This is a genomic window from Enterobacter sp. HNDS-6, from assembly GCF_039850505.1.
In the GTDB taxonomy this organism is placed as follows: Bacteria; Pseudomonadota; Gammaproteobacteria; order Enterobacterales; family Enterobacteriaceae; genus Enterobacter; species Enterobacter kobei.
On sequence record NZ_CP156673.1, the window covers coordinates 4,549,220 to 4,605,778 of the forward strand.

General features: G+C 53.3%; 56 protein-coding genes, 2 tRNA genes, 1 pseudogene and 1 other annotated feature (2 of these 60 only partly in view). Of the genes and pseudogenes, 29 read left to right on the forward strand and 30 right to left on the reverse strand.

All coding sequences use genetic code 11. The annotated features are described in order from the left end of the window. Positions 1-534 carry the 3' portion of a YciK family oxidoreductase gene (locus ABFI50_RS21255; RefSeq protein WP_014884093.1) on the forward strand. 228 nt of this gene lie to the left of the window's left edge, so the window shows 534 of its 762 coding nt (coding positions 229-762); the start codon falls outside the window, past its left edge; its stop codon occupies positions 532-534. Further along, complete coding sequence (gene cobO / locus ABFI50_RS21260; protein WP_023337380.1) at positions 531-1,121, forward strand: cob(I)yrinic acid a,c-diamide adenosyltransferase; 591 nt, start codon at positions 531-533, stop codon at positions 1,119-1,121. The genes ABFI50_RS21255 and cobO overlap by 4 nt, the downstream gene beginning before the upstream one ends. Before the next feature lie 35 nt (positions 1,122-1,156). Here the strand turns inward: cobO and rluB are convergent, their stop codons facing one another. From rluB to rnm, 3 genes are all read right to left on the reverse strand, one after another. Further along, a complete protein-coding gene (rluB, locus tag ABFI50_RS21265) occupies positions 1,157-2,035 on the reverse strand; it encodes a 23S rRNA pseudouridine(2605) synthase RluB (RefSeq protein WP_014884095.1) in 879 nt (292 codons plus the stop codon). A 96-nt stretch (positions 2,036-2,131) separates the two neighbouring features. Beyond that, complete coding sequence (locus tag ABFI50_RS21270) at positions 2,132-2,752, reverse strand: L-threonylcarbamoyladenylate synthase (protein ID WP_003856793.1); 621 nt, start codon at positions 2,750-2,752, stop codon at positions 2,132-2,134. Beyond that, complete coding sequence (gene rnm / locus ABFI50_RS21275) at positions 2,749-3,630, reverse strand: RNase AM (RefSeq protein WP_045281236.1); 882 nt, start codon at positions 3,628-3,630, stop codon at positions 2,749-2,751. Before rnm ends, ABFI50_RS21270 begins: the two co-directional genes overlap by 4 nt. A gap of 160 nt (positions 3,631-3,790) precedes the next feature. Next, positions 3,791-3,885: a sequence feature (Trp leader region), on the forward strand. Between the two features lie 25 nt (positions 3,886-3,910). On the opposite strand from rnm, the gene ABFI50_RS21280 reads away from it, so the two are divergent. The 7 genes and pseudogenes from ABFI50_RS21280 to ABFI50_RS21310 all read left to right on the forward strand — a co-directional run bounded on the left by ABFI50_RS21280 (position 3,911) and on the right by ABFI50_RS21310 (position 11,966). Next, positions 3,911-5,473 carry an anthranilate synthase component 1 gene (locus ABFI50_RS21280; RefSeq protein ID WP_347485033.1) on the forward strand — a complete coding sequence of 521 codons (1,563 nt, stop codon included), beginning with the start codon at positions 3,911-3,913 and terminating at the stop codon, positions 5,471-5,473. Further along, on the forward strand, positions 5,473-7,068 hold the full coding sequence (trpD, locus tag ABFI50_RS21285; protein ID WP_014884098.1) for a bifunctional anthranilate synthase glutamate amidotransferase component TrpG/anthranilate phosphoribosyltransferase TrpD: 1,596 nt from the start codon (positions 5,473-5,475) through the stop codon (positions 7,066-7,068). Before ABFI50_RS21280 ends, trpD begins: the two co-directional genes overlap by 1 nt. Positions 7,069-7,071: 3 nt before the next feature. After that, positions 7,072-8,430, forward strand: a complete 1,359-nt coding sequence (gene trpCF, locus ABFI50_RS21290; RefSeq protein WP_347485034.1) for a bifunctional indole-3-glycerol-phosphate synthase TrpC/phosphoribosylanthranilate isomerase TrpF — start codon at positions 7,072-7,074, stop codon at positions 8,428-8,430. A 10-nt stretch (positions 8,431-8,440) separates the two neighbouring features. Then, entirely contained in the window at positions 8,441-9,634 is a 1,194-nt protein-coding gene (gene trpB, locus ABFI50_RS21295) for a tryptophan synthase subunit beta (RefSeq protein ID WP_014884100.1), read from the forward strand. Further along, positions 9,634-10,443, forward strand: a complete 810-nt coding sequence (trpA, locus tag ABFI50_RS21300) for a tryptophan synthase subunit alpha (protein ID WP_347485037.1) — start codon at positions 9,634-9,636, stop codon at positions 10,441-10,443. Before trpB ends, trpA begins: the two co-directional genes overlap by 1 nt. Positions 10,444-10,709: 266 nt before the next feature. Next, a pseudogene (locus tag ABFI50_RS21305) lies at positions 10,710-11,130 on the forward strand (hypothetical protein). A 107-nt stretch (positions 11,131-11,237) separates the two neighbouring features. Continuing rightward, entirely contained in the window at positions 11,238-11,966 is a 729-nt protein-coding gene (locus tag ABFI50_RS21310) for a mechanosensitive ion channel domain-containing protein (RefSeq protein WP_323189860.1), read from the forward strand. A gap of 154 nt (positions 11,967-12,120) precedes the next feature. Here the strand turns inward: ABFI50_RS21310 and cspA are convergent, their stop codons facing one another. Further along, positions 12,121-12,333, reverse strand: a complete 213-nt coding sequence (gene cspA, locus ABFI50_RS21315) for an RNA chaperone/antiterminator CspA (RefSeq protein WP_014884103.1) — start codon at positions 12,331-12,333, stop codon at positions 12,121-12,123. 491 nt (positions 12,334-12,824) lie between these two features. Between cspA and ABFI50_RS21320 the strand changes: the two genes are divergently transcribed. After that, positions 12,825-13,430, forward strand: a complete 606-nt coding sequence (locus ABFI50_RS21320; RefSeq protein WP_232933157.1) for a transporter — start codon at positions 12,825-12,827, stop codon at positions 13,428-13,430. Between the two features lie 63 nt (positions 13,431-13,493). Here ABFI50_RS21320 and ABFI50_RS21325 read toward each other — a convergent pair whose 3' ends face one another. Next, a complete protein-coding gene (locus tag ABFI50_RS21325) occupies positions 13,494-14,153 on the reverse strand; it encodes a protein-disulfide isomerase (protein WP_248196795.1) in 660 nt (219 codons plus the stop codon). 129 nt (positions 14,154-14,282) lie between these two features. Further along, positions 14,283-14,762, reverse strand: a complete 480-nt coding sequence (locus ABFI50_RS21330; protein ID WP_014884107.1) for a MarR family transcriptional regulator — start codon at positions 14,760-14,762, stop codon at positions 14,283-14,285. Between the two features lie 140 nt (positions 14,763-14,902). Here ABFI50_RS21330 and ABFI50_RS21335 point away from each other — a divergent pair, with 140 nt between their 5' ends. Both ABFI50_RS21335 and ABFI50_RS21340 read left to right on the forward strand, forming a co-directional pair. Continuing rightward, positions 14,903-15,724: an alpha/beta hydrolase gene (locus tag ABFI50_RS21335; protein WP_347485040.1), complete on the forward strand. Its 822-nt coding sequence runs from the start codon at positions 14,903-14,905 to the stop codon at positions 15,722-15,724. A 76-nt stretch (positions 15,725-15,800) separates the two neighbouring features. Beyond that, positions 15,801-16,568 (forward strand): alpha/beta hydrolase, encoded by a 768-nt coding sequence (locus ABFI50_RS21340; RefSeq protein ID WP_347485042.1) that lies wholly within the window; start codon positions 15,801-15,803, stop codon positions 16,566-16,568. 255 nt (positions 16,569-16,823) lie between these two features. Here ABFI50_RS21340 and ABFI50_RS21345 read toward each other — a convergent pair whose 3' ends face one another. Together ABFI50_RS21345 and ABFI50_RS21350 are read right to left on the reverse strand one after the other, a co-directional pair. Next, positions 16,824-17,843, reverse strand: coding sequence for an NADP-dependent oxidoreductase (locus ABFI50_RS21345; protein WP_088126670.1), 1,020 nt, complete (start codon positions 17,841-17,843; stop codon positions 16,824-16,826). 99 nt (positions 17,844-17,942) lie between these two features. Continuing rightward, positions 17,943-18,722 (reverse strand): SDR family oxidoreductase, encoded by a 780-nt coding sequence (locus tag ABFI50_RS21350; RefSeq protein WP_023337387.1) that lies wholly within the window; start codon positions 18,720-18,722, stop codon positions 17,943-17,945. A gap of 237 nt (positions 18,723-18,959) precedes the next feature. Here ABFI50_RS21350 and ABFI50_RS21355 point away from each other — a divergent pair, with 237 nt between their 5' ends. From ABFI50_RS21355 to yedF, 3 genes are all read left to right on the forward strand, one after another. Continuing rightward, the gene (locus ABFI50_RS21355; RefSeq protein ID WP_045269027.1) at positions 18,960-19,508 is read left to right on the forward strand and encodes a TetR/AcrR family transcriptional regulator; all 549 of its coding nucleotides are present in this window, start codon (positions 18,960-18,962) and stop codon (positions 19,506-19,508) included. 177 nt (positions 19,509-19,685) lie between these two features. Further along, the gene (gene yedE / locus ABFI50_RS21360; RefSeq protein WP_023338394.1) at positions 19,686-20,897 is read left to right on the forward strand and encodes a selenium metabolism membrane protein YedE/FdhT; all 1,212 of its coding nucleotides are present in this window, start codon (positions 19,686-19,688) and stop codon (positions 20,895-20,897) included. Next, positions 20,894-21,127 (forward strand): sulfurtransferase-like selenium metabolism protein YedF, encoded by a 234-nt coding sequence (yedF, locus tag ABFI50_RS21365; protein WP_014884113.1) that lies wholly within the window; start codon positions 20,894-20,896, stop codon positions 21,125-21,127. Before yedE ends, yedF begins: the two co-directional genes overlap by 4 nt. Positions 21,128-21,321: 194 nt before the next feature. Here the strand turns inward: yedF and ABFI50_RS21370 are convergent, their stop codons facing one another. Further along, positions 21,322-21,492, reverse strand: coding sequence for a hypothetical protein (locus ABFI50_RS21370; RefSeq protein ID WP_165766462.1), 171 nt, complete (start codon positions 21,490-21,492; stop codon positions 21,322-21,324). A 146-nt stretch (positions 21,493-21,638) separates the two neighbouring features. Beyond that, positions 21,639-22,271 carry an outer membrane protein OmpW gene (gene ompW / locus ABFI50_RS21375; protein ID WP_045269025.1) on the reverse strand — a complete coding sequence of 211 codons (633 nt, stop codon included), beginning with the start codon at positions 22,269-22,271 and terminating at the stop codon, positions 21,639-21,641. A 281-nt stretch (positions 22,272-22,552) separates the two neighbouring features. Here ompW and ABFI50_RS21380 point away from each other — a divergent pair, with 281 nt between their 5' ends. The 4 genes from ABFI50_RS21380 (at position 22,553) to yciA (ending at position 24,824) form a co-directional block, all read left to right on the forward strand. Then, on the forward strand, positions 22,553-22,957 hold the full coding sequence (locus ABFI50_RS21380) for a YkgJ family cysteine cluster protein (RefSeq protein ID WP_032636276.1): 405 nt from the start codon (positions 22,553-22,555) through the stop codon (positions 22,955-22,957). A 25-nt stretch (positions 22,958-22,982) separates the two neighbouring features. Then, complete coding sequence (locus tag ABFI50_RS21385) at positions 22,983-23,726, forward strand: YciC family protein (RefSeq protein ID WP_045269024.1); 744 nt, start codon at positions 22,983-22,985, stop codon at positions 23,724-23,726. A gap of 58 nt (positions 23,727-23,784) precedes the next feature. After that, positions 23,785-24,324: a septation protein A gene (locus ABFI50_RS21390; RefSeq protein ID WP_014884118.1), complete on the forward strand. Its 540-nt coding sequence runs from the start codon at positions 23,785-23,787 to the stop codon at positions 24,322-24,324. Positions 24,325-24,428: 104 nt separating this feature from the next. Continuing rightward, complete coding sequence (gene yciA, locus ABFI50_RS21395) at positions 24,429-24,824, forward strand: acyl-CoA thioester hydrolase YciA (RefSeq protein ID WP_008502796.1); 396 nt, start codon at positions 24,429-24,431, stop codon at positions 24,822-24,824. A 36-nt stretch (positions 24,825-24,860) separates the two neighbouring features. Here the strand turns inward: yciA and tonB are convergent, their stop codons facing one another. Next, positions 24,861-25,589 (reverse strand): TonB system transport protein TonB, encoded by a 729-nt coding sequence (tonB, locus tag ABFI50_RS21400; RefSeq protein WP_014884119.1) that lies wholly within the window; start codon positions 25,587-25,589, stop codon positions 24,861-24,863. A gap of 222 nt (positions 25,590-25,811) precedes the next feature. Between tonB and ABFI50_RS21405 the strand changes: the two genes are divergently transcribed. Then, positions 25,812-26,108 carry a YciI family protein gene (locus tag ABFI50_RS21405; protein WP_045281228.1) on the forward strand — a complete coding sequence of 99 codons (297 nt, stop codon included), beginning with the start codon at positions 25,812-25,814 and terminating at the stop codon, positions 26,106-26,108. A 35-nt stretch (positions 26,109-26,143) separates the two neighbouring features. Here the strand turns inward: ABFI50_RS21405 and leuE are convergent, their stop codons facing one another. Then, a complete protein-coding gene (leuE, locus tag ABFI50_RS21410; RefSeq protein WP_014884157.1) occupies positions 26,144-26,779 on the reverse strand; it encodes a leucine efflux protein LeuE in 636 nt (211 codons plus the stop codon). Positions 26,780-26,885: 106 nt separating this feature from the next. Continuing rightward, on the reverse strand, positions 26,886-27,059 hold the full coding sequence (locus ABFI50_RS21415; RefSeq protein WP_017384232.1) for a YciY family protein: 174 nt from the start codon (positions 27,057-27,059) through the stop codon (positions 26,886-26,888). A gap of 143 nt (positions 27,060-27,202) precedes the next feature. Between ABFI50_RS21415 and cls the strand changes: the two genes are divergently transcribed. Together cls and ABFI50_RS21425 are read left to right on the forward strand one after the other, a co-directional pair. Beyond that, positions 27,203-28,663, forward strand: a complete 1,461-nt coding sequence (cls, locus tag ABFI50_RS21420) for a cardiolipin synthase (RefSeq protein WP_008502791.1) — start codon at positions 27,203-27,205, stop codon at positions 28,661-28,663. Positions 28,664-28,696: 33 nt separating this feature from the next. Further along, the gene (locus ABFI50_RS21425; RefSeq protein ID WP_003856748.1) at positions 28,697-29,026 is read left to right on the forward strand and encodes an HI1450 family dsDNA-mimic protein; all 330 of its coding nucleotides are present in this window, start codon (positions 28,697-28,699) and stop codon (positions 29,024-29,026) included. A gap of 31 nt (positions 29,027-29,057) precedes the next feature. Here ABFI50_RS21425 and ABFI50_RS21430 read toward each other — a convergent pair whose 3' ends face one another. The 7 genes from ABFI50_RS21430 to ABFI50_RS21460 all read right to left on the reverse strand — a co-directional run bounded on the left by ABFI50_RS21430 (position 29,058) and on the right by ABFI50_RS21460 (position 36,942). Beyond that, complete coding sequence (locus ABFI50_RS21430) at positions 29,058-29,894, reverse strand: ion transporter (protein WP_347485049.1); 837 nt, start codon at positions 29,892-29,894, stop codon at positions 29,058-29,060. Positions 29,895-29,941: 47 nt separating this feature from the next. Further along, positions 29,942-30,946 carry a murein tripeptide/oligopeptide ABC transporter ATP-binding protein OppF gene (gene oppF / locus ABFI50_RS21435; protein WP_014884159.1) on the reverse strand — a complete coding sequence of 335 codons (1,005 nt, stop codon included), beginning with the start codon at positions 30,944-30,946 and terminating at the stop codon, positions 29,942-29,944. Further along, positions 30,943-31,956, reverse strand: a complete 1,014-nt coding sequence (locus ABFI50_RS21440; RefSeq protein ID WP_347485051.1) for an ABC transporter ATP-binding protein — start codon at positions 31,954-31,956, stop codon at positions 30,943-30,945. Before ABFI50_RS21440 ends, oppF begins: the two co-directional genes overlap by 4 nt. A gap of 11 nt (positions 31,957-31,967) precedes the next feature. Beyond that, positions 31,968-32,876 carry an oligopeptide ABC transporter permease OppC gene (oppC, locus tag ABFI50_RS21445; protein ID WP_014884161.1) on the reverse strand — a complete coding sequence of 303 codons (909 nt, stop codon included), beginning with the start codon at positions 32,874-32,876 and terminating at the stop codon, positions 31,968-31,970. A 12-nt stretch (positions 32,877-32,888) separates the two neighbouring features. Then, positions 32,889-33,809 carry an oligopeptide ABC transporter permease OppB gene (gene oppB / locus ABFI50_RS21450; RefSeq protein ID WP_014884162.1) on the reverse strand — a complete coding sequence of 307 codons (921 nt, stop codon included), beginning with the start codon at positions 33,807-33,809 and terminating at the stop codon, positions 32,889-32,891. Positions 33,810-33,892: 83 nt separating this feature from the next. After that, positions 33,893-35,524: an oligopeptide ABC transporter substrate-binding protein OppA gene (gene oppA, locus ABFI50_RS21455; RefSeq protein WP_023330572.1), complete on the reverse strand. Its 1,632-nt coding sequence runs from the start codon at positions 35,522-35,524 to the stop codon at positions 33,893-33,895. 770 nt (positions 35,525-36,294) lie between these two features. Then, positions 36,295-36,942 (reverse strand): YchE family NAAT transporter, encoded by a 648-nt coding sequence (locus tag ABFI50_RS21460; RefSeq protein ID WP_014884164.1) that lies wholly within the window; start codon positions 36,940-36,942, stop codon positions 36,295-36,297. Positions 36,943-37,422: 480 nt separating this feature from the next. On the opposite strand from ABFI50_RS21460, the gene adhE reads away from it, so the two are divergent. Beyond that, the gene (adhE, locus tag ABFI50_RS21465; RefSeq protein WP_023330573.1) at positions 37,423-40,101 is read left to right on the forward strand and encodes a bifunctional acetaldehyde-CoA/alcohol dehydrogenase; all 2,679 of its coding nucleotides are present in this window, start codon (positions 37,423-37,425) and stop codon (positions 40,099-40,101) included. A gap of 64 nt (positions 40,102-40,165) precedes the next feature. Here the strand turns inward: adhE and tdk are convergent, their stop codons facing one another. Then, positions 40,166-40,780 (reverse strand): thymidine kinase, encoded by a 615-nt coding sequence (gene tdk, locus ABFI50_RS21470; RefSeq protein ID WP_045135478.1) that lies wholly within the window; start codon positions 40,778-40,780, stop codon positions 40,166-40,168. A 550-nt stretch (positions 40,781-41,330) separates the two neighbouring features. Here tdk and hns point away from each other — a divergent pair. Further along, positions 41,331-41,744: a histone-like nucleoid-structuring protein H-NS gene (gene hns / locus ABFI50_RS21475; RefSeq protein ID WP_008502781.1), complete on the forward strand. Its 414-nt coding sequence runs from the start codon at positions 41,331-41,333 to the stop codon at positions 41,742-41,744. Between the two features lie 200 nt (positions 41,745-41,944). Here hns and galU read toward each other — a convergent pair whose 3' ends face one another. The 3 genes from galU to rssA all read right to left on the reverse strand — a co-directional run bounded on the left by galU (position 41,945) and on the right by rssA (position 45,061). Beyond that, positions 41,945-42,853: a UTP--glucose-1-phosphate uridylyltransferase GalU gene (gene galU, locus ABFI50_RS21480; RefSeq protein WP_045135479.1), complete on the reverse strand. Its 909-nt coding sequence runs from the start codon at positions 42,851-42,853 to the stop codon at positions 41,945-41,947. Positions 42,854-43,053: 200 nt separating this feature from the next. After that, positions 43,054-44,067, reverse strand: a complete 1,014-nt coding sequence (gene rssB, locus ABFI50_RS21485; protein WP_047027827.1) for a two-component system response regulator RssB — start codon at positions 44,065-44,067, stop codon at positions 43,054-43,056. A 91-nt stretch (positions 44,068-44,158) separates the two neighbouring features. Next, positions 44,159-45,061, reverse strand: a complete 903-nt coding sequence (rssA, locus tag ABFI50_RS21490; protein WP_023330575.1) for a patatin-like phospholipase RssA — start codon at positions 45,059-45,061, stop codon at positions 44,159-44,161. Positions 45,062-45,175: 114 nt separating this feature from the next. Between rssA and ABFI50_RS21495 the strand changes: the two genes are divergently transcribed. The 4 genes from ABFI50_RS21495 to ABFI50_RS21510 all read left to right on the forward strand — a co-directional run bounded on the left by ABFI50_RS21495 (position 45,176) and on the right by ABFI50_RS21510 (position 46,885). Further along, complete coding sequence (locus ABFI50_RS21495; protein WP_023330576.1) at positions 45,176-45,634, forward strand: YchJ family protein; 459 nt, start codon at positions 45,176-45,178, stop codon at positions 45,632-45,634. Between the two features lie 46 nt (positions 45,635-45,680). Beyond that, entirely contained in the window at positions 45,681-46,523 is an 843-nt protein-coding gene (gene purU / locus ABFI50_RS21500) for a formyltetrahydrofolate deformylase (RefSeq protein WP_014884171.1), read from the forward strand. Positions 46,524-46,680: 157 nt separating this feature from the next. Continuing rightward, positions 46,681-46,765 (forward strand) — tRNA-Tyr (locus tag ABFI50_RS21505). A 35-nt stretch (positions 46,766-46,800) separates the two neighbouring features. Beyond that, positions 46,801-46,885 (forward strand) — tRNA-Tyr (locus ABFI50_RS21510). A gap of 131 nt (positions 46,886-47,016) precedes the next feature. Here ABFI50_RS21510 and ABFI50_RS21515 read toward each other — a convergent pair. Then, entirely contained in the window at positions 47,017-47,460 is a 444-nt protein-coding gene (locus ABFI50_RS21515) for an Lrp/AsnC family transcriptional regulator (protein WP_023338396.1), read from the reverse strand. Between the two features lie 108 nt (positions 47,461-47,568). On the opposite strand from ABFI50_RS21515, the gene ABFI50_RS21520 reads away from it, so the two are divergent. Next, positions 47,569-48,465, forward strand: coding sequence for a DMT family transporter (locus ABFI50_RS21520; RefSeq protein WP_023338397.1), 897 nt, complete (start codon positions 47,569-47,571; stop codon positions 48,463-48,465). On the opposite strand, the gene narI is transcribed toward ABFI50_RS21520, so the two are convergent. From narI to ABFI50_RS21545, 5 genes are all read right to left on the reverse strand, one after another. Then, positions 48,462-49,139 carry a respiratory nitrate reductase subunit gamma gene (narI, locus tag ABFI50_RS21525; RefSeq protein WP_023330579.1) on the reverse strand — a complete coding sequence of 226 codons (678 nt, stop codon included), beginning with the start codon at positions 49,137-49,139 and terminating at the stop codon, positions 48,462-48,464. The two genes, ABFI50_RS21520 and narI, sit on opposite strands and share 4 nt — an antisense overlap. Beyond that, on the reverse strand, positions 49,139-49,849 hold the full coding sequence (gene narJ, locus ABFI50_RS21530; protein WP_023338399.1) for a nitrate reductase molybdenum cofactor assembly chaperone: 711 nt from the start codon (positions 49,847-49,849) through the stop codon (positions 49,139-49,141). Before narJ ends, narI begins: the two co-directional genes overlap by 1 nt. After that, a complete protein-coding gene (narH, locus tag ABFI50_RS21535; RefSeq protein ID WP_347485060.1) occupies positions 49,846-51,381 on the reverse strand; it encodes a nitrate reductase subunit beta in 1,536 nt (511 codons plus the stop codon). Before narH ends, narJ begins: the two co-directional genes overlap by 4 nt. After that, positions 51,378-55,121 (reverse strand): nitrate reductase subunit alpha, encoded by a 3,744-nt coding sequence (locus ABFI50_RS21540; RefSeq protein ID WP_347485061.1) that lies wholly within the window; start codon positions 55,119-55,121, stop codon positions 51,378-51,380. The genes narH and ABFI50_RS21540 overlap by 4 nt, the downstream gene beginning before the upstream one ends. A 379-nt stretch (positions 55,122-55,500) precedes the next feature. Then, on the reverse strand, positions 55,501-56,559 hold the 3' portion of the coding sequence (locus ABFI50_RS21545; protein ID WP_180261684.1) for a NarK family nitrate/nitrite MFS transporter. It continues 339 nt past the right edge of the window; only the last 1,059 of its 1,398 coding nucleotides appear in the window; its start codon lies beyond the right edge, outside the window — the gene reads right to left on this strand; it ends in the stop codon at positions 55,501-55,503.

Genomic DNA, 56,559 nt, shown 5'->3' on the forward strand with positions numbered 1-56,559 from the left:
GCGGTATGTCAGGAATTAGCCCAACGTATCAGCACCCATTATCCACGTCTGGACGGTGTGCTGCATAACGCCGGGTTGTTAGGCGAAGTTCGTCCAATGGATGAGCAGGATCCTGATATCTGGCAGCAGGTCATGCAGGTTAACGTCAACGGCACCTTTTTCCTCACCCAGGCCTTGCTTCCTTTATTACTCAAATCCGAGTCAGGCTCTCTGGTCTTTACCTCTTCCAGCGTAGGCCGTGAGGGGCGCGCAAACTGGGGGGCATATGCTGTCTCTAAATTTGCGACCGAAGGTATGATGCAGGTGCTGGCGGAGGAATATCAGAGCCGCCATCTGCGCGTAAACTGCATTAATCCGGGCGGAACACGCACCAAAATGCGCGCCAGCGCGTTCCCGACAGAAGATCCGCAGAAGCTGAAAACCCCGGCCGATATTATGCCACTCTATCTCTGGCTAATGGGCGACGACAGCCGTCGCAAAACCGGAATGACTTTTGATGCCCAACCGGGCCGTAAACCGGGGATTTCGCAATGAGTGAAGAACGTCACCAGCAGCGCCAGCAGCGTCTGAAAGAACAGGTTGATGCGCGCATTGCGTCAGCCCAGGACGAGCGAGGGATCGTCATCGTATTTACCGGCAACGGCAAAGGCAAAACCACCGCCGCGTTCGGCACCGCCACCCGCGCCGTCGGACACGGGCAAAAAGTGGGCGTAATCCAGTTTATCAAAGGCGAATGGCCCAATGGGGAGCGCAATTTGCTGGAACCTCACGGCGTTGAGTTTCAGGTGATGGCAACCGGTTTTACGTGGGACACGCAGAACCGGGAAACCGACACCGCAGCCTGCCTTGCTGTCTGGGAGCACGCCAAAAGAATGCTGGCCGATCCGACGCTCAATATGGTGCTACTGGACGAGATCACCTATATGGTCGCCTACGACTACCTGCCGCTGAATGCCGTGCTGGATGCACTGAAAAACCGCCCTGCACATCAGACGGTAATCGTCACGGGTCGTGGGTGTCATCGGGATATTCTGGAACTGGCAGATACCGTCAGCGAGCTGCGTCCGGTCAAGCATGCATTTGATGCAGGTATCAAAGCGCAGCCTGGGATTGATTACTAAAGAAAAAAGCCCGGTGCGTTCACCGGGCTTTTAGATTAACCGTTGTTATTCCGGCTGCCAGAGCGACGGTTGCTGCTGTTCACCTGGCTATGGCGTTTCACCGCACGACGGATCTGGTTCGCCTTCATACGACGACGATCTTTCTCTACCGCCACTTTTGAGGTGGTTTCCGGCGTTAGCCCCACCAGCTCGCGCAGGTAGTTGGTCTGGGTCAGATCCAGTTCGGTATAGCCGCCACGCGGCAGACCTTTTGGCAGCAGAATGTCGCCGTAACGAACGCGAATCAGGCGGCTAACCTGAACCCCTACCGCTTCCCACAGACGACGCACCTCGCGGTTGCGCCCCTCTGTCAGGGTGACGTTGTACCACTGGTTAATCCCTTCACCACCGGTAAATTTGATGGTTTTGAATGCTGCAGGACCGTCTTCCAGCTGAACGCCACGCGACAGGTCGCGCAGTTTATTTTCATCAACCTGGCCGAAGACACGCACAGCATATTCACGTTCCACTTCACGGCTTGGGTGCATCAGACGGTTTGCCAGCTCACCGTCGGTGGTAAATAGCAGCAGGCCGCAGGTATTAACGTCCAGACGACCCACGGCAATCCAGCGCGCACCTCGCAGTTTAGGCAGACGGTCAAACACCGTCGGGCGACCTTCCGGGTCGTTGCGGGTACACAGCTCGCCTTCCGGCTTATAGTAAGCCAGCACGCGGCAAATCTGTTCAGCAGACTCTTTCACGGAGATAAGATGACCGTCGATGCGGATCTTGAGCCCCGGTACGATTTCTACGCGGTCACCCAGCGTGGCGATTTTACCGTCCACACTCACGCGGCCCGCTTCAATAATGGCTTCGATTTCACGGCGCGAACCGTGGCCGGCGCGCGCCAGCACTTTCTGTAACTTCTCGCTCATTGAGCTTCCTCAGGTGTCGCCTTCACAGGCGTCGAATCAGGTCAAAAGAGGGCCGAGCCCTGCTTTGATGGCCGCGTAGTATATCTGCTTACACCTCTACAAGAAAGGCTTAACATCGCCCACGCCTTCACGAATCACTTCTGGCGCATCTTCGGTTAAGTCGACCACGGTGGTCGGTTGCTGACCGAGATAGCCGCCGTGAATAATCAGCTCAACCACCTTCTCCAGACGATCTTTGATCTCTTCCGGGTCGGACTCGGTAAACTCACTTCCCGGCAGCATCAGCGAAGTCGAAAGCATCGGTTCGCCGAGGGTTTCCAGCAGTGCCTGCGCAATCGGGTTGGACGGCACGCGCATCCCGATGGTTTTCCGTTTTTCCTGCAACAGGCGGCGCGGAACCTCTTTCGTCCCTTTCAGGATGAAGGTGTAGTTACCCGGCGTGTTGTTTTTAATCAGGCGAAACGCCACGTTATCAACATACGCATAGGTCGACAGCTCAGAGAGATCGCGACACATCAGCGTAAAGTTATGGCCGTCCGGAAGCTGGCGAATACGGCAGATACGCTCCATCGCCCCTTTGTCTTCAATTTTGCAGCCCAGCGCGTAGCCAGAATCGGTCGGGTAAACAATCACGCCGCCTTTGCGGACGATCTCCACGGCCTGATTGATCAGACGTGGCTGCGGGTTATCCGGATGAATATAGAAAAACTGACTCATACTTCCCTCTCTTCAATTTGCTGCGGCTGTTCCCAGAGCTGCCAGACCGGCTCAACGCCTGCCGGTAACCAAAGCTTGCGCCCCAGTTCAATCCACGCGCAGGGCTGATGGAAATCAGAGCCCTGCGACCCTGTCAGGCCGAACTGGCGAGCATAAGTCGCAAGCTGCGCACGCTCATTGGGTGCCTGCTGACACTGGGCGACTTCCATCGCCTCGCCACCGCATTCAGCAAAGTGTGCCAGCAGTCTTTTCAGCCATTTAGCAGAAAGATTATACCGCCCCGGATGGGCCAGCACGGCCTTACCGCCAGAATGATGAATCACATCAATAGCTTGTTTTATTGTACACCACTGTGGCGGAACGTATCCGGTTTTCCCGCGCGCCAGATACTTTTTAAAAACATCCGCCATGGTCGTTGCCTTGCCCGCTTCAACCAGAAAACGGGCGAAATGACCGCGCGTGACTGCCCCACCGTTCGCGAGCGCTTGCGCCCCTTCCAGCGCGCCCGGAATATGCGCCTTTTCCAGACGCTCACCGATCATCTCCGCTCGCTGGTTGCGGCGCGTTTTTTGTTCTTGCAAAAACGTTACAAGTGCCGGATGTTCTATATCGATGTTCAGACCAACGATATGAATTTCATGGTTTTCCCAGACGGTTGAGATCTCGACCCCGGTGACCAGATTCAGCGCCAGCCCGCTGCGGGCAATCTCAGCGCGCGCTGCCGGAATGGCATCAGTGGTATCGTGATCGGTTATCGCCAGCGTGCCGACGCGCATCTCAACCGCGCGATGAACCAGGGCTTCGGGTGTCAGCAGACCATCAGAAGCCTGCGTATGGCTGTGTAAATCATAAATAATGGCGTAGGTGGTATCGCTCAAAGCACTTCCCATAACAGGTTGGAGACATCCGAAACCGCCATGATACCGACTTAACGCGAAATTCTGAAATCAAGGGTTGACAACTCGCCACCGAACTAGTTAACTAGTACGCAAGTTCACACGAGAAAGGTATCTGAAAATGACAGCACATTTCACTCTGCACGGTTGGTGGCGCACTTCCTGATTTTCGGGCAGTGTCACGCGTCTGCGAAATGCAAACAGATACCCAGCCCGCTACCCAGCGGGCTTTTTTTTGAACAGAATAAATGAGAACAACAACATGCAAACAGCCAAACCCCATCTCGACCTGCTGACCTGCGAGGCGGCCTATCGCCACAACCCGACCGCGCTGTTTCATCAGGTGTGCGGCGCACGTCCGGCAACGCTGCTGCTGGAGTCTGCAGATATCGACAGCAAGGACGATCTTAAAAGCCTGTTGCTGGTCGACAGCGCGCTGCGCATTACCGCGTTAGGTGACACTGTCACCATCAAGGCGCTTTCTGACAATGGCGCATCGCTGCTGCCGCTGCTCGATGCTGCCCTGCCTGCGGGCATCGAGAATAAACGTCACCCGGACCAGCGAATTCTGCATTTTCCTCCGGTAAGCCAGCTGCTGGACGAAGATGCCCGCCTTTGCTCGCTGTCCGTTTTCGACGCTTTCCGCCTGCTGCAAAATCTGGTCACCGTGCCGGAAGATGAGCGTGAAGCGATGTTCTTCGGCGGGCTGTTTGCATATGACCTGGTCGCCGGGTTTGAAGATTTGCCGAAAACCGAGCAGGGTAACCGCTGCCCGGATTACTGCTTCTATCTGGCCGAGACCCTGCTGGTGATCGACCATCAGAAAAAATACACCCGCATCCAGGCCAGCCTGTTCACGCCGTCCGCGGCTGAGAAAGAGCGCCTCGAAAATCGCATCGCTCAACTCCAGCAGCAAATGACGGAGGCGCCCCCTGCGCTGCCGGTACAGCGCGTCGAGCAGATGACGTGTGAGGTTAACCAGACCGACGATCAGTACGGGGCCGTGGTTCGCCAGATGCAAAAAGCGATTCGCGCCGGGGAAATTTTCCAGGTGGTGCCTTCCCGTCGTTTCTCTCTGCCCTGCCCGTCGCCGCTGGCAGCGTACGATGTGCTGAAAAAGAGTAACCCGAGCCCTTACATGTTCTTTATGCAGGACAATGATTTCACTCTGTTTGGTGCGTCACCGGAAAGCTCCCTGAAATACGACGCTAAAAGCCGCCAGATTGAGATCTACCCAATTGCGGGCACCCGCCCCCGCGGCCGTCGTGCCGACGGTTCACTGGATCGCGATCTCGACAGCCGCATTGAACTGGAAATGCGTACTGACCACAAAGAGCTCTCCGAGCATCTGATGCTGGTTGACCTGGCGCGTAACGACCTTGCGCGTATTTGCACGCCGGGTAGCCGTTACGTGGCTGATCTGACCAAAGTCGACCGTTATTCCTTCGTCATGCATCTGGTCTCCCGCGTGGTGGGTGAACTGCGCAGCGACCTCGATGTGCTGCACGCCTATCGGGCCTGCATGAACATGGGCACCCTGAGCGGCGCGCCGAAAGTGCGTGCGATGCAGTTGATTGCCGCTGCCGAAGGTCGTCGTCGCGGCAGCTACGGCGGCGCGGTAGGTTACTTCACCGCCCACGGCGATCTCGATACCTGCATCGTGATCCGCTCTGCCTACGTTGAAGACGGAATTGCCACCGTCCAGGCCGGCGCCGGGATTGTTCTCGACTCTGTTCCGCAGTCTGAAGCTGACGAAACCCGCAGTAAGGCTCGCGCGGTATTGCGCGCCATTGCTACCGCACATCATGCACAGGAGATTTTCTGATGGCTGACATTCTGCTGCTCGATAATATCGACTCCTTTACCTATAACCTGGCAGATCAGCTGCGTGCGAATGGCCATAACGTCGTTATTTACCGCAACCACGTACCGGCGCAGACCCTGATTGACCGTCTGGCGACCATGCAAAACCCGGTGCTGATGCTCTCCCCGGGTCCGGGCGCGCCAAGTGAAGCAGGCTGTATGCCGGAGCTGCTGACCCGTATGCGCGGCAAGCTACCGATTATCGGCATCTGCCTCGGTCACCAGGCGATCGTTGAAGCTTACGGCGGCTATGTCGGCCAGGCGGGCGAGATCCTGCACGGTAAAGCCTCCAGCATTGAACATGACGGCCAGGCGATGTTTGCCGGGTTACCGAATCCACTTCCGGTTGCGCGCTATCACTCGCTGGTCGGGAGTAATATTCCCGCCGGGCTGACGATTAATGCCTCGTTTGAAGGGATGGTGATGGCGGTACGTCACGATGCGGATCGCGTCTGCGGCATGCAGTTCCACCCGGAATCGATCCTGACGTCACACGGTGCCCGTCTGCTGGAGCAGACCCTCGACTGGGCGCTACAGAAGCTGGAGCAGACCAATACCCTGCAACCGATTCTGGAGAAACTGTACCAGGCGCAGACCCTTAGCCAGCAGGAGAGCCACCAGCTCTTCTCCGCCGTAGTGCGCGGCGAGCTGAAGCCTGAACAGCTGGCCGCGGCGCTGGTGAGCATGAAAGTGCGCGGCGAAAGCCCGCAGGAGATCGCCGGTGCCGCCACGGCCCTGCTGGAAAATGCCGCCCCGTTCCCGCGCCCGGACTACCCGTTTGCCGATATCGTGGGTACCGGTGGCGACGGCAGCAACAGTATCAATATTTCGACTGCCAGCGCCTTTGTGGCGGCGGCATGCGGGATGAAGGTGGCGAAACACGGTAATCGCAGCGTTTCCAGTCGGTCTGGCTCCTCCGATCTGCTGGCCGCGTTCGGTATTAACCTCGACATGAATGCCGAACGTTCCCGCGAAGCGCTGGATGACCTGGGCGTCTGCTTCCTGTTCGCGCCGAAGTACCACACCGGGTTCCGCCATGCGATGCCGGTGCGCCAGCAGCTTAAAACCCGCACGCTCTTTAACGTGCTCGGTCCGCTGATTAACCCGGCCCATCCGCCGCTGGCATTGATTGGCGTATACAGCCCTGAGCTGGTCCTGCCGATTGCCGAGACGCTGCGCGTCCTGGGTTACCAGCGTGCCGCCGTGGTACACAGCGGCGGTATGGATGAAGTTTCTCTCCATGCACCGACGCTTGTGGCCGAGCTGAACAACGGCGAAGTGCTTAGCTATCAGCTCGAGGCGTCTGATTTCGGCTTAACACCCTATCATCAGGACGCGCTGGCGGGCGGCACGCCAGAAGAAAACCGTGACATTCTGACGCGCTTACTACAAGGTAAAGGTGAGGCCGCGCATGAGGCCGCCGTGGCAGCCAACGTCGCCATGCTGATGCGTTTGCACGGTGAGGAAGACCTGAAGGCTAACGCCCAAAAAGTTCTGGATGTACTGCGCTCCGGTGCAGCTTACGATCGCGTTACCGCACTTGCGGCAAGAGGGTAAAGAATGCAGACCGTTTTAGCGAAAATCGTTGCCGATAAGGCCATCTGGGTGGAAGCCCGCAAAGCAGAGCAGCCGCTTGCCAGTTTCAAGAATGATGTTGTTCCCAGCAGCCGTCGTTTCTATGACGCCCTGCAGGGCGCACGCACCGCCTTTATTCTGGAGTGCAAAAAGGCCTCTCCGTCAAAAGGCGTTATTCGTGACGATTTCGACCCGGCGCGTATCGCCGGTATTTATAAGCATCATGCGTCCGCCATCTCCGTGCTGACGGATGAGAAATATTTCCAGGGCAGCTTCGATTTTCTGCCCATCGTCAGCGGCATCGCGCCGCAGCCGATCCTGTGCAAAGACTTTATTATCGACCCGTATCAGATCTGGCTTGCGCGTTTTTACCAGGCTGACGCCTGCCTGCTGATGCTCTCGGTACTTGACGACGAGCAGTATCGCCAGCTGTCTGCCGTAGCGCACAGTCTGAACATGGGCGTGCTGACCGAAGTAAGTAATGAAGAAGAACTGGAGCGCGCCATCGCGCTGGAAGCCAAAGTGGTCGGCATTAACAACCGCGATCTTCGCGACCTGTCGATTGACCTGAACCGTACGCGCCAGCTTGCGCCGCGTCTGGGTTCTGGCGTCACGGTAATCAGCGAATCCGGCATTAACAGCTACGCTCAGGTGCGCGAGCTGAGCCACTTCGCCAACGGTTTCCTGATTGGTTCCGCCATGATGGAACATGACGACCTTAACGCCGCGGTGCGTCGCGTCCTGCTCGGTGAAAACAAAGTGTGTGGCTTAACTCGCGAACAGGATGCCCTGGCGGCGTATGACGCGGGGGCCATTTACGGCGGCCTGATCTTTGTTGACGCCTCGCCTCGTGCCGTCAGTGAGGAACAGGCGCGCAATGTGATCGCAGCAGCGCCGCTTAGCTATGTGGGCGTGTTCCGTAATGCGGATATCGCAGACGTCGTGGCAAAAGCCGAAACGTTATCCCTGAGTGCGGTGCAGCTGCATGGCGATGAGGATCAAGCCTACATCGATAAGCTGCGTGCAGACCTCGCCCCTCAGGTGCAGATCTGGAAAGCGCAAAGCGTGGGTACCACCCTGCCCGCACGTAACCTGAATCATGTTGATAAATATGTGCTCGATAACGGCCAGGGCGGTACGGGTCAGCGTTTTGACTGGTCACTGCTAAATGGCGAAAAGCTGGACAACGTCCTGCTGGCGGGTGGATTAAGCCCGGATAACTGCGTGGAAGCCGCCAAAGCGGGCTGCGCAGGCCTCGATTTCAATTCAGGCGTAGAGTCACAACCGGGTATTAAAGATGCCAGCAAACTGGCCTCGGTTTTTAACACTCTGCGTGCATATTAAGGAAGAGAAGATGACGACATTACTTAACCCGTATTTTGGTGAGTTCGGCGGGATGTACGTCCCGCAAATCCTGATGCCCGCCCTGCGCCAGCTGGAAGAGGCGTTCGTCAGTGCGCAGAAAGATCCGGCATTTCAGGCGGAATTTACCGACCTGCTGAAAAACTATGCGGGCCGTCCGACAGCGCTGACGAAATGTCGCAACCTGACCGAAGGCACAAACACGACGTTGTATCTCAAGCGTGAGGATCTGCTGCACGGTGGCGCACATAAAACTAACCAGGTTCTCGGCCAGGCGCTGCTCGCGAAGCGTATGGGGAAAACCGAAATTATTGCTGAAACCGGTGCAGGCCAGCACGGCGTAGCCTCTGCGCTCGCCAGCGCCCTGCTCGGCCTGAAATGTCGCATTTACATGGGTGCGAAAGACGTTGAGCGTCAGTCTCCGAACGTGTTCCGTATGCGCCTGATGGGGGCGGAAGTGATCCCGGTGCACAGCGGCTCCGCGACGCTGAAAGATGCCTGTAACGAAGCGCTGCGCGACTGGTCTGGCAGCTACGAAACCGCGCACTACATGCTCGGTACCGCGGCGGGTCCGCACCCGTTCCCGACCATCGTGCGCGAATTCCAGCGCATGATCGGTGAAGAGACCAAAGCGCAGATCCTTGAAAAAGAAGGTCGTCTGCCGGATGCGGTGATCGCCTGCGTCGGCGGCGGGTCTAACGCCATCGGCATGTTTGCTGATTTCATCGACGACACCCGCGTGGGTTTGATTGGCGTCGAGCCTGCCGGTCACGGCATTGAATCGGGTGAACATGGCGCACCGTTGAAGCATGGCCGCGTGGGGATCTACTTCGGTATGAAATCGCCAATGATGCAAACCGAGGAAGGCCAGATTGAAGAGTCCTACTCTATCTCTGCGGGCCTGGATTTCCCGTCCGTTGGACCCCAGCATGCGTATCTGAACAGCACGGGTCGCGCGGATTATGTTTCTATTACCGATGACGAAGCGCTGGAAGCCTTCAAAACGCTGTGCCGCAGCGAAGGGATTATCCCGGCGCTGGAGTCTTCCCACGCCCTGGCGCACGCGCTGAAAATGATGAAAGAGAACCCGGAAAAAGAGCAACTGCTGGTCGTTAACCTGTCCGGTCGCGGTGACAAAGACATCTTCACCGTTCACGATATTCTGAAAGCACGAGGGGAAATCTGATGGAACGCTACGATAATGCATTTGCCGAACTGAAATCCCGCCAGGAAGGCGCGTTCGTTCCCTTCGTTACGCTGGGCGACCCTGGTCCGGAGCAGTCGCTGAAGATTATCGACGCCCTGATTGAAGCGGGTGCCGACGCGCTGGAGTTGGGTATTCCGTTCTCTGACCCGCTGGCGGATGGCCCGACCATCCAGAACGCCACCCTGCGCGCGTTTGCCGCAGGCGTGACGCCCACTCAGTGCTTCGAGATGCTGGCGGCGATCCGCCAGAAGCATCCGACGATCCCGATTGGCCTGCTGATGTACGCCAACCTGGTGTTTAACCGTGGTATTGATGAGTTTTACGCCGAGTGCGCGCGCGTGGGTGTCGACTCCGTTCTGGTGGCAGACGTACCGGTAGAAGAGTCTGCGCCGTTCCGTCAGGCGGCGATGCGCCATAACGTGGCACCTATCTTAATCTGCCCGCCAAACGCCGATGATGAACTGCTGCGCCAGATTGCCTCCTATGGTCGCGGGTATACCTACCTGCTCTCCCGTGCGGGTGTAACCGGCGCGGAGAACAAAGCGGCGCTGCCTCTGCATCATCTGGTCGAAAAGCTGGCTGAGTACCATGCCGCGCCTCCACTGCAGGGCTTTGGGATTTCATCTCCCGACCAGGTCACCGCGGCGATTGACGCTAACGCAGCCGGTGCAATCTCAGGCTCCGCTATCGTTAAAATCATTGAGAAGAACGTGGACAAGCCAGAGCAAATGCTGGCTGAGCTGAAAAACTTTGTCAGCGCAATGAAAGCGGCAACGCGCAAAGCGTAACCTCTCCACCGTCTGGCTTCGCCGCCAGACGGTGTTTCTTTAGCGCCGCCATTCTGGGCACTTCCACGCACATTCACCTGCTTTTATCGCCTGGAACCAATTTGAAAATAAAGTTACTGACCGCAACAAAATAGCTCGGTGCGGCTTAGGATTCAGGTCGTGGACTTGCCTGTACCGGATATGCCATTATATGATTTGGTTAAATCTTTGTATTTATCTCCTGAATGAGGTAAATACAAAATGGCATACGATTCAGGCGATAAGCGGTGGTGTACTTGGATTATTTATTAACATTCATAGAAAGCAATCCGGCTCTGGCCATTGGATTTAATCTTATTCTGCTGGTCATCTCTGGTTTCTTTGCGCACCTGATGTGCAAATTCCTGCTCATAAAAATCGTTCGTAAGGTCTTCTTTTCCAGCCATAAACAGGATGTCCCGCTGGAAAAAGATCGTCGTATTGCCGAGAAGCTGTCGAATTTCATTCCGGTTATTATCGTTTATTACGTCCTGCAGTTTATGCCCAATATGCCGGCATCGCTGGTGACGGCAATAAATACCATCTGTGGGATTCTATTCTTTATTTTTCTGTCGGTTTTCTTCAATGAGATGCTGGATATTGTCAACAGCTCTTATTTACGCAAGACGAAGCGTAAAAATCACTCTATCAAAGGCTATATCCAGATAGGGAAAATATTTATCCACATCATCGCTGCGATCATGATCCTTGCCGTCATGTCGAATAAATCCCCCGCGATCATTATTTCCAGCCTCGGGGCCGTAGCAGCCGTACTGATGTTAGTCTTTCAGCACACCCTGCTTTCGCTCGTGGCCAATATCCAGCTTTCGTCAAATGATGTCCTGCAGTTGGGGGACTGGATTGAAATGCCCGATAAGAACCTGAGTGGCGAAGTGACCGACATAGCGCTGCACACCATTACCATCCGTAACTGGGATAACACAATCTCGCGTATCCCGACCAAAAACTTCCTGACCGAAACGTATACCAACTGGCAGGCCATGTTTTCGTCAGGGGCGCGCCGGATTATGCGCAGCACCACTATCGATCAGCACTCAGTTAAATTCCTCACTCAGGAAACGCTGGCCCCGATGCTGGCCCTGCGCGGCACGAATGAACCGCTGGCAAAGCTCATCGACGGGCGTGACCCCATGGGCGTACCGGACAGTTGGTTTATGGATAATGGCCTGACAAATTTAACGCTTTTTCGGCACTACCTGATGGCATGGCTCGCCGATCGGCCTGATATTATCAAAGATATGTATATTGTCGTGCGAACGCTAAAGCCTACGCCGTCGGGTATTCCCCTGGAAATTTATTGTTTTACCTCATCCGTACTGTGGATGGAGTATGAAAATACCCAGTCAGCGATATTTGAATACATCACCGCTGTCGCCGGTCAATTCTCGCTCCGCTTATATCAGCATCCGGCTGGTCATGATTTCTGGCGTTTATCACAGGAATACAGCCTTCGGGACCGCATCCCGCCTCCGGGTGAAGGATAATTGTCTCTGAAAACAGGTCGGCTAAACAGAATAACAATTTTCCTGGAGCCATAAAAAAACCCGCACTCGGCGGGTTTTTTGTTATCAGTGAAGCTTAACTGCTCAGACTCGCGTCTTCATCGCTATCGTAAGGGTCATAGATAACAGGCGCGACTTACAGCGGAGAAACATTACCCGCTGCCGGGCCTTTAGCGCCATTTTCAATGGTGAAGGACACTTTCTGGCCTTCATCAAGCGATTTGAAGCTGTCGCTCTGAATAGCAGAGAAATGTACGAATACATCTTTGCTGCCGTCGTCAGGCGTGATAAAGCCAAAACCTTTATCAGCGTTAAACCATTTTACTAAACCAGTCATTTTATTAGACATAGATAATTCCTTATTTTTTGAGCCACTAAGCGCGGCGATGATGGCCTGTATTTAGAGAGTAACTTATTTGGCACTTAGGAGGAGGCTCACGAAGAAGAGTATCTATTGATAACACCTGAACTGAGGACTGCTTTACTAAACTGCTTTTATAAGGTCTGTATTCCAAACCGATGACGCTATTTAGGCACAGAAAATTTTTTTAAGCAAAGTTTTTATTTTTTATTATAACCGCTTAAACACCCGGACGGCTGAATGGCTATGAAAACTAAAGCCGCTGGGGCCATGTATTCGCATCCTGTGATAGCCAAAGCATATTGCCTCTTTAGTGACGGAGAGTTCCCTGAAAGGGGGGATCTTATCGGCACAGAGTGAACGCACCCTCGCTAAGTAGCTCAATATGCTTAAAATTCATGCCTATAGCGCACAAAGTGAAATAGATTTTCGTTCGAAGCCACTTATCATAGTGGTTTTGAATGAAAGTGGTGGTGTTAATGTCTGTGCTCAAAAGCTTTTTCTTCTTTCTTTTCGCGTCAGCAGCCTGCTCCTTGCCCGTACTTTGTCTGTGGGCGGATATCTCTTTATTTAATCTGGATATACCGGAGATATCGCTGACCGAAATTGTGCAGGAATCGGTTTTAGTGAGCATCGTATTTATTCACCTCCTGCTGGCGAAGAAATGGGAATTCATGCGCTATTGCAACATCCTGATCGGCGGCTTTTTCCTCTCCATGCTGATTCGCGAACTGGATGCATTTTTTGATCTTCTGGCTCATGGAAGTTGGGTGTGGTTTGCACTACTTTCCGCCATTTGCGCTTTGCTTTATCCCGTTATCCATTTCCGACTTACTCTTACGCAACTGACCCACTATACCCGTACCCCGTGGTACGGCATGATGCTCAGTGGTCTGCTGGCAGTCCTGGTTTTCTCCCGGCTGTTTGGAATGCACGAATTATGGTACGCGATACTCGATAAAAGCTACGTCAGGGTGGTCAAGAATGTCGTGGAGGAAGGTAGCGAATCATTCGGGTATATGCTCTGCCTTATCGCATCTGCAGGGTACTACTGCTCTTTCCGTTCCCTCTCCCGCCAGAAATGATTCGAGCATTCGAACAGGTGATAAACGAAGCTCCGGTGTGTAAAACCGGAAGCCTCGTTTTGGCTACGCAAGCTTTGCCAGCGCCTCGCCGATGCTTTTTGCTCCACCATAGAGATCGTGGCCGCTGATAATGTGCTCAGTGCTGTCAACCGTAACCAACAGCAGCGGAACCCCGCTGAAACCTTTTTGATTCATAAGACGCTTTACGTCAGCGATCCTGTCGTCCGTCAGGCTGCGAAGCGCGTTATCGGCATCAAGCCGGCCGGCAAAGTCATTAGGGCTGAGGTCAACGTTATTTTCCCGAGCCCAGGCGATGCCGATCTCTTCCACCACATCACTTTGCGCGGTATCACGCCCCAGTACATAGCGGGCATGTTGCAGTGCACGAAGCAGCCCTGCCTCTGCCGCCGGGCTGATTTCATGAAAAGCCGTAAGTGCCCGGTTCATAAACGTCGAATCAAAGCGCGCACCTGAGTTCAGGAGCTGGTGATAGCTCTCACTGAATGGCTGACCGGTCAGCGAAGCGATACGCCGATCGTTTGTCCACGCATATTCTGCCCATTGGGCGGTGATGTGCCGGGCACCCTCATCACAAAAAAGACCGCTGGGCATTAACGTGAGTTTCTCGATGTAATGTTGTGCCAGATAATTCAGGGCGGGCGAGCTGGCATAACACCAGCCGCAAAGTGGGTCAAAAAAATACTGTAGATTGTCAATGCGCATGTGGTATCCCCTGGGAATCATTAGCCCTCATCATAATGAGATTCCTCAATTCGAAAAACAGCCCTCCAGTAAATTCAGTGTTTCATAGAGCGTACGAATGGACAGTATGTCTCTGCCCGAATGACCCCATCAGGCCAGGTCATTGGCGTCCGGTTTCTGCGCGCGGTGGATCTTGTCACGGATCTTATCGACTGATGCTTTGATGTCAGCAATGATGTCGGCGTCCATCCCCAGGGTATCCACAATACAGCGCGTGATAGTGCTGGTCTCGCTTTTCAGCGCCTCCCCCTTCTCCGTCAGGTGGATAAGCACTTCGCGCTCATCCTTCGGATTACGTGTCCGGGTGATCAACCCCGCAGTCTCCAGCCGCTTCAGTAAAGGGGTCAACGTGCTGGACTCAAGAAAAAGAATTCCACTCAGTTCCTTCACTGTTCGCCCATCCTGATTCCACAAGGTAACCATCACCAGATACTGGGGATAGGTCAGGCCAAGCTTATCAAGCATGGGACGATAGAGCTGAGTAAAAGCATGTCCCGCAGAGTAAAGAGAGAAACAGAGCATACCGTGCACATCTGGCAGGGAATCCTCGGAATTAGTGTGTTTAGTCATATGTCCTCCAGTCCCCTTAAAATAATTTGCATACGATTTAATTGCAAGCGATTGACAAAGGCAAAAAGGGCTGCCATATTCATTTGCACACAAACAAATCGCACACAAACAAATAACGCAACACATAACAGGAGTACAAAATGACAACTTTCATCACCAAAGACGGAACAGGCATTTTTTACAAAAACTGGGGTTCAGGTCAGCCTATCCTCTTCGCTCACGGATGGCCGTTATCGTCTGATGCCTGGGACCAGCAAATGCTGTTTTTCAGCCAGAATGGTTTCCGGGTCATCGCGCATGACCGTCGCAGCCATGGGCGCTCAGACCAGACTTTCCACGGCAACAATATGGATCAGTATGCGGACGATCTCGCTGAGCTGATTGAGTCGCTGGATCTGAAGGATCTGATTTTAGTGGGTCACTCCACAGGGGGCGGCGAAGTTGCACATTATATCGGCCGTCATGGTACCTCACGCGTGGCTAAAGTCGTTCTGGTCGGCGCAGTCCCTCCTCTTATGCTCCGGACGGATGCCAATCCAGACGGTACTTCGATTGAGGTGTTTGATGCTATCCGCGAAGGCACGGCCAAAAACCGCTCACAGTTTTACTTTGACCTGACAATTCCGTTCTATGGCTTTAACCGTGACCATGTCCCCACCAATGACGGGTTACGGGAAAACTTCCGCAGAATTGGCCTGCAGGGCGGCATTAAAGGGCAATATGACTGCATCCATGAGTTCTCTGAAGTCGATTACACACGCGACCTGCAGCAGATTGATCGCCCTACGCTGATTATTCATGGCGACGATGACCAGATTGTCCCCATTAAGGCATCCGCACACCGCGCCGCTGAGATCGTTGCGAATGCGACGCTGACGATATATGCCGGCGGTTCACATGGACTGGCGGAGACAGAGGCCGATCGCTTTAACGCTGACGTACTGGCCTTTATTCGCGGCTAACCAGGTGGCCTGTTTCAGACAGGCCACGATCCCCCCTACGCATACCCTTTAAACTGTATTGAAAAGAGGAATGATCATGTCCAAATTTGCTGCCTCCCTTGCCGTTGCCGCCGTTATGCTGTCTGCCAGCGCAATCGCCGAAACCGCTAAGCCGACCGTTGTCCTGGTTCATGGTGCCTTTGCCGACTCTTCTAGCTGGAATGGCGTTACCCGGATCCTGCAAAAGGATGGATACAATGTCGTTGCTGCGGCGAATCCGCTGCGTAGTGTTTCGGGTGATGCGGCTTACGTCTCTTCTGTGGTGAACAACATTAAGGGGCCGGTCGTCCTTGTCGGGCATTCCTATGGTGGCCAGGTTATTACGAACGCGGCCCGTGATACAAACAATGTCAAATCGCTGGTTTATGTCGCCGCATTTGCTCCGGACGCGGGTGAAGCCGCGGCCGACCTGACAGGGAAATTCCCTGGCGGCACGCTTGGCCAGGCGCTTGCCACACCGGTGAAGCTGGCTGATGGTAGCGTCGATCTCTCCATCGATCGGGCGAAGTTCCACCAGCAATTCGCGCATGACGTTTCAGCTGAAGAGGCGGCGCTGATGGCCGCAGGGCAAAGACCGATTACCGAAGCGGCTTTAACTGAAAAATCGGGTGCGCCAGCCTGGAAAAAACTGCCCTCTTACTTCATTTACGGTGACGGCGACAAGAATATCCCCGCCCAGGGTTTGCGATTCATGGCTGAACGTGCGGGATCAAAACACACCGTTGTGATTAAAGGCGCATCCCATGTCGTGATGGTTTCACATCCCCAGGATGTCGCCACACTTATCGAGGAAGCGGCGAAGTAAACATCACTCTCCCGCCCCGAAAGCCACCCCTCGCCTGAGGGGTGGCCATATCCGTAATGCCCAAGTTTTAATCCCGCGCAGAGTACAACGTATATTGGGTTCATCCTTCCCCCGACTCACCAAAACGTAGCGAAATATCCACGCCTTCAGTAACAATGTCCGGCAGCATAGGGGGGGCAATGCGCAGGGTTCCACTCAGCGCATCACCATTATCTGCGGTCCGCCGCTGCAACGGCGCTCAAGCCTTCGTAGCTATCACCCATGAACTTTAACGACGACTTTCCCCTTTGCATGCCCGCGAGCCAGATAGGTGAAGGCGTCGCTCGTTTGGGCAAAGGGGTAAACCTTGTCGATTACGGGCTTGATGAGTTCAGCGTCCATGAGTTCACCGATTTGGCTGAGCTGGCTGCCATCAGGGCGAACAAAGAGAAACGAATAGGTCAAACCTCGCTTTTTTGACAGCCGCATGATTTTACGGCTCATCAGCCCTAATACTAAACGCAGGAAAACATTAAGGTGTCGTTCCCGCGCGAAAGCAGCATCTAACGGCCCGATCAGGGAAATAATTTTCCCTCCCGGCTTAAGGATTTGCGTGGATTTCTCAATCGCGTCACCTCTGATAGTCCCGAGGACAATATCGTAGCCGCTCAGCACTTTTTCGAATTCCTGCTTTCTATAGTCAACGACGTCATCTGCACCAAGGCGGCTCACCCAGTCAATGTTGGCTGCGCTGGTGGTCGTCCCAACCGTTGCACCAAAGTGTTTCGCCAGCTGAATAGCAAAACTGCCGATTCCACCGGATCCGGCAGGGATAAATACTTTCTGCCCCGCTCGCAGCATCGCGCGTTCTGTCAGCGCTTGCCAGGAGGTGAGACTGACCATAGGAAGTGACGCGGCCTGTACGAAATCCAGACTGGCGGGTTTTAACGCCGCAAGGCTTTCTGGCACCCGGACAAATTCGGCCAGCGACCCCGTTCCCCTGTCAAAAATACTGGCGAAAATCTCGTCGCCTGCCTTGAATCGCGTCACGCGACGTCCTGTGGCAACGACAACGCCGGACACATCACTGCCCAAGGTCGCGGGGAGACTGAAATGCAGAACGCGTTTGAACATGCCGGTCGGGATCATGTTATCGATTGGGTTCAGACCTACTGCATACACTTTGACCAGAATTTCATCATCACCGGGGGACGGAAAATCGACGTCATCGATCCCCAGTCCCGGGGATTTACCATAGCGTTTAAACGTAAACGCTTTCATCGTCTTCTTATTCATTTGTCTTTTACTCTGCCGGGTTTGCCTGTGGCATGTTTCTTAACAACGCTGTTGCTGAGTGAAAAAACGATACTCAGTCCTATGCCGAATCCCCCGTGACTACACTTTGTAGCGCTCTGCCACGTTAGCCTGGTTGATGTCCGCAAGCAGAGCCTGACGCGTCCTCTCCAGGTCATCCCAGTGGGCAGCGTGTTGTAAAGGAGGGATGGTGACGAGTTCGCGACGGTCAAAGCCCGCCAGGGCTGCGTCAACTAACTGATCCACTTCCATCATCTCGGGCGCCTTACTGATATCAATACCGGCACGTTCCCAGATTTCGGTGTAAGTGCCGGCCGGAAGTACCGCCTGGACGTAAACGCCTGCGGAGGACAGCTCAAGATGCAATCCCTGTGACAAGAAAAGCACAAAGGCTTTGGTTGCACCGTAAATCGACATGCCAAATTCCGGGGCAAGCCCAACGACTGAACTGATATTGACGATCGCACCTTCTCCGGCGTTGACAAACCTTGGTGCCGCGGCACTGGCAAGTCTCGTCAGCGCGGTGACATTCAGGGCGATAAGACGCTCAATTGCCTCGGACGTCTGGCCGATAAAATGGCCCGACTGTGCGATGCCGGCGTTATTGATCAGCACCCCTATTTTTTCGTCTTCACGAAGACGCGTTTCCACCGTCGCTAACTCCGCTGCCTGAGTGAGATCGGCAGGCAGGACATCTACAGAAACGCCCTTCTCCTGTCTCAGACGTTCGGCAAGTGCGTCTAATTTTGTTTTATCCCGGGCAACCAGAATCAGGTTATGTCCACGGCTTGCAAACCTTTCCGCATAAACAGCACCAATACCCGTCGATGCGCCTGTAATGAGAACTGAAGTTTTCGTCATGTGTGATCTTCTTTATCAAATGTTAAACAGAATCTGCACCGTTCGATGCAGGTAAATCCGGGAGATATCCGGCTCTCTTTGCTGATCTCAGCCAGACTGACAGAGCGTGCCTTTCTCTGCGTAGCGCTGTCGGAGACACGAATTTAATGATGATGATCATAATCTATAAAGTCAACTGGTTTGATTATGATCATCATCAATGTATAATTGAGCCTTGTTTTATAGGGGGTGGGCAGCATGAAAGTGTCAAAAGAGCAGGTCCGGGAGAACCGGATGCGCATAGTTGAAACGGCATCCGAACTTTTTCGTGAACGTGGCTATGACGGCGTGGGCGTGGCGGAGTTGATGTCTGCTGCGGGTTTAACCCACGGCGGGTTTTATAAGCACTTTGGTTCGAAGGCCGACCTGATGTCAGAGGCCATGAATTGCGGGTTTGTGCATGCCGCGGAAAACCTGGCGGGTGTAGATCGAGACAAATTCATTGAATATTACCTCTCCCGGCAGCATCGCGATGATATGGCCGGAGGTTGCGTGATGTCTGCCCTGGGCACGGACACCGCACGCCAGTCCGAGTCCATCAAAGAGATATTTGCAGCCGGGGTTGAACGTCAGCTGGCAATGTTAAGCGACGAAAATGTCTCACGTGCTGACCTGATAAACACCTTTGCACATCTTGTCGGGGCTCTGGTGTTGTCCCGTGCCTGCCCGGATAATTCCGCGCTGGCTGACGAAATTCTGGATGTCTGCCGCTCTCGCATTCTGAGTAAGGCTCCGCGAAAGGAATGAATATTTTGCAGCCGGGGGTGTGATTGCCGGGAAATAACCGGAAGATTTAATGACGGAGGTCATAAAAAAAGACGCTATCCCGGAGAGTAGGTTTGGAGAGGTTTTACAGTAAGCCAAAAAGTTATATATTCCGGCCCGTTAAATCCAAATACACCTTCTGAGTTCAGAGGCTTACTCATGTCATGGCAATACTTCAAACAGACTTATTTAGTTAAGTTCTGGTCACCTGTTCCGGCCGTTATCGCGGCAGGCATTCTCTCTACTTATTATTTCGGCATTACCGGTACCTTCTGGGCCGTGACCGGCGAGTTTACCCGCTGGGGTGGTCAACTTCTGCAACTCGCTGGCGTGCATGCCGAAGAGTGGGGCTACTTTAAACTCATTCACCTTGACGGTACTCCGCTTACCCGCATCGACGGAATGATGATCATCGGGATGTTCGGCGGCTGTTTCGCAGCGGCGCTGTGGGCAAATAACGTCAAGTTGCGCATGCCCAAAAGCCGCATCCGCATTATGCAGGCGGTCGTCGGCGGGATTATTGCCGGATTTGGTGCTCGCCTGGCGATGGGCTGTAACCTTGCCGCGTTCTTCACGGGTATTCCGCAATTTTCACTGCATGCCTGGTTCTTTGCCGTCGCCACCGCGATTGGCTCTTACTTCGGTGCAAAATTCACCCTGCTGCCGCTGTTCCGTATTCCGGTAAAAATGACCAAAGTTAGCGCGGCGTCGCCGCTGACCCAGAAGCCGGACCAGGCGAAACGCCGTTTTCGCCTCGGTATGCTGGTCTTTTTTGCCATGATCGCGTGGGCAATCTGCACAGCGCTGAATCAACCGAAACTCGGCCTGGCGATGTTGTTCGGCGTAGGGTTCGGTCTGCTGATCGAACGCGCGCAGATCTGCTTTACCTCCGCGTTTCGCGATATGTGGATCACCGGACGAACCATGATGGCAAAAGCGATCATTGCCGGTATGGCGGTGAGCGCCATCGGCATTTTCAGCTATGTACAACTCGGTGTTGAACCGAAAATCATGTGGGCCGGTCCTAACGCGGTGATTGGTGGCCTGCTGTTTGGCTTCGGAATTGTGCTGGCGGGCGGGTGTGAAACCGGCTGGATGTATCGCGCCGTCGAAGGCCAGGTGCATTACTGGTGGGTCGGCCTTGGTAATGTCATTGGTTCAACCATTCTGGCGTACTACTGGGATGATGTCTCACCTGTACTCGCAACAAACTGGGATAAGGTCAATCTGTTGAGCACCTTCGGTCCGCTCGGCGGCCTGCTGGTAACCTATGCCTTGCTGCTGGTCGCTTTTTTACTGGTTGTCGCGCAGGAGAAACGTTTCTTCCGTCGCACCACCGCTAAACCTGAAACGCAGGAGAACGCTGCATGAAAGAGATCGTGCCTGACTATCGACTGGATATGATCGGCGAACCCTGCCCTTATCCGGCAGTGGCTACCCTTGAAGCGCTACCGCAGCTCAAAAAAGGGGAAATTCTAGAGGTGGTGAGCGACTGCCCGCAATCCATTAACAACATTCCTCTGGATGCTAAAAACCATGGCTACACAGTGCTGGATATTCAGCAGGACGGGCCAACAATCCGCTATTTGATTCAAAAATGAACGTTCAGGCCTCGTCAGAGGCCTTTATCGCATTGAATTATAAGACCTCTTGATCGAGGGCAAAGCCGCCGCATCTGACTTAAGTAAAATCTCATATCCATTTTGAAGGAGGTTTTCGCAGTTTGATGTATTTACGAGCTTTAGTGGTTTTCGCCTTATTGATTCCCTTTCACGTGCTATCCCTGAATTTCTCTTCAACCTTCCTCCGCCTTGACTGTCCGGAAAGAGGACTTGTCGAGGTTATTCTGCACGTTTACGACCATACGCAGGAACGGTGGCGCGGCCAGTTTGAAACTGGCGCAGGGCACAAGCGCGCGGGTGACACCGAAATGATCCCGTTTGCTAATGGCGATATTCTTTTTCATTCGGTGTCCAGCGACGCATTTAGCTATTTATATGATGGGGAAACGAAACTCAGGCACTGCGTAAAACTTGACGAGCGGCCGGTTTATCCATCGTTTTGAAGGCTGCAAAAACAAACTGGCCACCTGGTGGCCAGTTTGAGGGGGGATTAGAAGCGATAACCTGCAGAGAACATAAACACCCACGGATCGAGGCGAGTATTGATACTTTGCTGCTCACCGCCCGCTTTAAAGCGTACGTCTGTATCAATGTCCATGTACCAGACTGAGGCGTTGATCAGCCAGTCGCGGTTAATCAGATAATCCAGACCGACCTGCCCCGCCATACCCCATGAATCTTTAAGGCTGAGGTCCGTCAGACCGGCCGCTTTACCGGTATCGTTAAACTTCTCATCAAAGAAGGTGGTGTAGTTTACACCGGCGCCAATATACGGACGCACCTTGCTGCTGGCATCGCCAAAGTACCATTGCGCCATCAGCGTTGGCGGTAAATGGTGAACGGTGGCGATATCACCGGTCGGGCCGAGACCCACGCGATGGCGGAACGGCGTTGCCGCCAGAAGCTCGACACCAATGTTATCCGTCGCCATATAAGTAAACGTTAAGCCTAACTGGGTGTTATTACTGACGTTAAAACCGCCCATACCCAGCACGTTATCAGAGCCCTCTGTTGGGCGAACCGTGGCCGAACCGGCACGAATAAAGAATTCACCTGCTTCGTGCGCATACGCGCCGCCAGAGAGACTGCTTAATACAAGGGCTGCCACCGCTAATTTTTTCATATCCGCTCCATCGTTGTGGTTTTAATAGCGGGTGAGAATATACTCACAAAAGAGTAATAAGTGATCTGCCACAGATCACATTAAAACCAGTAAGTTAACATTCATTGATCTGGGTTAATTTTTTGTGGCACTTTGAAAAACATTAAGTTGTTTCCATGTCAATTTTTGGCATTTCACAGTTACAAAATTTTCTCTTTTCCCCCTCTTGCTCTTCCTCAGGCGGCTGGCTAATTTATCGCTCTCACAAATTGATTTGATGCGTTCTTTTTTGCAGGTGTGCCATGAGTGAAGTTAACCCGTGCATGACGTGCGGAGCCTGTTGTGCGTATTTTCGAGTCTCTTTCTACTGGGCCGAGGCCATCGATGGCGGCGGTACCGTTCCGGTTCATCTCACTGAGCCGTTAACCCCTTTTCTGCGCTGTATGCGCGGCACGAACCAAAAACAGGCTCGCTGCGTCGCGCTTCAGGGTGAACCCGGGGTCTCAACCCGGTGTTCCATCTATGAGGATCGCCCCAGCCCCTGCCGGGAATTTGCTATGTCAGGGGAAGACGGGCAGGTCAACGACGCCTGTAATCGCGCCCGCGCACGGGTCGGATTACCGCCGCTTTACAAAGATATGCTTTTCCATACAAGCCTTGATGCTGCCACAGCAGGTGCATCCGGTGTACAATTGCCGGCTAATTAACACCTGCAATACTCAAGGAGAGTGCATGTCTATCACGGCGAAGTCTGTCTACCGTGACACGGGAAACTTTTTCCGCAATCAGTTCATAACTTTTTTACTGATCGCGTTGCTTTGCGCCTTTATCACTGTGGTGCTGGGCCATGCCTTCTCACCGAGTGATGAACAGATTGCCAGCCTGAGCCAGGGTGACAATCTGGCAGGAAGCGTCGGGTTGTTTGAACTGGTGCAAAACATGACGCCAGAGCAGCAGCAAATCCTGCTGCGGGCTTCAGCCGCATCGACGTTCTCTGGTCTCATTGGTAATGCGATTCTGGCGGGCGGCGTTCTCCTGATGATTCAGCTGGTGTCAGCGGGCCATCGGGTCAGTGCCTTACGGGCGATTGGTGCCAGTGCCCCCGTTTTGCCGAAGCTGTTTATCCTGATCTTCTTAACCACCCTGCTGGTTCAGATGGGGATTATGCTGGTCGTGGTGCCGGGCGTGTTGCTGGCTATCGTGCTCTCTTTTGCCCCGATCATAATCGTGCAGGACAAAATGGGTATTTTTACCGCAATGCGCAGCAGTATCAGGCTCGCATGGGCGAATATGCGTCTGGTAGCCCCTGCCGTGATCGGCTGGCTGCTGGCGAAAACGCTTCTGCTCCTGTTTGCGCCGAATTTTGCGGTTTTAACGCCTAATGTTGGCGCGGTAGTCGCGAATACGCTGAGCAACCTGATTTCAGCGGTACTGCTGGTCTATCTGTTCCGCCTGTATATGTTAATTCGTCAGTAATCCTGATGCCGGGAGCATGACCCGCTTCCCGGCTCAACAGAGAAGATGGAATCACAGAATGAAGCAGTTTCTTGATTTTTTACCGCTCGTGGTCTTTTTCGCGTTTTATAAGCTGTATGACATCTATGCTGCGACCACTGCGCTGATTATCGCGACCGCGGTTGTGCTGATCTACAGCTGGGTACGTTACCGTAAAGTCGAAAAAATGGCGCTGGTCACGTTCGTGCTGGTCGCTGTTTTCGGCGGGCTGACCCTGTTCTTCCACAATGATGAATTCATCAAGTGGAAAGTCACGGTGATATACGCGCTGTTTGCAGGCGCATTGTTAATCAGCCAGTGGGTTATGAAAAAACCGCTTATCCAGCGCATGCTGGGTAAAGAGCTGACGCTGCCGCAGCAGGTCTGGTCCCGACTGAATATTGCCTGGGCGGTGTTCTTTATTCTTTGCGGTCTTGCCAATATCTACATTGCCTTCTGGTTGCCGCAAAATATTTGGGTCAACTTTAAGGTCTTCGGCCTGACCGCCCTGACGCTGATTTTCACCCTGCTCAGCGGCGTTTACATCTATCGCCATATGCCGCAGGACGATAAGCACTAACTGCTGGTTGACCAGAACGTGTTCGACAGGCGTTCTGGTCTATTCTCTCCGCTGTGAAATCATAGTAGCATCCCGCCTGAAGTCTTCCGTTACGAGTTAAAACAATGACAACAACTAACGCCCCTCAGGGCGAACTGGTTTTACGCACACTGGCAATGCCCGCTGACACTAATGCCAATGGCGATATTTTTGGCGGCTGGCTGATGTCGCAAATGGATATGGGCGGCGCAATTCTGGCAAAAGAGATAGCTCACGGACGCGTGGTAACAGTGAGGGTCGATGGGATGACCTTCCTGCGCCCGGTGGCGGTAGGTGACGTGGTGTGCTGTTACGCGCGCTGCGTCAAACGCGGCAATACCTCCATCTCTATCAACATTGAAGTCTGGGTGAAGAAGGTCTCTTCAGAACCGATTGGACAGCGCTATAAAGCTACTGAAGCACTGTTTATTTATGTGGCAGTGGATAGCGAGGGTAAACCTCGTCAGCTTCCGCAGGCCTGATTATCTGACAAAAAAGCCTCCATCCGGAGGCTTTTTTTATTCCATCTGCGCCCCGCCGTTCAGGCGGAAGACAATGTTCACGATCAGTCCGCTACCCGGTTTACCGGCTTCGTAGCGCCATCTGCGCATCGCCGATTTCACTTCGCGTTCAAACATATTAGAAGGCTGAGCGGACAAGATTTGCACGTTATCAACGCGGCCATCTGCGGTAACGTCAAATTTCACCCGCACGCGGCCTTCAATACGTAAAGCCTGCGCTCGCGCCGGATACTGAGGCTGGTTTCGGCTCAGTGCTCGCGGGCCCGCTGGCGCGGCAACCGTTGGTTTTGGCGCCGGTGCGGAGTTGTTCATTACCGGACGTGAAGGTGCGGCATTCTCAACCGTCTGGGTCGCGCGTGGCTCAACCGGACGTTCTTCGCGTTTCGGACGCTCCTCGACCTTCTTCACCGGCTTTGGCTTCGGCTTAGGTTTGGGCTTCGGTTCAGGTTTATGGATCACCACCGGGGCTTCCTTCGGTGGCGCCGGAACAGGCTCGGGCTCTGGCTCCGGTTCAGCAACCGGCTGTGGCGGTGGCGGTGGCGGTGCGACCTGCGGCGGCTCGAGATCCGCAGGCGATACCATGGTCACCGAAATCGGCTGCGCGGGTGCGGGCATTTCAATAACCTGATGAACCGAGGTATAGAGCAAACCCGCCACGACAGCACCGTGAATCACGACGGAGAGCAGCGTCGGCCAGGGAAAGCGGCGAGGTAAATCAAGGGTCATCGAAGTCATAGTCATCAACGTTAAAAAATCGAACCCTGATTTTAAATGCAAATAGCAATCATATTCAATAAGACACTTTGTTCTGGCGCAATTTAAGCGTCAATGTGGCCAAAAAAGGGGCATTCAGATCAGGGTATTAACATTGTTTTTATCTTTACATTGCAGTCAGTTGCCCTTTCACATAACGTAACTGACACTTTAAAACGCTTAAGGAGCTTCACCGTGCTTTACGTGATTTACTCTGAAGATGTCGCTGATTCACTTGAGAAACGCCAGTCTGTCCGCCCTGCTCACCTGGCACGCTTACAGCTGCTACAGGATGAAGGTCGTTTGGTGACCGCTGGCCCAATGCCTGCTGTCGACAGCAACGACCCGGGTGCAGCCGGTTTTTCTGGCTCCACGGTTATTGCAGAGTTTGAATCTCTGGAAGCGGCGCAGGCCTGGGCTGACGCAGACCCGTACGTTGCGGCGGGCGTGTATGCGAAGGTGACGGTGCGACCGTATAAGAAAGTGTTCTGATATAACTAAGGCTCCCTCAGGAGCCTTTCTTCACATCAATGCAGTGACGCTAACCGCGCCGCAAACCCGACAAACAGCAGCCCTATCAGCCCGTTCCCCAGCTTTGCCAGTTTCTTTTTGGTTTTCAGATAACGCGTGACAAACGCACCGGAGAAGATCAGGAAGCTCATGTACATAAAGCTAATCAACTCAAGCGTGGTGGCGAGGATCAGGAAAGAGGTCCCGGTATTTTGTGCATTCACGTCAATAAACTGCACAAAGAACGAAACGTAGAACAGAATCGCTTTTGGATTCGTCAGGCTCAGTACCAGGGCGCGTTTCATGATCATACTGGCAGGTTCAGTTCCGCTCTCATGAGCGTGATTCTGACGGTTAATCACCGACCAGAGCATTTTGCCGCCCAGCCAGAGTAAATAGAAAGCACCCAGATAGCGTACGATATTAAACAGTACAGGCGTGGTCTGGATTAAAGCCGCGACACCTGCCCAGGCGAGAAACATCAGAACCGCATCGCCGATAAACACACCTGTGGCGGCAAGATATCCTTTTTTAACGCCGTGACCGATCCCGGTCTTCAGCACAAACAGGGTATTCGGGCCCGGCACCAGCACAATAAAAAATGCGCCAACAACATACGTCCAGAAATTCAGTACGCCAAACTCCGCAAACACCTCTCCCTCCTTTTGCTAAACATCATCGGAATATCGCAGCAATAACGATATTCTCTAAATAAGACACTATAAAATCAGCGGGCACCTTGCGGTGCCCTCAGGGTTTTCAGATATCCTGGACGGCGAACAGCAACGCGTTGCGGTGCCTGTTCAATCCACATTTTCTGATGGCGTGGATACGCATATTGCGGCGGGATTGTGCTTCCAGCCAACGAGCCTTGCGACGACTCACCTGTCGCAACATGCGCCAGCGCCCTACTTCTGTTCTACTGCGCTTCATGTCTACAACTCTTTCTCAAACAGAGCCGCCATTATAAACCCAACCCGGCAGCAAACCAGCGCTTTTACCTGGCGTTTTTATTTGCCAGATGAATCCTGATGCGTACACTCATAACAATACGCTTTCAAAAGGATTTTTTAACCATGACAACCTTCTACACCGTGGTGAGTTGGCTGGTCATTTTGGGATACTGGCTGTTAATCGCGGGTGTGACATTACGCATCCTGATGAAGCGCAGAGCCGTACCCTCTGCCATGGCCTGGCTTCTGATCATTTACATCCTCCCGCTGGTGGGAATTATTGCCTATCTCTCTTTCGGTGAGCTTCATCTGGGTAAACGCCGGGCCGAGCGGGCGCGTGCCATGTGGCCTTCCACCGCGAAGTGGCTTAACGATCTTAAAGCCTGCAAACATATCTTTGCCGAGGAGAACAGCAGCGTCGCCTCCTCGCTGTTTAAGCTCTGCGAACGGCGTCAGGGGATTGGCGGCGTTAAGGGGAACCAGCTCCAGCTTCTGACCTCCTCCGATGACGTGATGCAGGCGTTGATCCGCGATATCCAGCTTGCTCGCCATAACATTGAGATGGTGTTCTATATCTGGCAGCCCGGCGGCATGGCCGACCAGGTCGCTGAATCCCTGATGGCGGCCGCGCGTCGGGGGATCCACTGCCGTCTGATGCTGGACTCCGCAGGCAGCGTGGCGTTTTTCCGCAGCCCCTGGGCAGGCATGATGCGTAATGCCGGTATCGAAGTGGTTGAGGCGCTGAAGGTAAATCTCCTGCGCGTCTTTCTGCGCCGGATGGACCTACGCCAGCACCGTAAAATGATCATGATTGATAATTATATTGCCTACACCGGCAGTATGAACATGGTTGACCCGCGCTTCTTTAAACAGGACTCCGGCGTCGGGCAATGGGTGGATCTGATGGCACGAATGGAGGGGCCGATTGCCACCTCGATGGGTATCGTTTACTCCTGCGACTGGGAGATAGAGACCGGCAAGCGTATTCTGCCCCCACCGCCAGATGGCAACATCATGCCGTTTGAAGAGGCCAGCGGTCATACTATTCATACCATTGCCTCCGGGCCGGGATTCCCGGAGGACTTAATTCATCAGGCGCTGCTGACGGCTACCTACTCAGCGCGTGAATATTTGATCATGACGACGCCCTACTTCGTCCCCAGCGATGACCTGCTGCACGCGATCTGTACCGCAGCGCAGCGCGGTGTCGATGTGAGTATCATTTTGCCCCGCAAAAATGACTCGCTTCTGGTGGGCTGGGCCAGCCGCGCCTTCTTTAGCGAACTGCTGGCCGCCGGGGTGAAAATATACCAGTTTGAAGGCGGGCTGCTGCACACCAAGAGCGTGCTTGTCGACGGTGAGTTAAGCCTGGTGGGCACGGTAAACCTCGATATGCGCAGCCTGTGGCTGAACTTTGAAATCACCCTGGTGATTGATGACGCCGGATTTGGCGGTGACCTGGCGGCGGTGCAGGATGATTATATCTCCCGCTCGCGGCTGCTGGATGCCAGGCTGTGGGTAAAACGACCGCTGTGGCAGAGAATAGCTGAACGACTGTTTTACTTCTTTAGTCCGTTGCTGTAAAACGTGCCCAACGATGTTAAACAGGTAGTCATCATGGAAATGGATCTGAACAATCGCCTGACCGAAGACGAAACGCTCGAGCAGGCCTATGACATTTTTCTCGAACTGGCGGTTGATAACCTCGATCCCGCGGACGTGATCCTCTTTAATCTGCAGTTCGAAGAGCGCGGCGGTGCCGAATTGTTCGACCCTGCAGAAGACTGGGCTGAACATGTGGATTTCGACCTGAATCCTGACTTCTTTGCCGAAGTGGTGATTGGGCTGGCTGACGAAGATGGTGGGGAAATTAACGACATTTTCGCTCGCGTCCTGCTCTGCCGGGAGAAAGACCACAAGCTGTGCCACATTCTCTGGCGCGAATAATAAAAAAGGCTGCGATGGCAGCCTTTTTTATTTACTTCGGTAACTCGCTCCCACATCGGTTGCAAAACCGCGCGCTCTGCTCATGCTCACCCTGATGACAGCGCGGACATTTACGCTGCGCTTTATGGCTTTGAAATGCACTGCTCATGTGCGTGGTAATTAACCCCGTCGGGATAGCAATCACCGAATACCCAATCAGAATGAGCACGGATGCCACTATGCGCCCCAGCGGCGTATGGGGTGTGATATCATCGTACCCCACGGTCGTCACGGTCACGATGGCCCAGTAGACGGAGGCGTTGAGCGTTGTGAAGCCGTATTTGGGCCCTTCTATCAAATACATCAGCGCGCCGAAAACAATCATCACAATGGCAATAAATGAGTAAAACAGAATAAGCTGATGTCGTGCGCTAACGATGGCACTCCAGAATACGCGCAGCGACGGCATAAAACGCAGCAATTTAAGAATTCGCAATACGCGAATCACGCGCATGGCGCGCCAGGCGAAAACATAGTTGAGACTGATTTCTGGCCATAGCCACATGACATAGAGCGGCAGGATAGTCGCTAAATCGATAAAACCCCAGAAGCTGAATACGTACTTTGCCGGATTGGGCCAGCAAACGACCCGCAGAATATACTCAGCGGTAAAGACCAGGGTGATCGCCAGTTCAAGCCAGACAAAGGCATGCCATTCATCAAAAGTCAGGTGATATTGTGTCCCGACACCGGATTCAATAAAGATGACAATGACGCTAAGTAACGCAAACAGCGCGCAGAGTCCCTCAAAACGGCGTCCCGATACCGTTTCTGGATCGAATAAAAGATGATAGAGCCGTCGACGGGCTGAAGTGAATAAACGCGACACGGTAACCTCGCAATAAATAAGGGCTGACATCATGTCAGCCCTTGCGATTATAACGGGTCTACTTTCAGGCAGGAAACCGCATGTCGGAAACTGCCTTCCAGAACCGGTCGTGTTTTCGCACATTCCGGCCCGGCCATCGGGCAGCGCGTACGGAAAACGCAACCTGACGGCGGGTTAATTGGTGAAGGCAATTCTCCTTCCAGAAGCTGGATCGTTTTATTTTTCTCCAGATCGGGATCGGGGATGGGTACCGCAGACATCAGTGCTTTGGTGTAAGGGTGCAGCGGATTGTGGTACACCTCATCATACGTGCCCAGCTCCACGGCATGACCCAGATACATCACCAGTACACGGTCAGAAATGTGTTTTACGACGGCCAGATCGTGCGCAATGAAGATCAGCGACAGCCCCATCTCGCGCTGCAGCTTCTGCAGCAGGTTAACCACCTGCGCCTGAATGGAAACGTCCAGCGCGGAAACCGGTTCATCACAGATAATCAGCTTCGGCTCAAGGATCAGCGCACGCGCAATACCAATTCGCTGACACTGACCGCCGGAGAATTCGTGCGGATAACGGTTAATGAGGTTAGGCAACAGCCCCACTTTCAGCATCATCGCCTTTACGCGGTCACGGACTTCCTGACGCGGCATCTTAGGATGATAGGTGCGCAGCGGCTCGGCAATAATCTCTCCGATGGTCATACGCGGGTTAAGTGATGCCAGCGGATCCTGGAAAATCATCTGGATGTCGCTTCGCACGTCGCGCCACTCGTCGGGCTTCATCCCCAGAAGGTCTTTACCCAGCCACGCCACTTTTCCGTCGGTAGCTTTGACCAGGCCTATTATGGCACGTGCGAAAGTGGATTTCCCACAGCCGGACTCGCCCACGACCCCCAGGGTCTCCCCCTCGTACAGACGCAGGGTGACGCCATCCACCGCTTTCAGGGTTTTCGGCGGCTGCCAGAACCACTGTTTACCGTCCTTAATGTCGAAATGCACCTTAAGGTCAGCGATTTCGAGCAGCACATTGCGTTTTTCATCTAATGCGTTCATACCAGTTCCTCCTGCGGCTTAAAGCAGGCGCGCAGACGGCCTGGTGCAAATGCTTCCAGCGGCGGCGCGCTGTTGCAGATTTCCATCGCATGCGGACAGCGCGGCTGGAACGGACAGCCTTTTGGCAGACGCAGCAGGTTTGGCGGGTTGCCCGGAATGGTGAGCAGGGATTCCCCTTCCGCATCAAGCCGCGGCACCGCGTTCAGCAGGCCAATGGAGTATGGATGGGCAGGCTGATAGAACACGTCCCGCGCTTTGCCGTATTCCATCGTACGACCGGCATACATCACCAGCACTTTGTCACAGATACCGGCAACAACACCCAGATCGTGGGTAATCATGATAATCGCCGTGTTGAACTCACGCTTAAGCTCGTTCAGCAGGGTCATGATTTGCGCCTGAACGGTAACGTCCAGTGCGGTAGTCGGTTCATCGGCAATCAGCAGTTTTGGCCGGCACAGCAGCGCCATAGCAATCATCACGCGCTGACGCATACCGCCGGAGAATTCATGCGGAAACATGCGCATGCGCTTACGCGCTTCCGGCATTTTTACCGCATCCAGCATTTTGACGGATTCCTCAAACGCTTCCGCTTTCCCCAGACCTTTATGCAGCATCAGGACTTCCATCAGCTGCTCACCGACGCACATATAAGGGTTCAGCGAGGTCATTGGGTCCTGGAAAATCATCGAGATCTGCTCGGCACGCAGCTTGTTCAGCTCGTGCTCCGGCAGGTTGAGGATTTCGCGACCATTGAATTTTGCGGAACCACCAATCACACCGTTAGATGCCAGCAGGCCCATCAACGCAAAGGCGGTCTGGGATTTTCCGGAGCCGGATTCACCGACAATCCCCAGCGTTTCACCCGCGCTCAGGTTGAAGTTGAGATCGTTGACGGCGGTAACATCCCCGTCAGGGGTTTTAAAGGTCACACGGAGGTCTTTTACGTCCAGCAGAAGATTGCTCTGCTGTTGCGCCTGTGGCGCAGTGGCCGTTTCAATAATTGTCATGACGGCGCTCCTTAACGGTCTTTCGGGTCGAGGGCATCACGCAGGCCATCGCCGATAAAGTTGAAACAAAACAGTGTGACCACCAGGAAACCCGCCGGGTAGAGCAACAGCCACGGTGACACTTCCATCGAGTTTGCACCATCGCTCAACAGCGCGCCCCAGCTGCTCAGTGGTTCCTGCGTACCCAGCCCCAGGAAGCTGAGGAAGGATTCAAACAGGATCATGCTTGGCACCAGCAGTGAGGCATAGACCACAACCACCCCCAGCACGTTAGGAACAATATGGCGAACCACGATATTTCGGGTAGATACGCCACCAACCTGCGCGGCTTCAATAAATTCTTTACGTTTCAGGCTCAACGTCTGGCCGCGCACGATACGCGCCATATCCAGCCAGGAAACCATCCCGATGGCCACGAAAATCAACAGAATGTTCTGGCCGAAGAAGGTCACCAGTAGAATGACGAAGAACATAAACGGGAAGGAGTTCAGGATTTCCAGCAAACGCATCATCACTGAGTCCACTTTTCCGCCAAGGTAGCCGGAAAGTGAGCCGTAGAGCGTGCCCAGAATTACCGCCACCAGCGCGGCGGCGATACCGACCATCAACGAGATACGCCCCCCAATCGCGACGCGCACCAGCAGATCACGGCCGGATGAGTCGGTCCCGAAATAGTGACCGGATTCCATATCCGGCGCGCTGGACATCATGCCCCAGTCCGTATCGAAATAGGTAAATTGCGACAGCATCGGTGCCAGGGTCACAAACAGCGCAATGATCACCAGAACCACCAGACTGGCGACGGCGGCACGGTTGTGCATAAAGCGGCGGCGTGCATCCTGCCAGAGACTACGACCTTCCACTTCCAGTTTTTCACTGAAGTTTTCCAGCGCCTCGCTGTTTTTCTTACTCAACATCATGGCGTGCTCCAGTTAGTAACGGATTTTCGGGTCGATGACGGCATACAGCACATCAACGATCGCGTTAAAGAGAATGGTGAGCGCACCAACGAGGATCGTCAGGCTCAGTACCAGCGAATAGTCGCGGTTGAGCGCGCCGTTAACGAACAGCTGACCAATGCCCGGCAGGCCGTAGATGGTTTCGATAACCATCGAGCCCGTGATGATCCCAACGAATGCAGGCCCCATATAGGAGAGCACCGGCAGCAGCGCCGGTTTAAGCGCGTGGCGGAAGATAATCCGGCGCATCGGCAGCCCTTTCGCGCGCGCGGTGCGGATGAAGTTCGAATGCAGCACTTCGATCATAGAACCACGGGTGATACGCGCGATACTGGCGATATAGGCCAGAGATAATGCCACCATTGGCAAAATCATGAACTTCAGAGCCCCGCCGTTCCAGCCGCCGCCAGGCAGCCACTTCAGCGTAATGGCAAATATCATCACCAGTAATGGCGCGACAACGAAGCTGGGTATCACTACCCCGGTCATTGCCACCCCCATTACGGCATAATCCCATTTGGTATTTTGTCTGAGCGCGGCGATAACGCCTGCGGTGACCCCGAGAACGACGGCCAGAATGAATGCCGCAGCACCCAGTTTTGCCGAAACCGGGAAGCTGGAGGCCACCAGGTCGTTTACGGAATAGTCTTTATATTTAAATGACGGTCCAAAATCACCGTGCGCCAGCTGCTTCAAATAATTGAAGTATTGGGTAGTGATGGGATCGTTTAAGTGATACTTCGCCTCGATATTCGCCATAACTTCCGGCGGCAGCGTACGTTCACCGGTAAATGGACTTCCCGGTGCGAGACGCATCATAAAGAAGGAAATCGTAATTAGAATAAATAACGTTGGTATCGCTTCTAGACAGCGACGCAGGATAAATTTCAACATTGCCCGTACCTTCTGGCGTGTGCCTGATGAATGTTACAAAGTAGACACAGTGGGGCAAGCCAGGCTCACCCCACGTATTGCCATTAATGCTTGATAATATAAAGATTCTTAACGGAAATATTATCCAACGGGTCTTTACCGGTATAACCCCCTACCCACGGTTTCACCAGACGGGCGTTAACGTAGTAGTAAACCGGTACGATTGCAGAGTCTTTATCGAGCTGCTCTTCAGATTTCGCGTACAATTCTGCGCGTTGCGCATCGTCAGACACTTTCAGCGTATCAGCGATGATCTTGTCGAACGCCGGGCTCTTATAGTGCGCAGTGTTGTTTGAACTGTCGCTGAGCATCGTGTTCAGGAAGGAGGTCGGTTCGTTATAGTCCGCACACCAGCCTGCACGCGCCACGTCGAAGGTCCCCTGATGACGCGTATCGAGGAAGGTTTTCCACTCCTGGTTTTCCAGCTTAACGTTGACGCCCAGGTTTTTCTTCCAGATAGACGCGACGGCGATAGCCAGTTTTTTATGCAGATCTGACGTGTTGTAAAGCAGGTTAAACGTTAATGGCTTATCGGCAGTGTAGCCCGCTTCAGCCAGCAGCTTTTTCGCTTCTTCGTTACGTTTTTCCTGTGACCACTTGAACCATTCAGGCTCAACCAGTTTCATTCCATCGGTATAAGGAGGGGTGTAGCTATACGCCGGGAGATCGCCCTGGTTTTTCACTTTGTTCACGATAATATCGCGATCAAGTGCCAGCTTCAGCGCAGTACGAACGCGTACGTCGGTGAACGGTGCTTTCTGGTTGTTGATTTCGTAGTAATAGGTGCACAGGTATGGGTCGACGTGAACTTCTTTCGGGATCTCTTTTTTCAGCTTCTGGAACAGTTCAATCGGCATGTTGTTATAGGTCATGTCGATTTCACCGCTGCGGTAGCGGTTAACATCTGTTACTTCAGAAGAGATTGGCAGGTAGGTGACCTGATTAATCACGGTCTTCGCGTTATCCCAGTATTGCGGGTTACGCTCCAGGACCATACGTTCGTTGACCACCCAGTCTTTCAGCTTATAGGCACCGTTGGTCACGATATTGGCAGGTTGCGTCCATTTTTCACCAAATTTTTCCACAGCGGATTTAGGTACCGGGGAAACGGATGGGTGAACCAGCAACTTATAGAAGTACGGAACAGGTTCGCTCAACGTCACTTCAAAGGTATTGGCATCGATCGCTTTCACGCCCAGGTCTGTGACCGGCTTTTTACCGGCGATGATGTCATCAATATTGGCGATGTGGCCATATTGCAGATAGCTCGCATACGGAGAGGCGGTATTTGGATTCGCCAGGCGCTGCCAGCTATACACGAAATCTTCGGCGGTAACCGGCGTACCGTCGGACCATTTGGCATCTTTACGCAGATGGAAGGTCCAGACTTTAAAATCTTTATTTTCCCACTTTTCTGCCACACCCGGTGCCGGGTGGCCGTCAACGTCAGTCACCAGCAGACCTTCGAACAGGTCACGGTTAACGTTTGACTCAGGAACACCTTCAATTTTGTGCGGGTCAAGAGACTGAACTTCCGCACCGTTGTTACGCACCAGCGTCTGTTTCTCCGCCAGTTGTACTCCTGCAGGAACGTCCGCAGCCATTGCAGCATTGCCCGCGATTAGCGCAGTTAAAATCCCCGCCGCTACCAGATTTTTTTTTGTGATGATGGACATTGTGTTGGTACTCCACTCATTATAATTACTGGCTTTCGCCAGCTGTCTATTCCCCTGTTGGGGCCTGTACAGCGCAGGAGTTTTTTTTGCTGCTGTCAGGTTCTTCTTTTACTGCTTGCTATCACCGACTTTTTTATTACTGACTGCTCGTATGGCCGTCTTGCGTCGATTCTTCACAGGCCTCCCCTGTTTGAGACCTGAGCTGGATATCTGAGAAGAGAGTTATATGAAAATAATTCTCATCTGATTGTTTTATGCTGCAAAATAATAGGCCGGAAAGTATCAAATGGCGTAAACGCGCGCCAATACATTTTGCAAATTTGTTAAGCAATTCTCTTTTATGAAGTACGTCATATCGTTGGGGGCAGCCCTGCCAGACATTGAAAACCGGTAAAAACATCGGTTATTCAATAAGGTAGAGAAAACTTCCTCTACTCGCGCGTCGCTGCGCTACTTTTGAGTGATTTTGTACAAAAATTTAACAACTGATCATTATTTAGCACATTCCTCTAAGGGAAAGTTGAAATTACTAATAACATTTCGGTTATCTCTCAGCAAGCCCCAGAGTATCGTGTGAGTAAAATAACAGAGCGTTCGAAGATTTTCTGTGCAGGCGGGATTGTGCGGAATTCATAACTCTTTGAAATAAAAGAGATGAACATTATTAGTAGAATTTATTATGATATGTGAGCATTTCAACTTTAGTTATATGATTTGCTGATAATCACGTAAAAAAACGGAGCCGTCGCTCCGTTCTTTCATTCGAAATATTAGTGTAACAAGCCGGGGAAAATGCTTTTAATACCGGTGACAATGAATTCGATCCCTAACGCCATCAACAACAACCCCATGATACGGGTGATGACGTTAATCCCCGTCTGCCCCAGCAAGCGAACCAGCCAGGGCGCCATACGAAATACCCCCCAGCAGCAGAGCGCGAAAACAGCAATGGCGACAGAAAAGCCAATCAGGTGCATGAGGCTATGGTAACGCGTACCCCAGACAATGGTTGAACTGATGGCACCGGGCCCTGCCATCAAGGGTAACGCCAGCGGAACCACGCCGATACTCTCGCGTATCGCGGTTTCTGACTTCTCCTGCTTGTTCTGTTTGTCCTCGCCCAGCTTACCGCTGATCATCGACATGGCGATGGTCACCACCAGGATCCCACCCGCAATGCGGAAGGAGTCGATGGAGATACCGAAGACCTGGAGAATGGCATCCCCCAGGAAAAGCGAGGTGAGCAAGATGATCGCCACAGACAGGTTAGCGGTGAGATTGGTTTTGTTCCGGGCCGCCGCCGTCTGGTAACTGGTCATACTAATAAAGACAGGAATGATACCCACCGGGTTAACCAGGGCAAACAAACCGATAAAAAATTTGAAATACGTTGGAAAATCAAAGAGCGTTTGGATCACGTTTTGCTCCGCCTTTGCACATGCCCGGGACTGACAACGTTGTCATGAAAAATCGCGCTGAAGATACGCTTTTTATTAGCATACTTCACCAGAAATCTGTGCCAAAACGTTAGCATTTCAGAATGTTAAACATATGTTGAATCATTGATGCCGCCACTTCCAATAGTTACTTAATTAATTAACAGTGGAAAAATATCCATGAAATAACCCTGCTGAAAGGTATCAGCTTGGGGAGAAATTGACGCAGATCATGATTTCCGTACTCAGAAGTGAGTAATCTTGATTACGCCCCCCAGGAAGGTCACCTGTCAAAAAGGGATGATGCTAAGGTAAGGCTCTTTTAGTAAATTAGTGTGCTGGAGCATAAAGTAACCCATTGTTTTACTTTATGTAACGCAAGTCGTATTGGCACTGTCTATACTGTCTGACGTATCGAGCGCTGGTTTACTAAAAGAGTTTAAACATTATCAGGAGAGCATTATGGCTGTTACTAATATCGCTGAACTGAACGCCCTCGTCGAGCGCGTTAAAAAAGCCCAGCGTGAATATGCCAATTTCACCCAAGAACAGGTTGATAAAATCTTCCGCGCTGCCGCTCTGGCTGCTGCAGATGCTCGAATCCCTCTCGCTAAAATGGCCGTTGCCGAATCTGGCATGGGTATCGTTGAAGATAAAGTGATCAAAAACCACTTTGCTTCAGAGTATATCTACAACGCCTATAAAGATGAGAAAACCTGTGGCGTGCTGTCTGAAGACGACACCTTCGGCACGATCACCATCGCTGAACCTATCGGTATTATCTGCGGTATTGTTCCAACGACTAACCCAACTTCAACGGCTATCTTCAAATCTCTGATCAGCCTGAAGACGCGTAACGCAATTATCTTCTCTCCACATCCACGTGCAAAAGATGCGACCAACAAGGCAGCAGATATCGTTCTGCAGGCTGCGATTGCCGCAGGCGCACCAAAAGATCTGATTGGCTGGATCGACCAACCTTCCGTTGAGCTGTCCAACGCACTGATGCACCATCCTGACATTAACCTGATCCTGGCGACCGGTGGTCCAGGCATGGTTAAAGCTGCATACAGCTCCGGTAAACCTGCCATCGGTGTGGGCGCGGGTAACACCCCTGTTGTTATCGACGAAACTGCTGATATCAAACGTGCCGTTGCTTCCGTACTGATGTCTAAAACCTTCGATAACGGCGTTATCTGTGCATCTGAACAGTCTGTTGTTGTGGTTGATTCCGTATACGACGCAGTACGCGAGCGTTTCGCCAGCCACGGCGGCTACCTGCTGCAGGGTAAAGAGCTGAAAGCGGTTCAGGACATCATTCTGAAAAATGGCGCGCTGAACGCCGCTATCGTAGGTCAACCCGCCTATAAAATTGCTGAACTCGCAGGCTTTACCGTTCCGGCAACCACCAAGATCCTGATCGGTGAAGTAAAAGTTGTCGACGAAAGCGAGCCGTTCGCTCACGAAAAACTGTCTCCTACGCTTGCTATGTACCGTGCGAAAGATTTCGAAGACGCGGTAGAGAAAGCCGAGAAACTGGTTGCCATGGGCGGTATCGGTCACACCTCTTGCCTGTACACCGACCAGGATAACCAGCCTGAGCGTGTTGCTCATTTCGGTCAGATGATGAAAACTGCCCGTATCCTGATTAACACCCCTGCTTCTCAGGGTGGTATCGGTGACCTGTACAACTTCAAACTCGCACCTTCCCTGACTCTGGGTTGTGGTTCCTGGGGTGGTAACTCCATCTCTGAAAACGTTGGTCCGAAACACCTGATCAACAAGAAAACCGTTGCTAAGCGAGCTGAAAACATGTTGTGGCACAAACTTCCGAAATCTATCTACTTCCGCCGTGGCTCTCTGCCAATCGCGCTGGATGAAGTGATTACTGATGGCCACAAGCGTGCGCTCATCGTGACTGACCGTTTCCTGTTCAACAACGGCTACGCTGACCAGATCACCTCTGTTCTGAAAGCGTCTGGCGTTGAAACTGAAGTGTTCTTTGAAGTTGAAGCTGACCCAACACTGAGCGTGGTGCGTAAAGGTGCTGAACTGGCGAACTCCTTCAAACCAGATGTGATTATCGCTCTGGGTGGTGGTTCCCCAATGGATGCCGCGAAAATTATGTGGGTTATGTACGAACATCCAGAAACCCACTTCGAAGAACTGGCGCTGCGCTTTATGGACATCCGTAAACGTATCTACAAGTTCCCGAAAATGGGCGTGAAAGCGAAAATGATCGCCGTCACCACCACTTCCGGTACGGGTTCAGAAGTTACGCCATTTGCAGTAGTAACTGACGATGCAACCGGTCAGAAATACCCACTGGCTGACTACGCCCTGACCCCAGATATGGCTATCGTTGATGCCAACCTGGTTATGGAAATGCCGAAATCACTGTGTGCCTTCGGTGGTCTGGATGCCGTGACTCACGCTCTGGAAGCTTACGTTTCTGTTCTGGCATCTGAGTTCTCTGACGGTCAGGCTCTGCAGGCACTGAAACTGCTGAAAGAAAACCTGCCAGCGTCTTACAACGAAGGTTCTAAGAACCCTGTAGCGCGCGAACGTGTCCACAGTGCAGCCACTATCGCCGGTATCGCGTTTGCGAACGCCTTCCTGGGTGTTTGCCACTCTATGGCGCACAAACTGGGTTCACAGTTCCACATTCCTCACGGTCTGGCGAACGCCCTGTTGATCAGCAACGTTATCCGTTATAACGCCAACGACAACCCAACCAAGCAGACGGCTTTCAGCCAGTACGACCGTCCGCAAGCGCGCCGTCGTTATGCTGAAATCGCTGACCACCTTGGTCTGAGCGCACCGGGCGACCGCACTGCTGCGAAGATTGAGAAACTGCTGGCATGGCTGGAAAGCCTGAAAGCTGAACTGGGTATTCCTAAATCTATCCGTGAAGCAGGCGTTCAGGAAGCTGACTTCCTCGCTCACGTAGACAAGCTGTCTGAAGATGCATTCGATGACCAGTGTACTGGTGCTAACCCGCGCTACCCACTGATCTCCGAGCTGAAACAGATTCTGCTGGATACCTACTACGGTCGTGAGTTCAAAGAAGGTGACGTTGCTGCTGTGAAAACAGAAGCACCTGTCATTAAAGCTGACAAGAAAGCGAAGAAAAGCGCTTAACTGACAGCCTGATGAAAAAACCCGCCTTCCAGGCGGGTTTTTTTATGTCTGAATACCAAAGAGGTTATTTTCTGTTGTCGTGCTGAATCGCCGTCAGAGAGCCGACTGACAGCGCTTCTTTATAATGCTTACGACAGACCGAGACATAGCGTTCATTGCCGCCTATCACCACCTGCTCCCCATCTGCATAAGGTTTTCCGGCCTGATCGAGTCGAAGCACCATGCTGGCTTTACGTCCGCAGAAGCAGATAGTTTTCAGTTCCACGAGCTTATCTGACCAGGCGAGCAGATACTGGCTTCCGGCAAACAGCTCCCCGCGAAAGTCCGTACGCAGTCCGTAGCACAGAACGGGAATATCCAGCTCATCCACCACTTCGGAGAGCGCATGAACCTGTTCACGCGTCAGGAACTGGCTCTCATCAACCAGAACGCAATGAATAGGCTCTGACGCATGCGCAGCGCGGATGTCATTCAGCAGGTCAGATTGCGGGTTAAACAATCTGGCTGGCGAAGACAGGCCTATTCTTGAACTCACCTTTCCGGCACCGAAGCGGTCGTCGATTTCAGCGGTATAAACAACGGTACGCATCCCTCGTTCCTGGTAATTGTATGAGGATTGCAGCAGTGCGGTAGATTTGCCGGCATTCATTGCCGAATAGTAGAAATAAAGCTGTGCCATTGGCCGTAAAACCCTAATCAATGTGTAATATTACCGATGATTCATTGTACCATATTTTGTCTGGTCTTCCGCGACAGGCCGCACAGAAGATGCCTTGCTGAAAGGTGTAAAACAGCTACTTCTGGCGAAAATAATCCGTTAAAACAGAGAGTAAAGATAAGCTCATTTGTGAATATGTTATAGGGTGAGCCAAACATAACACTTCTTTTTATAGTGGCATCAGCGTTCATTAAAATTCACTATTTATTAACTATTCCTGCCTTAACACCCCAGCCTGGAACTAATACAAAAGGCTGATATTTATCCGCCGAAACTATAATTCCTGCGGTAAATGTCACAAAAAAAAGATGCAATCGGCGGGGTTAAGCAGGTTAACGTGATAACAAGCGACACACAGTCGAAGAGGAAATTTAAGTTAGCGTAATTAATAATAGCGGCTTTATTTAGTATTTTTTGAATTCCTTACATTCCTGGCTATTGCACAACTGAATTTATGGCTCTATTATTAGGACAACAAACCACCCCCCATTATAAGTTTGAGATTACTACAATGAGCGAAGCACTTAAAATTCTGAACAACATCCGTACTCTTCGTGCGCAGGCAAGAGAATGTACCCTTGAAACGCTCGAAGAAATGCTGGAAAAATTAGAAGTTGTAGTTAATGAACGTCGCGAAGAAGAAAGCGCTGCTGCTGCTGAAATCGAAGAGCGTACTCGTAAACTGCAGCAATATCGTGAAATGCTGATTGCTGATGGTATCGATCCAAATGAATTGCTGAACAGCATGGCTGCAGCTAAAACCGGTACCAAAGCAAAACGCGCTGCGCGTCCTGCTAAATATAGCTACGTTGATGAGAACGGCGAAACTAAAACCTGGACTGGCCAGGGCCGCACTCCTGCTGTAATCAAGAAAGCTATGGATGAGCAAGGTAAACAGCTGGATGACTTCCTGATCAAGGATTAATCACGCCGAATTCAGAAAAATCCCGCTTCTGGCGGGATTTTTTTTGGCCGCAATTTATTGCAAACATCCTCTTACACAACGTCATAAAGCGTTATTCATCGATATAGCTATGCTTACAATCAGGCACCCCGGAGCGTTTTATGGGCATAAAAAAACCGGTGAGCAACGCCACACCGGTTTCAGACATTTACACTGGGGAGTTATTTCTTAATACCCATACTCTCTTTGAGCCAGGCTTTAAATTCTTCACCCAGTGAATTGTGGCGAATGCCATATTCAACGAAAGCCTGCATATAACCGAGCTTATTACCGCAGTCATGGCTCTTACCTTTCATATGGTAAGCCTCAACGGTCTCTTTCTCGATCAGCATATCGATAGCATCGGTCAGCTGGATTTCATCCCCTGCGCCTGGAGGCGTTTTCGCCAGCAGAGGCCAGATTTCAGCACTCAGGACATAGCGACCCACAACCGCCAGATTAGAAGGCGCTACGTCGGCTTTAGGCTTCTCTACAACGCCAACCATGGGTACGCTTTCGCCTGGTTCAAGGTTAACGCCTTTGCAGTCAACCACGCCGTAAGCCGTCACGTCATCAACAGGCTCAACCATGATCTGGCTGCTACCCGTTTCATCGAAACGCTTGATCATCTCTGCCAGGTTGTCCTGGGAAAGATCGGATTCGTATTCATCCAGAATAACGTCAGGCAGAATAACCGCTACCGGCTCATCACCGACAACCGGGTGTGCACACATCACCGCGTGACCCAGGCCTTTAGCCAGCCCCTGACGCACCTGCATAATAGTGACGTGCGGAGGGCAAATAGACTGAACTTCTTCTAACAGCTGACGCTTAACACGTTTTTCCAGCATGGCTTCGAGTTCAAAACTTGTATCGAAGTGGTTTTCGATAGAGTTTTTTGATGAATGCGTAACCAGCACAATTTCAGTGATGCCGGCAGCGATACACTCATTGACGACATACTGAATTAATGGCTTATCAACCAGAGGCAACATCTCTTTAGGAATCGCCTTAGTTGCTGGTAACATCCTGGTCCCCAATCCCGCTACCGGGATGACGGCCTTTCTGACTTTCGAATTTAGGGCAGCCATTCAAATTCTCCTGAGCTGTTCAAGTTTTGAACTTTTATGCAATAAATAACGCGTTGAGTATATCAGCCTCGCCCTGCAGTCCGGGTCTGAAAAGAACGCGTTGCCGATCAATTAGGACAAATACGCATGATTCTGGGCTGCGATAGTAGCACTCCCAAGAAAACACAGGTAAAGCAATCTTAAAATTACGCTCCAGTTGCTTATTCCGTGGACAACATTAAGCGTAGCCTTCCCCCAGCCCCCCAAATTTGACACTGCCATGAGGAACAACGGTGGCTAATTTGATTAAGATACGCCGTACCCAGTGTTCCAAGCGGTACACCGTTACTCACCTGAATATGGTGTTCGCCCGTATTCAGTGACGCATTCAGACCTGCTGAAACGAGGATAAGATTCTTTAAACCGCTATGGTAATAACCCACCAGCAGCGGGAACTGTCCCGGTAAATTGGCCTGACGAAAAAGCTGGTTTACTTGTTTGAGTAAACTGCCTAACTCAGGAAGCCGTTGTCCCTGATGCGATAACTGTTCCTGCAATAAACCGTTAAATAGCGCACGAAGTAACAACGCGGCTAATACGCCATTATCCCCTGCACGGGTTACGTCCAGAGAATAAAACGCGAGATCAGAGTCAGACAGTGGCGCAATATCCAGCACCAGCCCAGGCTGGTCAGCCGCCACCAGCTGGCGATAATTTACGCGGCAGTGTGAAATAGTCTGCTGAACGGGTGGCTGAAGTTCTTGCAACAGTTTGGCTGCCGCAGGCGGATCACTTACCAGCGCGTCCCAGTCCTGGAAAAGACGTTCCTCTTCCTCAACGCGGGAATTAAACATATTCGGATAGAGGCACGCTAATACCGTTTCACGTAACCGGTTCAGATCTTTAACGGGTTTAAGCAGGATATCCTGGACGCCAAGGCGCAATGCTTTGGCGATATCGGCCATATTTTCTGTCGCAGAGATCACCAGAATGGGCATCTGGTCACCCTCGTTACGCAGATGTTCAACCAGTTTCAGTCCGTTCATGCGCGGCATCGCGATATCGCAAATCATCAGATCGGGCGTAATGCTGGTCATTTTTTCCAGCGCGTCGATGCCATCTTCAGCCAGTAACGTGTTTGCGCCCAGTGAGGATAACCATGAATCCAGTAGCGATCGGAAAACGGGCTCGTCTTCAACAATCAAAATGTGTTTTCCGGCCAATGGCTGCGTCATGGTTCCTCCCCTGGCTGATAGTTACTAAATAGTGGCATGCTATCGGTACTATCGCCTGTCAGATTTTGCTGAAGTAGTCAAAAAAAGGTGCTTAACGTGCTGTTCGCACAAAAGGCAGCAACTCGTCTATTTTCTTTTCGACGGCTAATGAGCCCGCTGCGATGGCGGCCTCAGCCCGATGGAAATCAAGGGTAGAGATTTGTGGACAGTATGGCTGAATAAGAATATCCGGAGGATCGCCAGCCATACGGTTACGTTTAAGGCGATTCTCAAGAACCTGAATAGAGGTGGTCATGATTTCCATCGCCGTCGGTGCGGCGACCGAGCGTCGTGCGGCCAGACGCCCAATCCTTCCACGCAAACGCGCGTGCCAGGCAAGCTTCTCGCCTTCGGCATCTTCGCTCTGGAGATTGACCGGCATAAGGTCTTGCTGCATCAGGTGAGCATCGTGCTGCAAATCCACGGCAATAACGATATCTGCCCCCATGGCACGCGTCAGAGAGATGGGAACAGGATTAACGACGCCACCATCGACAAGCCAATAACCGTTATGGGGGACAGGTGCCATAAGCCCGGGAATGCTGCATGAGGCACGCACCGCAAGGTGAATATCTCCTTCGGTCAGCCAGAGTTCGCGTCCGGTGCTGAGATTCGTCGCGACGGCGCCGAAAGGCATCTGACAATCCGTGAAGTCCTGAAGAGGCATAACCTGGCGGAACTGGTTAAAGACGCGTTCGCCGCGCAACAGTCCACCGCGTTGCCAGGAGAGATCCATCAGGCGAAGCACGTCCCAGTAGCTGAAGGAACGTACCCAGGTTTCGAGTTCCGGGAGTTTGCCGCACGCATACGCGGAGCCGACAAGCGATCCTATGGAACATCCCGCAACGATATCGACGTCAACGCCCATCTTGTTTAAGGCATTAATCACGCCGATGTGGGACCATCCCCGGGCTGCACCTGAGCCCAGCGCCAGTCCAATTTTAACCTTTCTCATTAGCCCTGTTTTACTTCCCCTGGATTCCTGACATAGCGTCAACGCAACAGCTCAGTTAACATAGTGCTACCCGAGGCGTTTAACGCCCTTATTTTTTATTCCAGGAAGAGAATCGTGTCTCAACTCTGCCCCTGTGGTAGCGCTCTGGAGTATAGCCTATGTTGCCAGCGATATCTTTCTGGCAATCAGGTTGCACCGGACCCGTCACACCTCATGCGTTCACGGTATACTGCTTTTGTGATCAAAGACGCAGACTACCTGATAAAAACCTGGCACCCATCCTGCCACGCCGCCGACTTCAGACAAGAGATCGAAGCCGGGTTTACGCATACCCAATGGCTAGGACTTACCGTCTTTGAATCGTCACCCGGCAGTCACGACGACGAAGGCTTTGTCAGCTTTGTCGCCCGCTTTACCGAGAACAATAAACCTGGCGCCATTATCGAGCGTTCCCGGTTCTTAAAGGAAAGCGGGCAATGGTATTATATTGACGGTACGCGCCCACAGTTTGGTCGTAACGATCCCTGCCCTTGTGGTTCAGGTAAAAAATTTAAAAAGTGTTGCGGGCAGTAACGCCTGACAACCCAGACTTCGCAAATACAAACAGGATTTCCCGGCGATGCAATCATTACAACGTAAAGTTCTGCGCACTATCTGTCCCGATCAAAAAGGGCTGATCGCACGAATTACCAACATTTGCTACAAACATGAACTGAATATCGTGCAGAACAACGAGTTCGTTGACCACCGTACCGGTCGTTTCTTCATGCGAACCGAACTGGAAGGTATTTTCAACGACACCACCCTGCTTGCCGATCTGGACAGCGCGCTGCCGGAAGGTTCGGTGCGTGAGCTGAATCCAGCGGGCCGTCGTCGCGTTGTGATTCTGGTGACGAAAGAAGCTCACTGCCTGGGCGATCTGCTAATGAAAGCCAATTACGGCGGTCTGGATGTTGAAATCGCCGCGGTTATCGGCAACCACGAGACCCTGCGCACGCTGGTTGAACGGTTTGATATTCCGTTTGAACTGGTGAGCCATGAAGGCCATACCCGTGAAGAGCATGACAACCTGATGGCTGAAGCCATTGAAGCGCATAATCCGGACTACGTGGTGCTGGCGAAATATATGCGCGTGCTGACGCCCTCTTTCGTGGCGCGTTTCCCGAACAAGATCATCAACATTCACCACTCATTCCTGCCAGCCTTCATTGGTGCCCGCCCTTACCATCAGGCGTACGAGCGCGGCGTGAAGATCATCGGCGCGACCGCGCACTACGTGAATGACAATCTGGACGAAGGCCCAATCATCATGCAGGACGTCATTCACGTGGATCACACCTACACGGCAGAAGACATGATGCGCGCTGGCCGTGACGTTGAGAAAAATGTGTTAAGCCGTGCACTGTATCAGGTGCTGGCACAGCGTGTCTTTGTCTACGGTAACAGAACGATTATTCTTTAATCGACAATGAAATGAACTGGTTAGCTTTCCAGCTTTGCGCGTAAAAATCAGGCAACCAGTTTATTTTTATTGTGGTAACGCTTTACAGGGGCGTGTCATTTGATATGATGCGCCCCGCTTCCAGCAGGAAGCGGGCCAGTAAATAGCATTACCCCGTGGTGGGGTTCCCGAGCGGCCAAAGGGAGCAGACTGTAAATCTGCCGTCATCGACTTCGAAGGTTCGAATCCTTCCCCCACCACCATCTCTCAGCATTACCTCAAAATGTGAATTACCCCTGGTGGGGTTCCCGAGCGGCCAAAGGGAGCAGACTGTAAATCTGCCGTCATCGACTTCGAAGGTTCGAATCCTTCCCCCACCACCATCATTTCCAAACACCTCTGAATTATCTGCTCGCACTCGACGTCATGCATTTCCGTTATGGGGAAGGATGAGAAGCTTCGACTAAGCCGTTGTAGGCCGGGTAAGGCGCAGCCGCCACCCGGCGACAGGCAGCTACATCGGTGGCAATCGTCGCTTCACCGGCGAACTCTTCACAATCGACGTATTACACTGCGCATGTTCCGCCAGCCCGTCCAGCAACACATCCAGTTGCTCTATCGAGCGCACCACCAGCCTGATCACGAAGCAATCTTCCCCGGTCACTTTGTCGCTCTCAATACACTCCGGCATCGCCTGAATGTACTTATCGACTTTATGCAGCAACCCAGGCAGCGGCCGCACGCGCACCAGCGCCTGCAGCGTATATCCCAACGCCGCCAGATTCACCCGCGCACAATATCCCTGAATCACACCGCGTTCTTCCAGCCTTTTCAGCCGTTCTGCCGTGCTGGGTGAGGTCAAACCGATACGGCCACTGAGCACCTTCAGCGACATGCGCGCATCTTCAACCAGGCAGGTTAATATGTGTCTGTCGATCTCATCGAGAAGGTTTTCCATCGATTTTGCCTCATTTTAAAAAGTCATCACTCTCTTTCACCTTATATCAACCCTGTAAAACCCGACAGCGATTTTCGACAATAAGGTCATTAAATCAGGAGGTGGATAATGCGTGATTTCCATAAAGGCGTCTGGCAAATGAGCCTGGCGATGTTAATTTCCGGCTCTATCGGTGCGTTTGTTTTACTCTCCGGTCTGCCCGTCACGGAAGTGGTCTTCTGGCGCTGTCTTATTGGGGCCATAACACTTTTTATTTTTATCCGGGTCAGTCAAAAGCCCTTTAGTCCCCTCACCCGCACCACGCTGATGCTGGCGATTCTCGGGGGTGTGGCATTAGTTGTGAACTGGCTACTGCTTTTCGCCGCTTACGAACGTATCTCTATTGGCCTGTCTACCGTGGTATATAACACCCAGCCGTTTATGCTGGTATTGATGGGGATGTTTTTAGGTGAGCGCGTCAGCCTGGTAAAATGGGGCTGGCTGTTCCTCGCCTTTGGCGGAGTGGTGATATTGCTCTCCAGTGAGCTGACCGGAGCCCAGAACAGTAAATGGCTCGCAGGGGTTGGTCTGGCCATGGCCGCGGCCTTCTTCTATGCGCTGACGGCAATCATTGCGCGCAAACTCAAAACAATCGCCCCACAGCATATCGCTTTTATCCAGGTGCTGACCGGCGTGGTGATGCTGCTGCCTTTTGCCAGCCAGCCGTCGCTCTCCGGTGATTTTCCCTGGCCGATCTTGCTGACGCTGGGCATCGTCCATACCGGTATTATGTATCAACTGCTGTATAGCGCGATCCAGAAACTGCCAACGCCGGTGACCGGCTCCCTGTCGTTTATCTATCCGGTGGTGGCAATTATTGTAGATAATCTGGTGTTCGGACACGCATTGAACCTGACGCAGCTGGCGGGTGGCGCGTTAATCCTGTTTGCCGCGGCGGGCAACAACCTGGGCTGGGGCGAAAAAAAACCCCGCGAGTGCGGGGTTGGTATTAAAACGGTGAATTAGCGACGGGCACGCACAATCTGATACTTGCGCGTCAGGTACTCCACCGGCGCGCTCCAGATGTGTACCAGACGGGAGAACGGGAAAAGCACAAACAACGTCATCCCCAGCACCAGGTGAACGCGGAAGATAAACGCCACGCCGTCCAGGTGTTCGGACGCGCCACCGTGGAAAGTCACCACGGACTGCGCCCAGCCGACCAGCTTCATCATTTCACTGCCGTCCATATGCTGCGCCGAGAACGGAATGGTCAGCAGACCCAGCGCGCATTGCACCACCAGCAGGGAAAGGATCAGGATGTCCGCCGCGGTGGTCGTTGCCCGCACCCGCGGGCTGAACAGACGACGTTTCAGCAACAGCAGGCCCCCGACGAGGGTCATCACGCCGCAGGCACCGCCCGCGATCATCGCCATCTTCTGCTTCACCTCAATCGGCAGCCACGCTTCGTACATCCAGTGCGGGGTCAGCATCCCGAGGAAGTGCCCGGCAAAAATCCCGAGGATCCCGATATGAAACAGGTTAGACGCGACGTGCATCCCCTTACGATCCAGCATCTGGCTGGAGGCAGCACGCCAGGTGTACTGGCCGTAGTCATAACGCAGCCAGCTTCCCACCAGGAACACGGTGCCCGCGATATACGGGTAAATGTCAAAGAAGAACATATTCAGGAAGTGCATTAGTGCCGTCCTCCGTTAGAGATATCCAAATATTGCGGAGCGACCGCCCCGGCAAAACGACGCTGGTGAGCGGAGATTTCAGACTCGCCGCAGCTCTGGTCAGCAAAGAATTTCACCTGCTCTTCCTCCCAGACCGCATCCAGCGCTTGCGGGGTATCATCGCGGGCTTCATCCGCGATTTTCTCCGCCACTTTTTCACTGTCGACTGCGGCGTTTGCCAGCTTCATCAGCAGGTCGAACAGCACCGCATAGCGGCTCTCACGCTGCTGAAGACGCGCGCTGAGCAACGCCAGGATCGGCGCGATGTCCTGCAGACCGCCAAGCGCCTCGTCTTTCGGCAGTTGAGCCAGATACTCCAGGTACAGCGGCAGATGATCCGGCAGCTCGCGGCTGTCGAGCATCAGGCCGTGCTGCTCGTACTGAGCCATCAGGTCCACCATCGCCTGACCCCGGTCGCGGGATTCACCATGAACGTGTTCGAACAGCAGTAACGACGTTGCACGGCCACGGTCAAACAGCTGGCTGTAGTCCGCCTGCGCGTCGAGCAGATCGCGCGCTAACAGGTCGCGGAGGAAAACGCCCAGCGTCTGGGCATCCTCTTTATCCAGGTTTTCAGATGACGCGAGTGCATCAAAAAGCTCCTGCTGATGCTGCGCAAGCGCAGCATCCGGATACTCGAGCAGACGCGAAACAATGACGAGTTCAATCATTGGTGCGGCTCCGTTTTGCTGGTCACATCCATGGCGTCGATGCGGCGGCTGTTAAACAGGTTGAATTTGCTGTCTGACCCATGGCAACCGTCGCCAAAACTAAAGCCACAGCCATTTTTCTCCGGGAAGGCCTCGCGAGCCAGTTCACGGTGGCTGCTCGGCACCACGAAACGGTCTTCATAGTTGGCAATTGCCAGGTAGCGGTACATCTCCTGGGCCTGTGCTTCAGTCAGACCGACCTCGTCCAGCGCGCGGGTATCGTTAACGCCATCAACGGTTTCCGCACGCTTAAAGTGACGCATCGCCAGCATACGTTTCAGCGCCAGCAGTACCGGCTGGGTATCCCCTGCGGTCAGCAGGTTTGCCAGATACTGAACCGGGATACGCAGGCTCTCGACGTCCGGCAGAATGCCGTTGCTGCCCAGCTCGCCTGCATCGGCAGCAGACTGGATTGGCGACAGCGGCGGCACGTACCAGACCATCGGCAGCGTGCGGTATTCCGGATGAAGCGGCAGAGCCAGCTTCCAGTCCATCGCCATTTTATACACCGGCGACTGCTGCGCCGCGTCGATAACGCTTTGTGGAAAACCGTCCTTAAGCGCCTGCTCAATGACTTTCGGATCGTTCGGGTCAAGGAACACGTCCAGCTGACGCTGATACAGATCTTTCTCGTTCTCGGTACTCGCGGCATTTTCAATCGCGTCTGCGTCATACAGCAGCACGCCGAGGTAGCGGATACGGCCTACGCAGCTTTCGGAGCAGACGGTTGGCTGACCTGCTTCGATACGCGGGTAGCAGAAGATGCACTTCTCTGATTTCCCGCTCTTCCAGTTGAAGTAGATTTTTTTGTACGGGCAGCCGGTGATGCACATACGCCAGCCGCGGCATTTGTCCTGGTCGATCAGGACGATGCCGTCCTCTTCACGCTTGTAGATGGCGCCGCTTGGGCAGGTCGCCACGCACGCCGGGTTCAGGCAGTGCTCGCAAAGGCGCGGCAGATACATCATGAAGGTGTTTTCGAACTGGCCGTACATCGCCTTCTGCATGTTCTCGAAGTTCTGGTCTTTGGCGCGTTTTTCGAACTCGCCGCCCAGAATCTCCTCCCAGTTTGGACCGCTGGTAATTTTGTCCATGCGCTTCCCGGTGATCAGCGAGCGAGGACGCGCGATCGGCTGGTGTTTGCTTTCTGGCGCGTTGTGCAGGTTCTGGTAGTCATAGTCAAACGGCTCGTAGTAATCCTCAATGCCCGGCAGATGCGGGTTAGCGAAGATTTTTCCCAGAAGCATCGCGCGGTTACCCATGCGCGGCTGCAGCTTGCCGTTGATTTTACGGATCCAACCGCCCTTCCACTTCTCCTGGTTTTCCCAGTCGGTCGGGAAGCCGGTACCCGGCTTGCTTTCCACGTTGTTGAACCAGGCGTACTCCATACCTTCACGGCTGGTCCAGACGTTTTTACAGGTGACCGAGCAGGTGTGACAGCCGATGCATTTATCCAGATTCAGCACCATGCCGACTTGTGAACGAATTTTCATTTTACGCTCTCCTGTACCTGGTCATTACCTTCGCCGTCTAACCAGTTAATGTTCTTCATCTTACGTACCACCACGAACTCATCGCGGTTCGATCCTACGGTGCCGTAGTAGTTAAAGCCGTAGGCCAGCTGCGCATAGCCCCCGATCATATGGGTCGGCTTCGGCGTAATACGGGTCACGGAGTTGTGGATCCCGCCGCGCTGTTCGGTGATTTCTGACCCCGGCAGGTTAACGATACGTTCCTGCGCGTGGTACATCATGGTCATCCCGGCCGGTACGCGCTGGCTCACCACCGCACGTGCCGTCAGGGCACCGTTGCTGTTAAACACCTCGATCCAGTCGTTATCTTCAATACCCAGATCTTTGGCATCCGTCTCGCTCATCCAGACAATCGGACCGCCGCGCGAAAGCGTCAGCATCAGCAGGTTGTCGCTATAGGTCGAGTGGATCCCCCACTTCTGGTGCGGCGTCAGGAAGTTCAGCGCCTTTTCAGGGTTACCGTTGGATTTCGCGCCCATAACTGCGGTTACGGAGCGGGTGTCGATTGGCGGACGGTACACCAGCAGGCTTTCACCGAAGTCACGCATCCACTGGTGATCCTGATACAGGGACTGACGACCGGACAGCGTGCGCCATGGGATCAATTCGTGAACGTTGGTGTAACCGGCGTTATAGGAGACATGCTCATCTTCAAGTCCTGACCAGGTCGGGCTGGAGATAATCTTGCGCGGCTGGGCCTGAATATCGCGGAAGCGGATTTTCTCTTCCTCTTTATTCGTTGCCAGATGCGTGTGGTCACGACCGGTAAACTCGCTCAGCGCTGCCCACGCCTTCACCGCCACGTGGCCGTTGGTTTCCGGCGCCAGGGTCAGGATCATCTCTGCGGCATCAATCGCCGTGTTCAGCATTGGCTGGCCTTTCGCCGGGCCGTCCGCTTTGGTGTAATTGAGCTTACGCAGCAGATCCATTTCGCTCTGGGTATTCCAGGCAATCCCTTTCCCGCCGTTACCGATTTTCTCCATCAGCGGACCGATAGAGGTAAATCGCTCGTACGTCGCCGGGTAATCACGCTCCACCGGAATGATGTGCGGCGCGGTCACGCCCGGGATCAGGTCACATTCGCCTTTTTTCCAGTCTTTGACGTCCAGCGGCTGCGCCAGCTCTGCCGTAGAGTCGTGCTGGATTGGCAGCGTCACCACGTCGGTCTCTTTGCCCAGATGCCCGACGCACACTTCAGAGAATTTCTTCGCGATATCTTTGTAGATATCCCAGTCGCTTTTCGACTCCCACGCCGGATCAACCGCGGCAGACAGTGGATGAATAAACGGATGCATATCCGAGGTATTCATGTCGTCTTTTTCGTACCAGGTCGCGGTTGGCAGCACGATATCGGAATACAGGCAGGTACTGGACAGACGGAAGTCGAGGGTCACCACCAGATCCAGCTTGCCGTCCAGACCGTTGTCTTTCCATTCCACCTCTTCCGGCTTCACGCCACCCTGCTTGCCGAGATCTTTCCCCTGGATACCGTTCTCGGTACCGAGCAGGTATTTCAGCATGTACTCGTGACCTTTACCGGACGAGCCCAGCAGGTTGGAGCGCCAGATGAACAGGTTACGCGGATGGTTTTTGCCGTTCTCTGGCTGTTCAGCCGCGAAACGGATTGAGCCGTCTTTCAGGGACTTAACGGTGTAATCCACCGGTGACATTCCTGCTTTTTTCGCCTCTTCCGCGATGCGCAGCGGGTTAGTCCCCAGCTGCGGCGCAGAGGGCAGCCAGCCCATGCGCTCAGCACGGACGTTGAAGTCAATCAGGTGGCCGCTGTAGCGAGATTTATCCGCCATTGGCGACAGCAATTCCTGCGCGGTAACCGTCTCGTAGCGCCACTGGCTGGAGTGGTTATAGAAGTACGAGGTACTGTTCATGTGACGTGCAGGACGCTGCCAGTCAAGGGCAAACGCCAGCGGCTGCCAGCCGGTCTGCGGACGCAGTTTTTCCTGGCCTACGTAGTGGGCCCAACCGCCGCCGCTCTGACCGACACAGCCGCAGAAGATCAGCATGTTGATCAGGCCACGATAGTTCATATCGAGGTGATACCAGTGGTTCAGACCCGCGCCGACGATGATCATTGAGCGACCGTGCGTCTTATCCGCGTTTTCTGCAAATTCGCGGGCGATACGGGTAATCTGTGCGCGAGGAACGCCGGTGATCTGCTCCGCCCATGCCGGGGTGTAGGCTTTTACGTCGTCATAGCTGGTTGCGCAGTTTTCATCATTCAGACCCCGTTCCAGACCGTAGTTCGCCATGGTCAAATCGTAAACGGTAGTGACGAGCGCCGTTGAGCCATCAGCCAACTGCAGGCGTTTAACCGGCAGTTTATGCATCAGAACATTTTTCAGTTCAACCTTGTTGAAGTGCTCTGATCCTTCGCCTCCAAAGTACGGGAAGCCGACCTCGGCGATCTCGTCCTGGCTGCCCAGCATGCTGAGACGCAGTTCCGTCTCTTCACCGGTGGTACCGTTACGCTGTTCGAGGTTCCACTTGCCCTTCTCACCCCAGCGGAAGCCGATAGAGCCGTTAGGTGCCACCAGCTCGCCGTTGCTGTTATACGCAACGGTTTTCCATTCAGGGTTATTTTCCTGGCCCAGCGCGTCCACCAGATCGGCGGCGCGCAGCGTACGGCCAGCGGCGTAGTAACCATCACGCTCTTCCAGCATCACCAGCATCGGCATGTCGGTGTAGCGACGTACATAGTCGGTGAAATACTGACTTGGTTTATCGAGGTGGAATTCGCGCAGCATAACGTGGCCCATCGCCATCGCCATCGCGGCGTCGGTACCCTGTTTCGGTGCCAGCCACAGGTCACACAGTTTGGCAATTTCCGCGTAGTCCGGGGTGATCGCAACGGTTTTGGTCCCTTTGTAGCGGACTTCGGTAAAGAAGTGCGCGTCCGGGGTACGGGTCTGCGGAACGTTAGAGCCCCAGGCGATGAGGTAGCTTGAGTTGTACCAGTCAGCAGATTCCGGCACGTCGGTTTGCTCGCCCCATGTCTGCGGAGACGCAGGCGGCAGGTCGCAGTACCAGTCGTAGAAGCTCAGACAGGTGCCGCCGATCAGTGACAGATAGCGCGCGCCGGAGGCGTAAGAGACCATCGACATCGCCGGGATCGGCGAGAAGCCTGCCACGCGGTCAGGGCCGTAGGTTTTGACAGTGTAGACGTTAGAGGCGGCAATCAGCTCGTTCACCTCTTTCCAGGAGGAACGAACAAAGCCACCGCGGCCGCGAGCCTGCTTAAAGCTTTTCGCTTTATCCGCATCTTCGATGATGGACGCCCAGGCATCAACCGGATCGCTGTGCTGCACTTTCGCTTCACGCCACATTTTCATCAGACGCTTACGCATCAACGGGTATTTCAGACGGTTAGCGCTATAGAGATACCAGGAGTAGCTGGCGCCACGCGGGCAGCCGCGCGGTTCGTGGTTCGGCATATCCGGGCGGGTGCGCGGATAGTCGGTCTGCTGCATTTCCCAGGTCACCAGACCGTTTTTAACGAAAATCTTCCAGCTACATGAGCCAGTGCAGTTTACGCCGTGGGTAGAACGGACAACTTTGTCATGCTGCCAGCGTTGACGGTAACCGTCTTCCCAGTCCCGGTTGGTATCCAGAACCTGGCCGTGCCCATCGGCAAAAGTTTCACCCTTCTGTTTGAAGTAGCGAAACCGGTCCAAAAATTTGCTCATCGGGTATCTCCTGTGTGGAGCCTGTGGCTCTCTAAATCGACATTGCTGATTTGCAGCGAAGGTAACGCTCTGAAAGAGGAGGAGAATTGATAACGATCAAGGCGACGAGGGACTTTCAGGGGTGGGGTTAGGCCAAATACCACCAAAGCGGTAGATTTTAAAAATTCATAATAATATGATTTTTAATGATATTTCCATTTCATCGTACAATAACCCCGGCAAAATTTAACATCTCAGGTATTAAGGGGTAGACCTCCCTGCAAGGCGACGGCGATCACAGTGTTACCGGCGCGCTTCTGTGCAAACCCACCAGTATGTTGTAACTACTTCCAGATCAAAAAAAACGCGGCCCCAAGGCCGCGCAAACGGATAATCACACTTACTTATTTTTCTTGGTATTACGGCCATATACCAGCCACGTAATCACAACGCAGGCGATATAGAACACAAGGAACACTTTCATCGCACCCGCCGGGGAACCGGTCAGGTCAAGCGAAATACCGAACGCTTTCGGGATAAAGAAGCCGCCAATGGCACCGATGGCAGAGATAAAGCCCAGCGCAGCAGCGGTATCCGTCGCCGCTTCACGCATCGCCTGCTCTTCGCTTCCACCCTGCGCTTTCACGCGATCCATCGTCAGCTTACGGAAGATCACGGAGATCATCTGGAAGGTGGACGCACTCCCCAAACCGGCCGTCAGGAACAGCACCATAAACACGGCGAAGAAGGCGATGAAGTTACCGCCCTGTCCGTCCGCTGGCAGCGTCAGGAACAGCAGCGCACAGAAGACCGCCATCACGACAAAGTTCACCAGCGTCACGCGGGTACCGCCCAGACGGTCAGAAACCATGCCGCCCAGTGAGCGAGCCAGCGCGCCAATAAATGGACCAAAGAAGGCGAATTGCAGGATCTGCACGTCCGGGAACTGGGTTTTCGACAGCATGGCGAAACCGGCAGAGAAACCGATAAACGACCCGAAGGTGGCCAGATACAGCAGCGCCATCACCCAAAGGTGTCCACGTTTCAGCACCGGCAGCTGTTCACTCAGTGACGCCTTCGACGCAGACAGATCGTTCATAAAGAACCACGCAGCCAGGGTGAAGACCACCAGGAACGGCACCCAAATCCAGGCGGCGTTCTGCAGGTAGAGGGAAGAACCATCCGCCTGTTCAACGCCACCGCCACCAAAGGCAGCAAAAATGGACACCGAGATCGCCAGCGGCGCGATCAGCTGCATCACGCTCACGCCCATGTTGCCCAGACCACCGTTAATGCCCAGCGCGCCACCCTGTTTCGCTTTCGGGAAGAAGAAGCTGATGTTCGCCATACTGGAGGCGAAGTTCGCACCCGCAAAACCGCACAGCAGGGAGATGATCACGAACACGCTAAACGGCGTGGACGTATCCTGCACCGCGAAGCCGAGCCACACGCAAGGCAC

Bases quoted from the DNA above. Each gene is read 5' to 3' on its own strand.
- cobO (WP_023337380.1), top strand. From the start codon at position 531: ATGAGTGAAGAACGTCACCAGCAGCGCCAGCAGCGTCTGAAAGAACAG.
- rluB (WP_014884095.1), bottom strand. From the start codon at position 2,035: ATGAGCGAGAAGTTACAGAAAGTGCTGGCGCGCGCCGGCCACGGTTCG.
- ABFI50_RS21270 (WP_003856793.1), bottom strand. From the start codon at position 2,752: ATGAGTCAGTTTTTCTATATTCATCCGGATAACCCGCAGCCACGTCTG.
- ABFI50_RS21280 (WP_347485033.1), top strand. From the start codon at position 3,911: ATGCAAACAGCCAAACCCCATCTCGACCTGCTGACCTGCGAGGCGGCC.
- trpD (WP_014884098.1), top strand. From the start codon at position 5,473: ATGGCTGACATTCTGCTGCTCGATAATATCGACTCCTTTACCTATAAC.
- trpCF (WP_347485034.1), top strand. From the start codon at position 7,072: ATGCAGACCGTTTTAGCGAAAATCGTTGCCGATAAGGCCATCTGGGTG.
- trpB (WP_014884100.1), top strand. From the start codon at position 8,441: ATGACGACATTACTTAACCCGTATTTTGGTGAGTTCGGCGGGATGTAC.
- trpA (WP_347485037.1), top strand. From the start codon at position 9,634: ATGGAACGCTACGATAATGCATTTGCCGAACTGAAATCCCGCCAGGAA.
- ABFI50_RS21310 (WP_323189860.1), top strand. From the start codon at position 11,238: ATGTTAGTCTTTCAGCACACCCTGCTTTCGCTCGTGGCCAATATCCAG.
- cspA (WP_014884103.1), bottom strand. From the start codon at position 12,333: ATGTCTAATAAAATGACTGGTTTAGTAAAATGGTTTAACGCTGATAAA.
- ABFI50_RS21320 (WP_232933157.1), top strand. From the start codon at position 12,825: ATGTCTGTGCTCAAAAGCTTTTTCTTCTTTCTTTTCGCGTCAGCAGCC.
- ABFI50_RS21325 (WP_248196795.1), bottom strand. From the start codon at position 14,153: ATGCGCATTGACAATCTACAGTATTTTTTTGACCCACTTTGCGGCTGG.
- ABFI50_RS21330 (WP_014884107.1), bottom strand. From the start codon at position 14,762: ATGACTAAACACACTAATTCCGAGGATTCCCTGCCAGATGTGCACGGT.
- ABFI50_RS21335 (WP_347485040.1), top strand. From the start codon at position 14,903: ATGACAACTTTCATCACCAAAGACGGAACAGGCATTTTTTACAAAAAC.
- ABFI50_RS21340 (WP_347485042.1), top strand. From the start codon at position 15,801: ATGTCCAAATTTGCTGCCTCCCTTGCCGTTGCCGCCGTTATGCTGTCT.
- ABFI50_RS21345 (WP_088126670.1), bottom strand. From the start codon at position 17,843: ATGAATAAGAAGACGATGAAAGCGTTTACGTTTAAACGCTATGGTAAA.
- ABFI50_RS21350 (WP_023337387.1), bottom strand. From the start codon at position 18,722: ATGACGAAAACTTCAGTTCTCATTACAGGCGCATCGACGGGTATTGGT.
- ABFI50_RS21355 (WP_045269027.1), top strand. From the start codon at position 18,960: ATGAAAGTGTCAAAAGAGCAGGTCCGGGAGAACCGGATGCGCATAGTT.
- yedE (WP_023338394.1), top strand. From the start codon at position 19,686: ATGTCATGGCAATACTTCAAACAGACTTATTTAGTTAAGTTCTGGTCA.
- yedF (WP_014884113.1), top strand. From the start codon at position 20,894: ATGAAAGAGATCGTGCCTGACTATCGACTGGATATGATCGGCGAACCC.
- ABFI50_RS21370 (WP_165766462.1), bottom strand. From the start codon at position 21,492: ATGAAAAAGAATATCGCCATTAGCAAACGGGATCATTTCGGTGTCACC.
- ompW (WP_045269025.1), bottom strand. From the start codon at position 22,271: ATGAAAAAATTAGCGGTGGCAGCCCTTGTATTAAGCAGTCTCTCTGGC.
- ABFI50_RS21380 (WP_032636276.1), top strand. From the start codon at position 22,553: ATGAGTGAAGTTAACCCGTGCATGACGTGCGGAGCCTGTTGTGCGTAT.
- ABFI50_RS21385 (WP_045269024.1), top strand. From the start codon at position 22,983: ATGTCTATCACGGCGAAGTCTGTCTACCGTGACACGGGAAACTTTTTC.
- ABFI50_RS21390 (WP_014884118.1), top strand. From the start codon at position 23,785: ATGAAGCAGTTTCTTGATTTTTTACCGCTCGTGGTCTTTTTCGCGTTT.
- yciA (WP_008502796.1), top strand. From the start codon at position 24,429: ATGACAACAACTAACGCCCCTCAGGGCGAACTGGTTTTACGCACACTG.
- tonB (WP_014884119.1), bottom strand. From the start codon at position 25,589: ATGACCCTTGATTTACCTCGCCGCTTTCCCTGGCCGACGCTGCTCTCC.
- ABFI50_RS21415 (WP_017384232.1), bottom strand. From the start codon at position 27,059: ATGAAGCGCAGTAGAACAGAAGTAGGGCGCTGGCGCATGTTGCGACAG.
- cls (WP_008502791.1), top strand. From the start codon at position 27,203: ATGACAACCTTCTACACCGTGGTGAGTTGGCTGGTCATTTTGGGATAC.
- ABFI50_RS21425 (WP_003856748.1), top strand. From the start codon at position 28,697: ATGGAAATGGATCTGAACAATCGCCTGACCGAAGACGAAACGCTCGAG.
- oppF (WP_014884159.1), bottom strand. From the start codon at position 30,946: ATGAACGCATTAGATGAAAAACGCAATGTGCTGCTCGAAATCGCTGAC.
- ABFI50_RS21440 (WP_347485051.1), bottom strand. From the start codon at position 31,956: ATGACAATTATTGAAACGGCCACTGCGCCACAGGCGCAACAGCAGAGC.
- oppC (WP_014884161.1), bottom strand. From the start codon at position 32,876: ATGATGTTGAGTAAGAAAAACAGCGAGGCGCTGGAAAACTTCAGTGAA.
- oppB (WP_014884162.1), bottom strand. From the start codon at position 33,809: ATGTTGAAATTTATCCTGCGTCGCTGTCTAGAAGCGATACCAACGTTA.
- oppA (WP_023330572.1), bottom strand. From the start codon at position 35,524: ATGTCCATCATCACAAAAAAAAATCTGGTAGCGGCGGGGATTTTAACT.
- adhE (WP_023330573.1), top strand. From the start codon at position 37,423: ATGGCTGTTACTAATATCGCTGAACTGAACGCCCTCGTCGAGCGCGTT.
- tdk (WP_045135478.1), bottom strand. From the start codon at position 40,780: ATGGCACAGCTTTATTTCTACTATTCGGCAATGAATGCCGGCAAATCT.
- hns (WP_008502781.1), top strand. From the start codon at position 41,331: ATGAGCGAAGCACTTAAAATTCTGAACAACATCCGTACTCTTCGTGCG.
- galU (WP_045135479.1), bottom strand. From the start codon at position 42,853: ATGGCTGCCCTAAATTCGAAAGTCAGAAAGGCCGTCATCCCGGTAGCG.
- rssB (WP_047027827.1), bottom strand. From the start codon at position 44,067: ATGACGCAGCCATTGGCCGGAAAACACATTTTGATTGTTGAAGACGAG.
- rssA (WP_023330575.1), bottom strand. From the start codon at position 45,061: ATGAGAAAGGTTAAAATTGGACTGGCGCTGGGCTCAGGTGCAGCCCGG.
- purU (WP_014884171.1), top strand. From the start codon at position 45,681: ATGCAATCATTACAACGTAAAGTTCTGCGCACTATCTGTCCCGATCAA.
- ABFI50_RS21515 (WP_023338396.1), bottom strand. From the start codon at position 47,460: ATGGAAAACCTTCTCGATGAGATCGACAGACACATATTAACCTGCCTG.
- ABFI50_RS21520 (WP_023338397.1), top strand. From the start codon at position 47,569: ATGCGTGATTTCCATAAAGGCGTCTGGCAAATGAGCCTGGCGATGTTA.
- narI (WP_023330579.1), bottom strand. From the start codon at position 49,139: ATGCACTTCCTGAATATGTTCTTCTTTGACATTTACCCGTATATCGCG.
- narJ (WP_023338399.1), bottom strand. From the start codon at position 49,849: ATGATTGAACTCGTCATTGTTTCGCGTCTGCTCGAGTATCCGGATGCT.
- narH (WP_347485060.1), bottom strand. From the start codon at position 51,381: ATGAAAATTCGTTCACAAGTCGGCATGGTGCTGAATCTGGATAAATGC.
- ABFI50_RS21540 (WP_347485061.1), bottom strand. From the start codon at position 55,121: ATGAGCAAATTTTTGGACCGGTTTCGCTACTTCAAACAGAAGGGTGAA.